The organism is Pseudomonas sp. 18.1.10, from assembly GCF_024655625.1.
Lineage (GTDB): Bacteria > Pseudomonadota > Gammaproteobacteria > Pseudomonadales > Pseudomonadaceae > Aquipseudomonas.
This window is the reverse complement of record NZ_JANLGL010000034.1, coordinates 1-41,791: the sequence shown is the minus strand read 5'-3', so window position 1 is coordinate 41,791 and position 41,791 is coordinate 1. Positions and strand designations below refer to the sequence as shown.

Here is a 41,791-nt window from a genome sequence, read left to right as displayed (position 1 = left end):
GCGGTATGTCAGCCAAGTATTCATTGACTGGTTCACCGCATTCGCGAGCAAGCCCGCTCCCACAGGTTCGCTGTACGGCACGGCCCTTGCTGTACAGAAAATGAGGGAAATGGCCGGTGGTCAGGCAATGCGAACTAATGCCGACAACGGTCGTCAATGACTGCATGTTCTTATCAGGCGGTACGCACCATGGACAATCCTTTTCAGATCATCACTGACACCTTCACCCCTGAATACCGCGTCAACCTGAGCATCCAGCGGCTGGATGGCAGCATCATGCTCACCCTCTCCAACGAGGCGGGCGTGGTGGCCAAGCGCATGATCAGCGCCGAGCAACGCAACGACCCGCAGCGGCTCAAACGCCTGGTGCAAAGCATCCAATTTGGCATCGCCATCGAACAGGGCCACAGCGCCATGGAGATCCTCGCGGTGATGACCGATGGCGACCACAAACTGTTGCAGCGCCCGCCGGCGCGAGCGCTGCCCTTCAGCGTCGGGCTTTAAAGCTCGCCTTTCTCGGTTTCCAGGTTCGCTTCGCCTTTGCGACGCGGGCCATCAACCTTCACCGAGGGGAACGCCGACGAGGCGTAACGCACCACCAGGATCGAGAACGCCAACAGCAGAATCCCACCGCACAGGTAGATGATGCCTACGTCTGGCGGGTTGTGGTGGGACACGTTGGAGATCAACAGGCGCGTCAGCGCGGTGATCGCAACGTAGATCAGGAAACGCACGGGCATGTGGTTGGTCTTGAAGTAAATCCCGACCATCGCGCCCAGTTCCAGGTAGATGAACAGCAGCAAGATGTCATCGATCTTGATGTGCCCGTTCTCCAGCATCCCCAGAAATTCCATCACCGCCGCCCAGGCCGTCACCGCACCAATAGCGAACAGCGCCAGGTAGTGGAACGATTCGACAAACAGGTTACCCAGGGACTCGGCCAGTTCATGCACGTTCTGGCGCAGCCTTTCGGCCCAGTTGATTTTCACGATGATGCTTCCTTAGGTCGGCTCGACCGGATAATGCGGGTTGGACGTGACGGTTGTTCTGCATGCAGAAAAAAGGCCAGACACTGCAGAGTGAGATGATGGCTGAATGATACGAGGCACTTAATCGGATTGTTGTATTGGCAACTTGGCTGCGATCAACACATGCATTTCGTGCATTACTTGTTCATGAGAGAGGCCTGGACTGGTGTCATCCAGAGTCGCTTGCACCTTGGCTCGGAACCAAAGTTCGTAGGATGACGCGCAATCTTCAACCTCAGGTGGGTCGGGGAACTCCGTTTCCATAAGCTATGAACACCCCCCATGTGGCGAGCGAGCTTGCTCGCGCTGGGGTGCGTAGCGCCCCCAAAGTCTTCCCACTGGATTTACCTGGAAGAACACAATTGCCTGAAAAGGGCTGCTTCGCAGCCCAGCGCGAGCAAGCTCGCTCGCCACAGGTATTCGGCCAGCGTCAAGCTGGCGCGACTTGCTCCAGCGCTCGGTCTACCAGCAAGCCGCTCATTTCCACCAATTGGTGAATGGCAAACACCAGGCTTCGCTGCGGACCTTCAAGGTCGAATGCCAACGTACTAGCCAATTCACGGGCGCTGCTCAAGCTCTCACTGGCATTGGCCAGTAAAGCTTCTGTATCCGACGCGGGGGTCACGTTAAAAAGCGTAACAGGCGGCTCTGAATCGAATTGCTCGGCACAACTGGAAGTATTTTTTCCCATGATGCAACTCCGGTAGTTATCTGTTGAGTGCTCCTTCGGAATCGAGCCGCCAAACTCGGCCCTGCGCTCGCAGGGACGGCAAAAGGTAAGCCTGCGCCGGATTACTCGGCAACCTCATCGTATTGTGAGAAATTTCCGGCGTCGCAAACCTGTATTTACGGGCTACAGTAAAAAACTGCTACCCAAACCCCACGGTTTGGCTTACCCTTTTAGCTGTATATAAATACAGTAGTCGCAAAAGACAACTATCGTGAAGGCATGTGAGGTGGTGAATGGCCGTCGAAGTGGTATACCGCAGCAGCCGAGATCTGGAGCGTTTGTATATCGTTTTGCGGACTAGCGGACTGCCTAGATAGGCCATTGGTCGGGGTAGCTGCATCTAAAACTGCCGTAGTATCAGCAGCCTACGTATCCAGATGGAGAAATATTGTCCTTCGAAACCAATTATCCTGCCTAGTTTTCGCTTTTGCCACCCTGCCTAGTTAGCTCGTAGGGCTTTAGCGCAACAGTTCGCAAGATTCATCGGCCAGCATTTGATTTGAACAAATGCTTCCTCATACACGCTGGACAGACAGACGACGAGGCCAAAATGGCAGTTGAGACTCTTTATCGCAGTACCCGAGACCTGGAGACTACTTTTGTGGACCGCAAACTCGCTGATGCGCATGATCAAATGCTTGAGCTGGCGGAGCTGCTGACGGACACACTGATGAAGCATGTACCGGGGCTATCTGAGAAACACGCAGAGGATGTGAGCATCTACATGGCTAAAAATCGCTCAGTGTTTGCAGCAGCTTTCAAAAACAATGTGGGCGCTTTGAGCGAGCTTTCTGAAGCCACTGGTACTGAAGGATGAAATAGGTCAGAGCCTTCGAACGTGATTGACCGTTTAGTAAGCGTTTGGAGCTTATGCAAACTAAGCTCCAGCATAATGGGAATGTTTGGAATATTTTTAAAATTACAACCCCCTCGGGAGTGTTTGGTCGCTCATCGCTTCAGCCAATAACGGTCGACTGTGGCGCGACTGACACCCAGTCTACGAACGATCTCCATTTTTGCTAATCCTTCGGTTTGCAAAGTCTGGATGGCCAAACGATTATCTTCTGCCCGCTTTCCACGTACCCCGCGGCTCGCACCATGATTGATAACACTACTCAGCAGGCCAGCTCCGACAAGTCGGTTTAAATCACGTTCTTGCTGATGCCGATAGGCTTCAAGGTCGATACCAACCATGCGCGCCTCCACAGCCATAAGCACAAGGCTGAGGGAGATGCCTAGGCATTCGCATAAAGAATAGAGTTTGAGAACAGAAATGGCCAGGCGTCCTTGTTCGACCTTGGCAAGATGATCTCGATTTAGGACTTGTGCACAGCCCTCTCGACTGAGCCCAGCAGCAACCCGGACTTCCCTTATGACCTGCCCCAAAGCCTCCAAATAATCCATCTCTCTTCCGTGTACTCACAAAAGAGAGAATAAAGCCACGCTTTGACGCATCACATCGTGGGGGTATAAAATGCATATATAGCGCGTAAGCTTGGAATCCTCATCCTTCCAGGAACGTTCTACAAATCCTCAAACACTCACAACGCAGTCGAGATGAGTCCTGCGATACCGAATATTTTTCCACTGTGAGTGTACGAGCGGCACGGACTGAATCGGGAATGGGTTGGCAATTGATATACATACTTGACCCTGCAGAACGTAAAGTTTTCACTAGGACACACTGTGAACTAGAGGGGGTGGGATTTCTTATCACCATTACCTCAGCCCAGACAGGGATGAGTGATCGCGCTGCGATGGTCAGCTGTGCGTATGAACTTCAGTACTATATGAATGCTGCTCCTGACGTTGTCATCAGTCACGTGCAGATGCTGTGCCCACCAGCCCTGACCCGTTCCGGCAGATGGAGTTTGGAGGACCTGGACCAAATTATTTGCTTCCAAGGCATAGCAACTCAAGAAAGTGCTGTTGTATATCGCACCTCTCGCGGTGTTTACAAAATGGGAGAGCTGGACCTTCGCAAAAAAAAGACATCACAGGTGTGGTTCTCGAAAAAGCGCTTGGAAAATCACCGCCCTAGGATATCAGTGCCGGCTCCCAAATCAGCCAATCACCAGATGTACGCTCCCCTCTACCTGAGGCGCAAGTCGACGATCAGTCCCAAGTTCGCTTAAGTCTCCTGGCTCCTTACCGAGGAGCTTTCTGATGTCAGATTTCAAACGTGCCGCCGAAGCTCTGTCGGATGCCCGCGAAATTGTCGTATGTTGGCGCCGATTGAAAACTGACCCAATGGGTCAGTTTTCGGTCAGCGGCAACAGATTAGGTTGGATTTTACTTTCCTGGACGCGCCTATTGTCTAGTCGCGGACTCGACAGTGGTTGTTATGGTGGCCTCCTCCCGTCAGTCAAAGTTTGTTGTTAGAAGAGGATTTTCTCCTACTTTGGTTAACGCTTTATGTGGTATCCACGATAGCAAAAGGGTCAAAATAAGGCCCAAGGATGGGCTGATGTTAGACACTTTTTTGTTTGAAAAAGGATTGGTTATCTGGTTCGCACCGCACGCCACTGGTCTTCCTCTAGATGATTCGCAGTTGCAGTGACATCGAGTATGCGGAAGAAGGCCCCGATAGGTAGAGCACCTAATTATAAAACTCAGCAGCTTAGCGTATGTTTAGGATGTCAATTTTTTATTATTAACAGAAGCCATTTATCATTCTGGAAATATCGATATTCAGAATATTCGAATTTCTTGACTTCGGATATGCCTAAGAGTGAATCTTCATTCGCTGTTATCCGTAAACAGGCTGAACAGGCGAAAAACTATAAGGATTTTGTCTTTGGGTAATTAGTCGGAATAGGCGGCAATTTAATATCAATGACTAATTTTCGAAAACGCTCTATTGACGAGCTTGATATTATAAGCGATGCTTTTGAGAGGCTGGTAAACAACGTGCCCCGTAATCATAAAAATTTAGAAATGCAGCGCAAAGCCAAGGTAGAATTCACGTTGTCCGCCGTAGACGACGAGACTGGTAGGTCTCGATCCCTCATAGCTTGATCAAATACTAAATATTATTAAGTGAGGGATATAGTTTTAAAAAATGGAAAAAGAAAATTGCCTCAACGTGGTGAGGCTGCCAAAAAAAATTGAAGAGATAAAACAAGAAAACATTGATCTTAAGAAGCGCTTTGAGTTAGCACTTGAGTCTCAGACCCAGATGCTGTTCGAGAGAACAAGAGCTGAGCGGGAGGCCGGGAAGTGGCTGAAGGCTTACAGATCTTTACAAGACCAACAACAAGGCGGCAGTAAGATTTTCTCTGCAGTATTCGACAAGTAATTGCCCTATGGCGGCGCCATTTCGATGATGTCAATCTCAAAGTAGTGAATCTGCGGAGCGCCACTTGGGAGCATGAATTTGGCGACATATTAAAATTTAAGGCTTTCCTGACTGCTCTGCTAAAAACACCCTCCTGAACGAACACTTTTAATAGTCTGAATTTGAGCGCTTTATATTGCTACCAAGGATTTTGAACGGGGCATTATTTGAAAGCATCAAATATTATTCGCACGTTCATTATTTTTAATAATGTAAATCTAGCGTTTTTCTAGAACATATCCCACGCCTCTAAGTGTGTGAATTAACTTACTCTCAAAAGGGTCGTCCATCTTGGCTCTAAGTCTTCTTATGGAAACCTCAACGACATTAGTGTCGCAGTCAAAATTCATATCCCACACTTGAGATATGATTTGTGTGCGGCTCAGAACAATGCCCGTATTCCGCATTAGATAGTGCAGCAGAGCAAACTCCTTTGTTGTCAAGTCTATACGCTGACCATCTCTGAACGCTCTGTGGCGGCTTTGATCCAACTCAAGGTCAGCTACGCGAATAATTTCTACAGATGCAGCACTATCCGACCTACGCATCAATGCGCGAACTCGAGCAAGCAATTCGGGGAATTCGAAGGGTTTAATTAGGTAGTCATCAGCTCCATTCTCCAAACCTCTGACTTTATCGATTAGTCGGCTGCGGGCAGTGAGCATCATAATACGCGAAGAGCAATCTTTCCGTCGTAATAGTTCTAGAACTTGCCAACCATCCATCTCTGGAAGATTGATATCTAGAATAATGAGTTCGTACATGTGCTGCTTGGCCAGAAATAGCCCGTCAGAGCCGGTATGTACGCAATCCACTACATATCCGCACTCAGTGAGGCCCTGGCGTACATATTCAGCAGTTTTTACTTCATCCTCAATTACCAGAATTCGCATTGGATTTTGTCTCGATATTACTCAGCAGTTTTAACCACGCAAGTGCGCAGTCATCATTGGGGGGAATGGTAAATCAAAACTAACTGTCCGTGGCTTAAATAACAGACTTGTAATTGTTAAGCAATACGCTTGATAACCTCGCAGGTTAATGTGTCGCCATCTGGGTTTGTCAATTGCGGACCCTCCCCCATTAGGTGAATTTACCTTATGAAATATTGGGTTGTTCTATTTGTCGTGGGCGCTCTGTTCCGTTCAGATGATGGGGTCGACTCTCACGTTGAGGACGTGGGCCACTGGTGCAGCCATGAACTCCATCGGGATGCCATGCACATCCTTGAACAGGTATTGGAATTTTAGTAAAAAAAAAACGCCCCGAAGGGCGTAAAATATTCACCTTTTACCAAAGGAGCATTTAAGCAACTCAAGGTGAATTCGTTGAACTAGCGATTTGCTTTTCAGAAGTTCCGGCTGGAGGAGTAGCAGAGCAACGCAATGGCTTATAGTACCGAAAGTGGGTATTCAACGATCAGGCGCACTTCATCCAAATCCGATTCGAAAGCAGTTGCTCGTGTATTTGCTTGGCGCAATCTCAAAGAAAGGTCTTTGGCAGCTCCTGTTTGCACTACGTATTTAACCTCAATGTCACGCTCCCAACGTTTCTGATTGGTGAGCGGATTGCCATTGTCATCGGTACGCATGTAAAACTGATTGGCATTAGAGTAGTCCGCGCCAGAGCCTTTGGCATAGCGAGTCATGAACGAAAGGCCTGGAATACCGTAGTCGGTCATGTTTAGGTCGTAGCGCAGCATCCAAGAGCGTTCTTTTGGCGAGTTGAAATCGCTGTACTGAATTGAGTTGTCGACGAATATCGAGTCTGATTGACGTAAATAGTCGAAATCGTCATCGCCATTGTTACGCTGATGCGACAGTGCGAGGGTGTGTGCACCATACCTGACGCCGAGCTTGGCGCTCCAGATATTATTATCGAACTCACCCAAACGTTTCTTGCCTTCGTCAACAGCTTTATAGTAATTAAAGCCGCTGATCAGGGTCAAATCATTGCTAAGCGGGTAGGAGACGCTTGTCCCGGCGTAGTATTGATTCCATACATCTTTTAGCTGGCTGGCATAGAGACTTACAGTAACACTGTCGTTGACCTTGTAATCGCCGCCACCGTAACCGATCCAAGGCGAGTTGACTGGGCCGCCATAGAAGGTCACGAAGTTATCGTTCAGGTCGCTGGATACTGGTTGGCTCATCGCGTGTAGTCTACCACCCTGCAGGGTGAGGCCTTGCATGCTGGTGTTTTCAACCGTTACACCGCGGAAGCTTTCTGGCAGTAGACGTGCGTCTCCTGATGCAACGACTGGTGTCGCTGGGAAGACATCACCCAATTTCACTACGGTATCGAACAGGCGGACTTTGGCAGCCCCCCCAACCTTCGTGTATTCATCACGGGCCTGGCCCTTTCCATCAACTGGCAACACATCGAAGGAGCTTCGGCCGCCGTTACGGCCATCGCCTGTATCGAGCTTGAGGCCGATCATAGCGAAGGCATCTAAACCAAAGCCGACGGTGCCTTGGGTGAAGCCCGAGTTGAATTTAGAAATTATCGCATGCGCCCAAGCTTCAGAATATCCGTTGGTGTTTCCCTTGCCGCTATTGAACGTTGGCGCAGAAGAGCTGCGATTATCACGATTGAAATAGAAGTTTCGGTTTAAAACAGTGAGGCTGCTACCGTCAATAAAACCTTCTGATGACTTATCTTCCGCGTTTGCTATAGCTGTATAGCTTATGGAAAAAGCAGAAGCTGCCAACACACACAACGGTACTTTAATTTTCATTTGATGCCCCTTTGATTACGGCAGCTTTTATTTTGATTTACCGACACGGCTATATTTTTTTTGTGGCCCGGCCGGGCACCTGCGTAGGACCTGACATGATAGTTGCAGATCAAAGATAACGGATTGGTGATAGAAAAATTACAATTTGGCAATCTAATTGTTATCTGTCGTATTTAAGGACGTTTTGTAGCTGCGGACTGATTTACTCAATAGCTTGTCCCGTGCGCAACTGGGCGGGAAATTTTAATGTCGAACGTACTTTCTAACGAAATTGTAATTTTACAGCCACCCCACTGATAGCGATCGCTGATTAGAGTGCCATCACCTGATCCAGTGGAGCTTGGCGGCTGTAAATACGTTCTCGCCAAGCTTTATCAAAGTTTGTGCACGAGGACCATAAAGTGCCCTGGTATAATCACAACGTTTTATCTAAAACCTCTGTCTTTGTCTTTCCCTTGAGAGCCATTGCATTCTGTACGCTCCTTTCAGGAGCGATCGTGCCAGCCGCATTTGCTCAGAGTATTAGCCTGGCCGAAGCGCTTTCCACTGCAATGGATGCTAACCCCGATCTTGCAGCTGCGCGTCAGGAAATCGGCATCTCGGAAGGAGTTCGCAAGCAAGCGGGACTCATCCCTAATCCTGAAATTTCGTATGACGTGGAAGACACCCGTCGTAATACAAGCACGACCACAGTCACCCTTAGTCAGCCTTTAGAGTTGGGTGGCAAACGAAGTGCTCGTATCGAAGTTGCCACCTACGGTCAAACCGTCGCGCAGCTAGAGCTGGACCGACGAGTCAATGGTCTTCGTGCGGATGTTGTCCAGTTTTTCTACGCCGCCTTAAGGGCTCAGACAGGCTTGAACCTGGCAAAACAATCTTTGGAGCTCACCGAACGCGGTCTGCGCATAGTCGATGGTCGGGTGCGCGCCGGTAAGTCCTCACCGGTGGAGGCTACGCGCGCCCAGGTGCAGTTGGCTGAAGCCAAGTTACAGGTAAGGCGCGCTGAAACAGCGAAGTCAACGGCTTACCAGCAATTGGCCCAGGTAATAGGCAGCTCGGCTACTGCATTTGATCGTCTGGACTCGCCAAACCTATCTCCCGGCATTCCGCCGCAGGCCGCAGAATTATTGGCGAAGCTTGATCAAACTGCAGAGATGCGACAGGCGCTTGCTCAAATAGACAAGAGCGATGCCTCACTCGGGTCGGAAAAGGCCCAACGTATCCCGAATCTCACTGTGAGTGTGGGTAGCCAATATGACCGGTCTGTTCGCGAGCGGGTCAACCTCGTGGGGCTGTCGATGCCTTTGCCGCTCTTTGATCGTAATCAGGGCAACATTCTTTCCGCTTCTCGCCGCGCAGATCAGGCCCGAGACCAACGAAACGCTGTAGAGCTAAGGCTACGCTCCGAAACCCAAACCGCAGTTAACCAGTGGGCTACCGCCATGCAAGAGGTCGAGTCTTACGACAAGACGATTCTGCCTTCAGCTCAACTGGCCGTGGATACCGCAACGCGTGGATTTGAGATGGGCAAATTCGGCTTCATCGAAGTGCTGGATGCGCAGCGCACCTTGATAGTCGCTCGTGGCCAGTACCTCGACTCGTTGGCGGCTGCAACCAATGCGCGTGCGCAGGTGGAAAGGGTTTATGGCGACGTCGGATCGAATGCCAGTTTTCGCTGAACGCCTAGACATTTTCCTCGGTACGCGTCTTTGAATAAGCCGCTACCTACGATCAGCAGGAGTAACAATGGACAACAAACGTAAGATCGCACTGGCGGTAGTCGCTGTGGCAGCCCTTGGATTTGGCAGCTTCGCCTGGAACTCTAGTTCTGAGCAGCCGCCAGCCAGTAATGCCGAACACGGCGCTGAGGACGGCCATGAGCATAAGAAGATTGCCGCAGCACCCGCTGAAGAGGGGGGGGATGATGGCCACGGTGAGGAGGGCCACAGCGACAGCGAAAAGGGAGAGGAGGAAGAAGGCAAGATGACGCTTAGCGCTGAGCAGATCAAGGCTGCCGGTGTCGTCCTCGAAGCTGCGGCTCCCCGTGAACTTAGCACCGTCGTGACTTTTCCTGGCGAGATACGGTTTGACGAGGACCATACAGCGCATGTCGTGCCTCGCGTACCTGGCGTTGTAGAAAGCGTTCAGGCCAACCTCGGAGAGTCGGTTAAGAAGGGGCAAGTCCTTGCGGTGATTGCGAGTCAACAGATCTCCGATCTACGCAGTGAGCAACAAGCCGCTCAACGACGTGTAGAACTGGCACGTTTGACCTTCGACCGCGAGAAACAGTTGTGGCAGGACAAAATCTCCGCCGAACAGGATTACCTCCAGGCTCGTCAAGGGTTGCAAGAGGCAGATATATCCTTGGCCAATGCTAAGCAAAAGGTCGGAGCTATCGGGGCATCGGTCAATTCTGCCGGCGGTAACCGCTACGAGCTTCGCGCGCCCTTCGACGCAGTTGTCGTGGAGAAGCACCTGACCGTCGGTGAGGTTGTCAGCGAGGCAACCAACGCTTTCATTCTTTCAGACCTCAATCAGGTGTGGGCAACCTTCGCAGTTCCTCCGAGCGATTTGGGGAAGGTTGTGACAGGCCGTGCGGTAAAGGTTTCTTCGCCTGACATGAAGGCTGAGGTGGACGGCAAGGTTGGTTATGTAGGCAGCCTCCTGGGTGAGCAGAACCGTGCAGCGACCGTTCGCGTCACGCTGACCAATCCAAATGGAGCCTGGCGACCAGGCCTTTTCGTAAGCATCGCGGTCACTTCACAGACTGATCGGGTGGCCGTAGCCGTTCCAGAATCCGCAGTGCAGACCGTTGAGGAAAAGCCTGCGGTATTCGTCAGGACCACTGAGGGATTTGACACTCGCACGGTAACGCTTGGTCGCCGTGCAGGTGGCTATGTGGAAATAACCGAAGGCCTCCAATCCGGCGCCCAAGTGGCAGCCAGTGGCAGCTTCACGCTCAAGTCCGAGCTCGGCAAGGCTAGTGCCGAGCACAGTCACTGATGCGAACTGACAGGATCATTCCACATGTTTGAACGTCTCATAAGATTCGCCATTGAGCAGCGCATCGTTGTAATGATAGCCGTGCTGATCATGGCCGGTATCGGTGTCTACAGCTATCAAAAGCTGCCTATTGATGCAGTACCAGATATTACCAACGTACAGGTTCAGGTCAACACTGCTGCTCCTGGTTACTCTCCGTTGGAAACCGAACAGCGAATTACCTTTCCAGTTGAAACGGCAATGGCTGGCTTGCCGGGCCTTCAGCAGACTCGTTCCCTTTCTCGCTCTGGACTATCTCAGGTCACCGTCATTTTTGAAGACGGCACCGACATCTTCTTCGCTAGGCAACAGGTCAACGAGCGACTGCAGGTAGCGAAGGAGCAGTTGCCGGATGGCGTAGACGCAGTGATGGGGCCTGTATCAACGGGTCTCGGCGAGATCTTCCTGTGGACTGTCGAGACTGAGAAAGGCGCTGTCAAAGAGGATGGTACGGCCTATACACCAACTGATTTGCGCGTGATCCAGGATTGGATAATCAAGCCACAATTGCGCAACGTCCGGGGTGTGGCCGAGATCAACACCATTGGTGGCTATGCCAAGCAGTACCTGATTGCTCCGGATCCGAAACGTCTGGCCACTTACAAGCTGACTCTTAATGATCTGGTCGCTGCCTTGGAAAGCAACAACGCCAACGTTGGCGCCGGTTACGTCGAGCGCAGCGGTGAGCAGTTGCTCATCCGCGCACCCGGCCAGGTAGGCAGTATCGAAGATATCGCCAATATTGTGATTACCAGTGTCGATGGCGTGCCGATTCGAGTCAGCAATGTCGCTGAAGTCAGCATCGGGAAAGAGCTCCGCTCTGGAGCTGCTACTGAGAACGGTCGAGAGGTTGTATTGGGTACGGTGTTCATGCTGATCGGCGAAAACAGCCGGACAGTATCTCAAGCTGTTGCAGCCAAACTGGCTGACATTAACCGTACCCTACCCAAGGGCGTTGTTGCCGTTACCGTCTACGACCGTACCAATTTGGTTGAAAAAGCCATATCGACAGTGAAGAAGAACCTGATTGAAGGGGCGATTCTTGTAATCGTTATCTTGTTCCTGTTCCTCGGTAACATCCGTGCGGCACTGATCACTGCCATGGTGATCCCGTTGTCCATGTTGTTCACGTTTACAGGCATGTTCAACAACAAGGTCAGTGCCAACTTGATGAGCCTTGGCGCACTCGACTTTGGCATCATTGTTGATGGGGCGGTAGTGATTGTCGAGAACGCAATCAGGCGCCTGGCTCATGCACAAAACAAGCATGGGCGGATGCTCACCAAAGCCGAGCGCTTTCACGAGGTTTTTGCAGCTGCACGGGAAGCTCGCCGCCCCTTGATCTTCGGTCAGCTGATTATCATGGTTGTGTATTTGCCGATCTTTGCACTCACCGGTGTCGAAGGAAAAATGTTCCACCCCATGGCATTTACCGTGGTGATGGCACTTGTCGGCGCGATGATTCTCTCCGTAACCTTTGTTCCTGCGGCAATTGCCATGTTCGTCACAGGCAAGGTCAAGGAAGAAGAGGGGATGGTGATGCGTATTGCACGGCAGCGTTACGCTCCCGTTCTGCAGTGGGTGCTTAAGCATAGAAGCATCGCATTTTCCGCCGCCATAGCCTTGGTCGTTCTAAGTGGTGTGCTCGCGAGCCGAATGGGCAGTGAGTTCATTCCGAGTCTGAGTGAAGGGGATTTTGCGCTGCAGGCTTTACGAGTACCGGGGACTAGCTTGACTCAGTCCGTAGACATGCAGCAGCGCTTGGAAAAAGCCGTCATTGAGCAGGTGCCTGAGGTCGAGCGAATGTTTGCCCGTACCGGCACAGCGGAAATTGCTTCCGATCCAATGCCGCCGAATATCTCAGACGCTTACGTGATGCTGAAGCCGAAAGACCAGTGGCCAGATCCCAATCGATCGCGTGAAGAGCTAATTGCTGAAGTTCAGAAAGCTGCAGCAAGTGTGCCTGGCAGCAACTATGAGTTGTCCCAACCTATTCAACTGCGCTTCAACGAACTCATTTCGGGTGTCCGCAGTGACGTGGCCGTCAAGGTGTTCGGCGATGACATGGACGTTCTAAATCGAACAGCAGCGAAGATAGCCACTGCATTAAAGGGTGTCCAGGGGTCTTCGGAGGTGAAGGTAGAGCAGACTACAGGCCTGCCTGTACTTACCATCAATATTGATCGGGAGAAGGCAGCACGTTACAGCCTGAACATCGGCGCAGTGCAAGATGCGATTGCAATCGCAGTAGGTGGTCGTCAGGCCGGCACGCTTTATGAGGGCGATCGCCGCTTCGATATGGTGGTACGTCTATCTGAAACACTGCGTACAGATGTAGCGGGGTTGTCCGGCTTGCTGATTCCCGTGCCGCCGAATGCGGCACAAGGGGCGAATCAAATCGGCTTCATTCCGCTGTCCCAAGTGGCTAGCCTGGATCTGCAGCTAGGTCCGAACCAGATAAGCCGAGAGAACGGTAAGCGTGTTGTTGTGGTCAGCGCAAACGTTCGGGGGCGTGACCTTGGTTCGTTTGTTGAAGAAGCGAGCAGTGCTCTGGCAACCGGCGTGGAGATTCCCGCTGGCTACTGGACCACGTGGGGTGGTCAGTTCGAGCAACTGCAGTCAGCAGCCAAACGTCTGCAGGTAGTTGTTCCGGTAGCTTTGCTGTTGGTCATGACGTTGTTGTTCTTGATGTTCAACAACCTCAAGGATGGCATGCTGGTCTTCACCGGGATCCCATTCGCACTCACGGGTGGCGTAGTCGCGCTTTGGCTGCGGGATATCCCGCTGTCGATCTCGGCAGGGGTCGGATTCATTGCGCTTTCCGGTGTAGCTGTGTTGAACGGTTTGGTAATGATTTCCTTTATCCGCGGACTACGTGAGGAAGGGCGTACCCTACGTCACGCAGTTGATGAAGGCGCATTGACTCGATTACGGCCAGTGCTGATGACTGCCCTTGTTGCATCCCTGGGATTCATACCTATGGCACTGGCAACCGGTACCGGTGCAGAGGTTCAGCGGCCGCTGGCTACAGTCGTGATCGGCGGTATCTTGTCCTCCACCGCACTTACCTTGCTGGTGTTGCCTGCTCTGTATCAATGGGCACATCGCAAGGATGATGACGGCGATGAAGCAGAAAGCTGATAGCCGATAAACAAAAGCCCACAACAACAGTTGTGGGCTTTTTCGTTTTTATAGGGTCGATATTTCACCTTTCAAAATTGTAAGTTTTCCGTCATGCCGGTGATGCCTATGAATTGATAAGGTTGCATCCAGTGACATTGATATCGAGAGAAACTTATGAAAAAGCTTATTGTTGCAGCTGCACTTGTTTTTTGCTCTATGACTTCGCAAGCCACTACTTTTTCGGAGAAGAAGCAGATGGAATACATCCAGGAGCACCAAAGTGCCGTGGCTGCCTACGCGAAAAAAAATAACAAGCCTATGCCAGAGATTGTCGACTATAAATACGGCATGAAGATTGATGTAGAGAAATTCGTACGTCAATCCCAGGACCCTCGTACTTGCCAGATTTATTCACGATTGATGAGCTACGAAGACCCCCAGGGTGAACTCAAGACGATTCGCTATTCTGTATTCTCGCAATGCCCGAATAACAAAAGCTGAATTTTTTGAATGGCTAGGCATTTAATAAGCGCCAGGCAATGCCTGGCGTTTTTTAAGGCGCCTGGAGTGGTACTAGGCAAAAATTGTTGCACCGACGGTGCTACTCGCCCTCAAGCCTTAATACGTTATAGCTAATATACTTGGTTGGAACACCTGCATTCAGAACGATCGAGTTCATAACATCTGGTTGACCCTCCTGATGGCTAAGCAATAGTAACTTTCCCTAGATTAACCTGATCGCAGCTTGCTCAGAGTGAGCTTTTGGTACTTAACCTTTTGAATATTTTGATATTAAGACGGCTAAAATTGGCGAGGCCGAATGATTGGGGCAGTGTATTTCTAAGACTTCGACCTGTGGAGTAAATTGGAAGCTTGTGGTATGTGGGAAATCCTAGAAGCGTACAATTGTGATTCCAGTCTCTCTGCACTAACTAATCTCTGCGATAGACAAACTTACTATGTGGTCACCCATTCAACTCGCAGCAGGGTAATGTGGGGTATCTATACTTGTGATATGGATTATCTGTTTTTTTCAAAATTGTAATTTTCGAGTCATGTTGAAGTTATTCAGCTCTGAAATCACATGTAATTTTCACTTTTTTTTCACTTTGAACTCCTTAAGCTTCGCAGATGGAAAATAAAAACTTGCCTATTGTAGCGTTATTTATTCGTTATCTAGGGGTCGGATCTATTGCAACGGGAATGCATTACTCTGTTTTCCTTGCACTGGTCGCGAGCGGGTTTGCTGATCCAGTGTTGGCCAGCGTTAGCGGAGGCGTCTTAGGCGCGTTTGTTAGCTATGTTGGTAATAAAAGGCTCTGCTTTATAGCGAAGGGAGATTGTAAGCTTCAACCCATTAGGTTTTTGCTGATTTCGTTGGCGACAAACCTCGGTAATGGAATGGGCATGTGGGTCTTAATTAAAATTGACCTGTCACCGTTTATATCCCAGATATTGGTGACGTTAATCCTAACTGCGCTCGGATTCATCGCACACCGTTTCTGGACATTCAATCATGCAGACATTACATCGGCTTTCCGAACGCCCTGATCCTTTGTTAACCATTGTGGTGCCCTGCTTTCAAGAAGAGCAAACCATTCCCGAATTTCACAAGCGCATCACCCGCGTCGTAAGGTGTTTGCCTGTCTCGTGCGAGATTCTTTATATCGACGACGGAAGCAATGACCGTACTGCAGACTTACTTCGCCACTATCAGGATGGATCTGATGTACGCTGCCTGTTCCTGAGCCGAAACTTCGGCAAAGAGGCTGCGTTAAGTGCAGGCATCGACCACGCGCGCGGTAGCGCATTGATCTTTATTGACGTGGACCTGCAGGACCCGCCTGAACTCATTACGAGCATGGTGCACCACTGGCAGATGGGTTACGACGTTGTGAACATGCAACGCGACTTGCGAACCGGCGATTCCTTGCTAAAGCGCATGAGTGCGCGCAGTTACTACTGGATCATGCAGCGACTGGTGGAGAAAGTTGATCTCCCGGCGGATGTCAGTGACTTCCGTCTGATTGGCCCTGCGCCATTGGCTGCATTGAGAGCGCTAGACGAACGCTCCAGAATTCTTAAGAGCCTGATCGGCTGGGTGGGTTTTCGTACCATAGAGCTACCCTACAATCGCACTTTTCGTCATGCGGGTAATACCAAATGGAACGCCGCTGGGCTGTTCAATCTAGCCATTGAAAGTGTTCTCAGTTTCTCTCGAAAGCCGCTGCGTATATTCAGCCTCATTAGCTTCGGCTTCTTCGTCTCCAGTATCTGTTTCCTGCTCGCAGCGCTCGTGGCAGGCTCCTTCGACATCCATCACTTGCTGCTCGGAATGGCTTCATTTATGTGCTTGGGGGTTGCCATGGTGGGCGAGTACTTGGGTGTGACGCTCGCGGAAGTCAAACGCCGACCGCTTTATTTTTTGAAGAGCAATAACAAAGCAACCCCCGTGACTATTCACCCTCCGGTTTCCTCGATCGAGAGTAAGAAATGCTGAACTTGAAAAACGAGCGGACACTGCTGTGGATCCTAATCTCGATTCTGCTTTTACGTCTTCTGGGGCTGGGAGCATATCCCCTGATGGATACGTCCGAAGCACGCTATGCCGAAATGGCACGCAAGATGGTCGAACTGAATGACTGGATTACCCCAATGTTCGATTATGGAGTACCGTTTTGGGGTAAGCCGCCACTGTCTTTCTGGACTCAGGCAGCGAGCATGAAGTTATTCGGTATCAACGAATTCGCTGCCCGATTTCCAGCTTGGCTACTTCACCTAGCAAGCTGCTTTATCATCATTAAGCTCGCGACCCAGGAGATGTCGCGCAGGGCTGGCATCTGGGGAGCCATCATCTTCTCAAGCACGACACTGGGCCTGGTATCCAGTGGTGTTGTACTGACTGACCCTGTTCTGTCGTTCTCGATACTGCTTGCTAGCTATGGTTTTTGGCGTTGGATGAAGTGTGCAGGCAAAGCGGATGCCTATCTGATGTTCTTAGGTCTTGGCTTGGGCTTACTCGCTAAGGGACCACTGACACTGGTGTTGATGGGCATGCCGGCGTTCGCCTGGATCGTCATCCACAAAGAATGGAATCGGATGATGATGCTTCCGTGGGTAACCGGGATTATTCTCATGCTCGGTATTTCTGTGCCTTGGTATGTCGCGGCCGAAATAAAGACGCCTGGGTTCATGGAATATTTTTTTGTTGGTGAACACTGGAGCCGATATGTAATTAGTGATTGGGCTGGGGACCTATATGGCAGTGCACATGCCAAGCCATATGGCACCATCTGGATCCAGCTCGGTCTGTCGCTGTTGCCTTGGGCATTTTTCCTGCCTCTAATGATTCGCAGAAGAGCATCGATGCGGCGTTTCGAGGCTTATATGTGGCTCTGGGCATTGGCCACGCCTCTCTTCTTCACGTTCTCTGGCAACATTCTCTGGACCTATCTGCTCCCGGCTCTACCCGCCTGGGCGCTGCTTCTTGCAGGGCGAATCAGTGAAGTCGGCCTTTATACCAGCCGGGCTGCTGCAGCGAGCGCTTTCCTGCTGCCAATTGTGGGCGCAGGTATCATTTACGCTGGAGTACTAGACGAACGCCCTCAAAACCAGCGAGATGTGGTTGACGCCTGGTTCAAAGCACAGTCGGCTCAATCGGGTGCCCTGATCTATCCTGGCCGTCGTTCGTATTCTTCTGAGTTTTATAGTAGGGGAATGTCCGAAAACATCAAAGATCCTGATGAGTGGCCTCGCAACAGCTTTTTCTATCTTTCCAGGCGTTTGCGCGACAGCAATGCTGATCTGCCTACAGGCCTAGGTTGCGTAAGAGTTACCGAAACGAACGCAAGCCTACTGCTTCTTTGTCGTTGGGAGAATACTGGGCCAAGATAGTGAAGATTTTGCAGCAGATGGCGTAGCGGGCTCTAATCGAAAATGATCATCCGATGAAGGACATACTCAAAGCGTGACGTTATTTCAGATTTAAAAGAACAATAAGTCTTAGAGATAATCTCTGTATCTGAGTAGTTCCGTCTATCACCGCTGGAATAGCTAACACTAAATGTAAGAAAAAGCCAGATATTAATCTGGCTTTTCGTCGATACGAATCGTCATTTTACATCTAACCGCCTATTAGTTGTCGGCTTGCTCCTGACGATCCTGACGCTCTTCCTGCTTTTCTTGAGCAACTTTCTGTTTACCTTGCTCCGAGGAGTCAGGGCCCCACAAGCGAGCCTGTTCGGCTCGGAAGTTTTCCTTGAACTGCTTAGTTCGCTCGAAACCATCTTCAGCAAACGCGAAACCTGTAAGCCCAATTAGCAGGCTGCCAATAGAGAAGTATTTTACGAATTTCATTGAAGCCTCGATATTCACTAGGTCTGCCTTGATAGCATCCTTTGTTGGTTACTAGTCTAGGATTACGAAGCTAACGGCAAGGTGAGTTAATAATTACAATTTCGTAATTTTACGCTTGGCGAGAAGGTTTAAGTCTTCCAGGCGATAACAAAAGACGATGAAGAGCTGGGGCTTTTATTAATTTTCAATTTTGATATCCGGTGCATTAACACTGTAGGCTTTTCTTGCTTGCCAAGGAGCTAATCATGTTCGTTTTAGAGCCCTGAGTGGCAGAAGTCTTTGATTTTCGCCCATGCATCAAGACTCAATTTACAGCTAAGTGAGCTTTCATTTCACATTAGGGCGCGCGACGCGGTCGGGGGGAGATCAATTGATTTTTTTCCATGAATTTACGATCTCCGCCGCATATTCCGGGGGAAGGTGCAAGAGAGAAGGTGCGGCCTCATGCCGTCGAGATCGACTTACAGTTCGAAGCATTTCAAATTCTGCAGAGTATAGCGGGGTCTCTGATCGTTGAGCGCTAGGCAAAAGCAACGGTTGCGAATTATTCGGTCTGAAGTTCAGAGACCGTCGGTTTTCTACGCGCCATGTGAGGATTCTGGCGATAGAGTTTTTTTCTCGCATAACGTCAGTGAGTCCTTGAGCACCCACGCGTCGGCTACGTCTCAGGCATTCGCACCTGCACCTAGAGCGAAGGGGGCCCATCTATAACCGGGCCTTCTTCGTTACACGGAGCTAAGCTGGCTTCATTTCTTGTTGTTTCATTTGAACTTCGGGGAAGTTAAGGTGAAACCAAGTGAAATTCTGATCCGTAACTTCCACGCTTGCCGAACCCTGATGCAAAATCATGATTGACTGAACGATAGCTAAGCCAAGACCGGTGCCACCCTCGCTTCGTGCTCGACTTTTGTCCACCCGGTAAAATCGCTCGAACAAATGCGCGTGGTGTTCCTTGGCGATCCCACGTCCCGGATTGCCAACACTCAATGTGGCGCCGTCAGCACCACGTTGAACCTTCACGTAAACCGTCCGACCACGAGGGCAGTAGCGGATCGCGTTCGAGACCAGGTTCGAGACGGCTCGCTGAATCATTATCTGATTACCATGCACCACGTCTCCACTTCCTGCGATCTGGAGCTGTATCTCACCTTCTTCGGCCGAAATGTTGAACAGATCGCAGACCCGCTGAGTTTCGTCGATTAGAGATACGCTTCCGAACTCTACCATTGACGCTGGGTGGCTGACTTGGGCTAGGAATAGCATGTCGGAAACCATCCGGCTCATGCGATGTAGCTCTTCTGTGCACGACTCTAGGACCTCTCTATACTCAGGGAGGGATCGTTCCCGGGTTAACGCGACCTGAGCTTTACCCATCAGGTTAGACAGTGGTGCCCGCAGTTCGTGAGCAAGGTCGTCAGAGAACTGCGAAAGCTGCTGAACTCCGTCGTCTAAACGCATCAGCATGATGTTAATTCCATCGGCGAGATTCTTAAGTTCTGCCGGCATCCCCTTTGTTGGAAGGCGATGCTCAAGGCTCTCGGTGGAAATCCTTGAGGCGACCTTCAGGAACTTGGTGAGGGGGAGCAGTCCTCTGCGTACAGTCCACCACCCAATTGCCAAGATCAGCATGAGAATAAGAGGCGACACCATTAATGCCCAGGTGAGCAACGCATCAAGAAGGGCATGGTTAGATGACTGGTCCATGGTCATGAATACACTAACTTCGGTTCCATCGCCTAAGCGCATGACTCGTGAGGCGCTCATTAGCGGGCGGCCCGTCGAGTCGCGCCACTCTCGCTGCTCCGCCTGTTCGGTAGGCTGGAATTTGTGCACTTCCATGTTGACTTGCTTCGAGCCTATCGAGAGCAATGGAGTTAGAGTTTGTGTCGATTCGAAGATGCTGACGTAAAGATTGTTATGCCCCATGACCAAGTCAACAAGCTGGTGGGCGTCTGCATTTACACCAGAAATAGCAGTGATTGCGGAAAGGTTGTGAGCCATGCCTGCCATTTTCACTTCGAGGTCGGTTCGGGCGTTTCTCTCAAGAGCTTGGCTCACCATCAGATAACCGAAGGTGGCGAAAAGAAGCAGCAACGCCGCACTCATCATTCCAACTTTGAATCCCACCTTCACAGCGAGGCTGAAAGGCCTCATGTACGCTCCTCCAACACGTATCCGACGCCTCGAAGTGTGTGTATGAGCTTGGTCTCAAATGGATCATCAATTTTTGAGCGCAATCTCCGGATGGCGACATCAATGACGTTAGTATCGCAGTCAAAATTTACGTCCCAGACCAACGAGATTATTTGCGAACGGGCAAGCGCTTCGCCTGTTCTGCTCATTAGTAGGTGCAGGAGAGCAAATTCCTTTGTGGTGAGATCAATGCGTGTCGCTCCTCGGCATACTCTGTGGCGCAAGGAATCCAATTCCAAATCCGCAACTATAAGTGTGCTCTTCTCGACAAGCTCATCGCCACGCCTTTGCAGTGACCGGATGCGAGCAAGCAATTCGGGGAACTCAAAGGGCTTGACGAGATAATCATCTGCACCACCATCCAAGCCCCTAAGCTTGTCATTAATGCGTCCGCGGGCAGTCAGCATGATGATGCGAACCCGGCTAGTTTTTCTGATAGTTTCCAAGAGGTCCCAACCATCGATGCCAGGGAGGTTCACATCTAGGAGTACGAGCGAATAAACAATCGTATTGAACAAGTGAAGAGCATCAACACCATTGTGTACAATGTCTACGACGTACCCGCTTTCGGATAGACCCTGCTGAATATATTCCGCGGTTTTAATCTCGTCTTCCACAACTAGTACGCGCATAACTTATCTCAAGGTGTGAGTAAGGAGTGGGCCGAGCTCTCCCTGATCGTGATTTAAGGCCAGTTTAAAGTTTCTCTGCGTGCTTGGCATGTGGTGATTTCTACCTATATCAATACGCCGTGATCAACTCAGGATGCTCAAATATTAACGCGAAATAGTGGGTTTTGGCGAAAAATTACAAATTTTTAATTTGATCGCAAGGCCACTGAAAGTTGTGGCGATTTAAATTATTGGTGCAGCATAGCTTTGATCAATCAGGTAGTTGAGCACTGCCACGACTGGCGGATGCACCAGACTATTCTGCTCGAGAGCCGCTGGATATTTTTTTGGTCAGTTCCATTGTGATTTGGCATCAATCGATCCGAGTAAAAATTATATTCCTGCTTAACGTGCCAATATTTTAGTTTTGTAACCTTCAGCTGGTGGCATTGTTGCTAACGCAACGTGACAATAAAATAATTTTTAATTGACCTGTCTCTCGACGCTAAGTAATGAGCCAAAATTAATCTAAATTTTTGGTGCTGACGCCTTCAATATTAATCCTACGATTTAATTTTTCTAGGTTGACTAGTGTGGAGGAATTGGAGTGTCCTTATGGAAGTCCGTATTCTCCATTTGAATTGTGCAATGGTGAATGTCGAACGCATGACTTACCGCATTGATTACATCTGCTAGCGCAGCATCTCGATCTACTGAGTCGCGAACTACAACGTGCGACGTCAGTACGTTGCGACCGCTACTTACAGCCCAAACATGTAGATCATGAACGTCTGTGACACCATCGACACGTAGAATCGTCGACTCGATCTCCTTAATGTTGAGGCCGCCAGGAACCCCTTCCATAAGGATTCCCAAACTCTCGCGCATTAGCTGCCAAGTGCGCGGCAGCACCCATACTCCGATCGCTACGGCGACGACCGTATCGATCCAACTCCAACCCGTAAACCGGATTATAAGTGCGGCAATTATCACGCCCAATGACCCAAGCATGTCGCTCCAAACTTCGAGATAGGCTCCCTTGACATTCAGACTTTCATTACTCGCTGAGGAGAGCAAGCGCATCGATATCAGATTTACAACAAGGCCCCCAATAGCGATCCACATCATCGCGCCGGTTGCGATCTCAGAAGGTATTAGGAAGCGTTGATAAGCTTCGTACAAAATGTAAATAGCCACCATGAAGAGCAATAGGGCGTTGAATGTGGATGCTAAAATTTCCAGGCGAGCATAGCCAAAAGTTCGTTTCTGATCTGCTGGCCGCTTGGCTATTTGAAGCGCAATCAACGAAATCATCAGGGCGGCAGTATCTGTAAGCATATGCGACGCGTCGGACAGCAATGCTAAGCTGCCAGTAATCCATGCTCCGATCACTTCAGCAATCATGAAGCTGCCTGTCAAGGCCAGTGCCATGACTAGCTTTTTCTGGTGACCTTCACTTAGCGCTGCAGCGCCATGAGAGTGATTAGATGCCACATACTTCTCCTTCCGTAACGTAGAGGACGCACACTTGCCCTGCTATGGAGCTACGTGTTTCCTAAATATAGCTTAATTAAGTATTCTGTTCGCCGACTTTTAGAAAAAATCATATTTTGGTCAGGTATAGGATAAAATAACGACTTTACGAATGCTGAGTTTTAAGCGCCATGCTAAACGGTGGCTACGTTTCAAGTGGTAGATTGCTACTGATTTTGATCATAAGGCGACTCAGGCGAAATCAAAAGGTCTAGGCGGGATTCTGTCGGGATTGTAATTACGCGGTCATCGTGTCGTTATGAGTGAGTGGCTACACTAAAATTGTCGGAAAACTTTAGGCTCTCACAGAATATTCCTGACTCCCATACGCTACCAGCCAGGATTAGGTATAAATCGCTACGTGCTTTAAATAAAGACTGGGCGTTACGCTGCTATTAAATTCTCAGAGTAAGCGATGGGCACAGTACCGCCCGCGCTATCTAGTTTTTGAAACTGTAATCCAGGGCCTTGGCGATGGCCGAACCCTCAGGCACAAGCTATCTTTGGGAGGTCATCCAGGTATGAAGTGCGTCGGTGATTGGCGTTGCTTTTCCTGCCGTATTCGCTGTCGATCACCCGGTTTCAGCTCACAGACTTCTCGTTCAACTTCGTATAAGGCCGCGATGTAGGGCAGTGCTTTTTCGGCGATCTAGCTCTTGTTGGTCGCATGCAAGTCGAAGAACTTTGCGGGCATAGGCCATGCAGCCGATCTGCGTAACGCCCAGCTCAAAGCCTGCCTTGTAGCCGGCAAAGTCATCGCAGACCAGCTTGCCGTTCCATCCGCCCAAGCAGGCTCGTGCGTGGTAAGCGGTTGGTAACCCACCCAAAGCGAAAACTCTGACGGCAACAATCTAGGCAGGCAGGAGTTCTGACTACTGAGATGCCTGACGGAATGGTAACCGTCCGGCCAAGTCACCTACCGAACTCCAGCATTAAGGGCGATGGTGCCCGCGTATTTTTAAGCGAACGCGATCACCCTTATAGCTAGGATGCCCATGTGCCAACGTAGCTCTTATGCCAACCGTTCAAAGTCCAGGTCGTCCAGAAAGCACAGTGCGGCAAGGTGTGATTGCGGGACGCTTACCGCCGATAAGCGGAAAACCCGAAAATAGTGGTTACGCGGCCATTTTCGGTTAATATTTTCTGAGTGTTTGGCGCACATTTTAAGAAATTCTTGGCGCGGTTAAGAAAATCTAGCCAACGACAGGGAAAAAAATGGGAAATCCAGTGGGTGACACCCATTAGATCAATCCGATGGAGCTACCCACTGGTGCGCCAACAACTGTCCAATTTCACTGGCCCTCTGCGTCGACAACCGCGATAGCCATACGGGTCATGTGCCGTTCATGCGCGCAGACTGAATCAGGCTCATGATTGCCGCAGCCCTTTTTCCGCTACGCAACGACCCTGCGAAGAGCCAGTTTTGCGTCCAAGCGCCATGGCCTAATTTGGTTTTCCGCCCAATTGTTATCTATGGGAACGCTCCCGTCATTGAGTTAGTGCGATAGCGCTGCCCAGCGTTTCAGGCTGTAATCGAGTGCTCTGCTGATGGCCGTAAGCGTTCGGCCAAGTCATCTTCCGAACCTCCACGGCGCTCTCGCATTCAAGCTAATCAAGTGATAAACACCATAAATATCCAATGCCACGGCAAGCAATAGGCGATCAGATGGCGCGATTTTCGATTTATAGCGGATTGATTTTGGTTGGCAACTCGTCGCTGGAGAGTGGAGATCCTCCCATGGGCGTTGCTTTCGGCCAATTCGAGCCAACCACTGGGTATCCTGCTATTCAAAACGAGTGCCGCACAAATCACTTCAACCAGTCCGGTTTGGCCCTTTCAGTAAAAACCGAAGCAGGCTTGGTTATTCCATCTATGGGAGTCGCCATTCTGGATTACGCTGAAGAGCTTCTGCCCGATTGCATCGAGATAAGTATCCTCGGCATTCCCACTGCTTTTTATGAAGAATTTTTTCCTGCCCATGTGATCAAGTACGCGCACCAATTGGCTAGGTGAGCCGCTCCATGGCGAGCAAGATGCGCCGTCTTTAGCAGGAAGGTGTGTTGGCGCTGATTGAAAACTGACCCACCCTGCCGATTGAAAATTGACCCAGGACGGATTGCTGATTTCTGTCCCAGCAATTGTGGATAAGCTTAGCAGCAGTGGGCCGATTCAAGACGCATCAACCCCCACCGCATGTAGGCATGCAGCAGGGTATTTATGGTGCGGATCAAAATGGCTCATCGTCCTCGACATCATCTCCGTCCTTGCGCTTTCGTTCCCGTGACTTGATCTTTGTCTGGGCGGCCAAGGTGCTGTGTTGTAGGCGGTAGGACTCGTTGCCCGTTTCGACGATGTGGCAGTGATGTGTCAGCCGATCCAACAACGCGGTGGTCATCTTGGCGTCGCCAAACACACTCGACCATTCCGAGAAGCTGAGGTTGGTGGTGATGACCACGCTGGTGTGTTCGTACAGTTTGGACAGCAGGTGAAATAACAGGGCACCGCCGCTTTGGCTAAAGGGCAAATATCCCAGCTCATCCAGTATCACCAGGTCTGTGCGAAGCAGTCCCTGGGCGATTCGCCCTGCCTTGCCATCGTACTTCTCACGCTCCAGCAGATTCACCAGATCCACCGTGGAAAAGAAGCGCACGCGTTTGTTGTGGGCCGTGATTCCGGATACAGCCAAGGCACTGGCCAGGTGTGTTTTCCCGGTTCCAGGGCCGCCGATGAACACGACATTCTGCGCCGTTTCAGTGAACGCTAAGCTGGATAGATCGCTGACCAGCCGGGCATCAGCGCTGGAAGCGCTGAAGTCAAAGCCAGCTAAGTCACGGTGCATGGGGAGTTTTGCCATGTTCATCTGATGATTCACCGAGCGCACCGCGCGATCCGCATGTTCCTGCTGAAGCAGATGTTCCAGCAGCCATTTCGATGAAGCCGTCGACGCTGTTCCTTGAGAGACCAGTTCTTCCCAAGCACTGGCCATGCCGTGCAGGCGAAGTTCTTTGAGTTCAGTCATTAGGTCACGCATTGCGATTCTCCTCATCGGTCGCACGGAGCCGGTCGTAGCGTGCTGTATTGGCAACAGGCGCGACCTTGAGTTGCAGGCTGGTTTCTACACTGGGAGGTAGTGCGGTGGAGGTCAGGCGGGCAAGGACATTGAGGATGTGATCGGCGCTCAGACTTCCCGATTCAAGTACCAGCTCCACCGCCACCAGCACAGGTTCGAGCCCCGCAATTGGCACAGCAGCCAGTACCTGCATCATGATTCGATCACCGTTGGTGTGACGCCTCAGTCCTCGTTTGAGAAGCCGTAACGGTTTTGGCAGATCAGCAAATGGCGCACCGTTGCGCAATGCACCAGGCTTGCGTTCGATGAGTGGGATGTAGTGCTGCCAGTCAAAACTGACCTGATCTCGATCAAAGAGGCGCTCGTGACTGGCGATCACCGTTTCGTCGGCAATGACCACGATCCGCGAAGGGTACAAACGGCTACTGACCCACTGGCCGACGCGCTCACATGGCACTGAATAGCGATTTCGCGCCACGCTGATCAGGCAGGTGCTGGAGACCCGCACGGTACGCTCGACGTAGCCATCAAATGCCGTCGGCATTGGCATCATTTCGACCTGCTCCAGCTCTAAGACCTCGGCCACCGTCAGCCCGTTGTACTGCGGATGCACCAGTTCGCTCCAGAGCGACCGGCAACGTTGGCCGAGCCAGACATTCAGTTCCTCGAAGGTGTGAAACATGCAGTTTTGAGCATCGAGCCAGATTCGCCTCCGGCTGTCCTGAACGTTCTTTTCGACGATGCCTTTTTCCCAGCCAGAGGCCACGTTGCAGAAGTCCGGATCGAACAGATAGTGCGCGCACATCACGGAAAACCGGGCGTTGACCGTGCGCCCTTTGCCTTTGTTGACCTTGTCGACAGCCGTTTTCATGTTGTCGTAGATGCCGCGACGCGGCACACCACCCAACGCTCCAAACGAACGGGTGTGGGCATCAAACAGCATCTCGTGGCCTTGGCTGGGGTACGCAACCAACCAGAATGCGCGGCTGGCACACAGCTTCATGTGGGAGACCTGGATACGTCGAAAAAGACCACCGATCAGCAGGCCTTCTTCGCTCCAGTCAAATTGAAAGGCCTCACCGAGCGCAAACGTCAGCGGTACAAAAGCGCGTAAAGACTTGCCTTGCTCGCCTCGCCAAGAGCGCACAAACGCCGTGAGCTGGCTGTAACCGCCGTCATAACCCTCGGCTTTGATCTGCTCAAAAAGTGCTTTGGCGCTCCTGCGGTTGTGTTTTGGCCGGAACGAATCGGCCTTGAGCGCCTGCTCCAGGGTCTCGTGAAAAGGGCTGAGCTTATTGAAGGTTGCGCACCGTTGGTACGCTGGCTGAATGGCTTCGGGCGCTCTGACCCATTTTCGGATGGTGTTTCTCGACAGCCCGGTACGCTTGGCTATCTGATGCAGCGAGAGCTTGTCGCGGAAGTACATCCGCCGGATTTTTCCCAACATTTCCATGCTGATCACCCTGTGTTCTCCTGCTCGAAAAGTGAGCAGAAGCAGTTGAACACCTGGGTCAGTTTTCAGTCGGCAGAAGAGCCTCTACTGGGTCAGTTTTCGGTCAGCGGCAACAGATATGGGCCTCAGCGAGCAACGGATTGTCAGAAGCCGAGAGGATTTTTTCCAGTTGGGAGTAGCGGTCGTTGATTTTTTCGTACTGCGCTTCCGACAGCGAGATTTCCCGCGCGGCGCGAAGCAGAAAATATTCCCAACTGCTGCGCTTGGTCTGTTCGTTGCTCAAAAGCATTTACATAGCCTCCTGGGCCACCGAGCCCAATTGCAGTGTTTGCGTAAACCGATCTTGGTTTTCTTTGTCCCGATCGAAGATCAGGTACGTATGTTGATGCTGCGTTGTGAGCAACGCGCCAAACTCGATGGCCAGTGCCGCAGGAATGGCAGCGAAGACGTGGATAGGATCGGGAGTCAGAGCCTCAAGCTGACTCAGTCGTATTTGGAGTGCGTCGCGAAAGGCATGAATCACCCGACGGTTCTGTACCATCGCGTAGCTTGGTTCAGGGATCGACAGCTCTGCAATACGTGCACCGGGTAGAGCGTCGGTCACGTCGCGAACTGGAACTTGTGCAGAAATGGAGAGCACCAACGCCAGTGGACCATCGCCGTTGGGTGGAGGCGTGAACAGAAAACTGGGCGGCTCAGCACACTGATCGGGCCAGCGCAAAAGATGCTCGCGGTGAAAAGAGAAGATTAAGCGTTTGGAACGATCGCCGATGCTCTGGCCCAACATCATCAAAGCTGGGATATCGGCCAAGCCTACTACTGCTAGCGCGGGCGAGTCGCCATAGGTGCCGCCCCGACGCTTGAGTTGCTGCTCCAGCTCATACTGGATGCTGTCTTTGACGTTCTGCCAATAGGCAGCGTCCCTGCCGCGCGGTCCGGGCGCAGGGAAGGCAATTTTGATGCCTTGATCGAAGGCGGTTAATCCCTCCGCAGACATCGCAGTCAATAGATCGCGAACGGGAATATCGTTGATCGTCTGGAAATGCTGACTCTGAACAATGAGAGGAATCGCTCTGCCACCATCAGGGGTCGTTGCGGCGATTCGGATGCGCTCTAGGTATGCTTGGTGTAAACCACTCAAATCATTTTCAGGATAACCGTCTGCGTCACGATCAATTTTGTCATGACAGCCTGGGCACAGGAGCATCAGGTTAGCAGTATCGTTCGTGTGCGCCTCAGCATCATGATCCGCGCGTCCCCGAGGCCCCTTGGGACTGGCGGGTAGGATATGCGCCACCTCGCCCCATTTCATTGGCTTGCCGGCACGATAGTCGAACGTTAGATCTGTGCCGCACAGTTCGCAATGACCAGCGGTCTGTGTCCATACGATCCGCTTCGTCTCATCATTCGTGTTAAAGCGCCCAATCGCGGGCTTAGCGTCTTCTGGTTCTGCCATTTCGACCTACCCCCGAGAAACATCCATGATTGAAAACGATGATGGCAAGATAAGATCATATTAAGGTCATTTGCCTCAAATTCAAGAGAGATCTGAGTGGTGACCAATGCTGAGCCAACTTCGAGCAGGACGCTTGTTTTGACTCATCGAAACGGAGTGATGGCAGCTTTCGCTTTCTGGAAAATGCTGATGGGTAATGGCGCTGACCAAAGCGTATGTTGCAGCACTTCGGGAGAGGCAGAAAATCGGCCAAAAGCAGACGGCAGTGATTATCACGCTTCAACCGGCTTAGGCATCGCGAGCATAATGAATCGTTCCTACCAAGACCAACTCGTGGAGAATATTATGATCGAAGCTCAGCGCTGGAACGTGAAATGCCAAAATCCTACAGATGGAAGTGGAGACGTCATCGTTGACTTACCTGCCGACCTACTCGTGAGCATGGGACTCAGTATCGGCGATGAATTGACCATTGAAGTGGTCGACGGAGCAATTGTTTTAACTCCTAAGTCGAAGGATCAAACTATCCCCTGAACCATTTCAGGGCTCGAGTTAAATCTCAGGTTAGCACACAGAAATTGGGGCAATCGACGGCGAAGAAAACTCTATTGGGTTAGACAAGAAACTGCGGTGCTACGCTGCAACTGGTCGATTTTTACCTGTCGCCACCCTTAGATACCTGGCTTGGGTTGGCGACCACTTAAACATTGAGAGTTGGATCGATTGATGGTGTTAAATCGTAAGCGCTCCATGAACCCCACATTCAAAGTCACCACCTGATCCCAGACGCGGTGCCCCATATTTCTCTACCTGTGGAACATAAATAGCTCACCTACCATTTTGCTGGCATAAGAATGCCAATGTTTGGCTATTTCAGTGGCACAAAAATGCCAAAATTTGGTTATTTCAATGGCACAAAAATGCCACGGAAATGCAGAAGTAAGCCCTATCTATGCTCATGTGAGCCAGTTTTGACCTGTACCGGGGGTAGGACTATTTTTGTACCGGGGGTAGAATTTTCTGTTTTTACAGGACTTTGGAGGCCCAAAAAACGTACCGAATCTATTACGTGCATGGTGGATTTGGCGGTACAGCAAAGCATATCGAAAGGTCTCGATAGCGTGCGATCCAACCAACCACGATAGGGTCAGGCTTAACGTCGTATCTCTGGCGAACAGTTCCACGGCAGCAGTGCTTCATAGTCCGTCACCGACTGCGCATGTGGTAACTGCTCCAGTACGTGGCGTAGCCACGTATAAGGCTCTTGGCCGTTGACCTTGGCGGTCTCCACCAGACTGTATATCTGAGCACTGGCGGTAGCGCCTTTGGGCGTGTCGCTGAACAGCCACGCCTTACGACCGATAACGAACGGTTTTATCGCCCTTTCGGCCGCATTGTTGTCGATAGGTAAAAAACCGGCTTGTACATAACGCTCCAGCCGGCTCCAGTTGCTGGCCAGATAATTAATGGCCTTACCCAGCACACTTTGTGGCGTGACTTGCGGCTGCGTTTTTTCCAACCAGCCTTTCAACTGAGCCAGGATCGGAACGCTCTTTTGCTGACGGCCGATTAAACGCTGTTCATCATCGCTGTCCTTGAGCTCGCGCTCGATGCCATACAGCTTGTTGATCATTGTTAGGGCGATATCGGCACGTCCCGTCTTGCCCTTCGGCTGCACTTTCTGAGCCTCGACAAACTTGCGGCGCGCATGGGCCATGCAGGCCAGCCGTTCAACCCCCGGTTGCAACGCCAAGGCGTTATAGCCCGCGTAATCATCGGTCATCACATAGCCGCGATAACTTTCCAGCAGACGCAACGGAACCTCCCGCGCACGGCTGGACGTGTACTCGAACAACACGACTTTGCGATCTGGCGGGCCGCTGGCTTGTACCCACATCCAGGATTGGCTGGTCGGGTCTCGACCTGGCTCTTTCAATACTTGAACACGAGTTTCATCGCAGTGGATCACCGGGCTTTCCAGTAATCGGTCGCGCATTAAGTTCAGCAGTGGCTGAAAGTGTTCGCCGCACTGCATCACCCAGCGCGCCAGTGTTTGCCTTGGTATATCGATACCGTGTCGACTTAACACCGTCTCGAAACGATGCAGCGGCAAGCCATCGACGTACTTGGTGGTCAGCAACATGGCCAGAACGCTTGGGCTGGCCATGCTCTTTTCGATTAGTTGAGCCGGTTTGTCGGCGGTGACCGGTGCCGTTTCGCACCCACGGCAACCGTAAACCTTACGGATATGTTTGATGACACGGATCTGCATCGGCACGATATCCAGCTGTTCGCTGATTTCTTCGCTGATCACGTGCTTGCGGCAACCGCAGGCACAGGTCAGTTCATGCTCGGGCAGTTCGTGGATGACCTCGACACGCGGCAGCTCAGCCGACAATACCTTACGTTTTCCTCGGCGCGGCACCGGGGAAACGACTTCCTCTTCAGCATCGCCGATCAATGGCATCGGCTCACTTTCAGGCTCATTGAACAGTGCAAGTTGCGGCGTATTGGGCTGCGCTGTCTGCTCGGACTTACGCCCGAACAAGTGGTCGCGCAACAGCTTGATCTGTCCTTTCAGGTCGACGATGTGAGCCTGATAAGCCTGGGCAACTTCTTCCTGGCGATTGAGTGCCTCAAGCAGCATGTGCTTGAGCAAAACGGGGTCATCAGGAAGATCGTCGGGCAGAGAAATCATGGCCCGGATTATACCGGGTCAGGCTACGTAGCGCGGAGTTAAAACCTGGTGAGGACGGTTGCGCCACAGGTCAAAACCGTCGAGCAGCCAGTTCAGTTCCTGGACGCTCAGAACGATCACTTCATCGCTGAGATCAGGCGATGTTTTGAATCGCTCGAACTCCAAGCGCTTAAGCCAAAGGCAGAAGCCGTTGCGCTCCCAGTACAAAATCTTCACGCGGTTACGGGGCTTGTTGAGAAAAACGAAGAGCACGGGATCGAACACCGCCACTTTTATGTCCAGCTCGACCAGCGCAGCGAGCCCATTAATGGACTTTCTGAAGTCCACGGGCTTGGGGTAGAGATAAACTTTTTCAACTTTGGCGTCGGGTCGCATCATGACGAGCTGGCCTCCTGAGAGAATCGGGAGCACAGCATCCGGCATCAGCTAAGCGCTATGAATGTGGGGTTCATGGAGCGCTTACGTTAAATCCAGTCCGGGATATGACTGACGCCCCTAATATTTTAAGCTTCAATCGACACGAACCTGTTAGATGACCCCGCGGTAAGTGAAGGCGGCTTAATACCCCGCGGGCGAAAAGTGAGAGTACCCACTTACATCGATGTGACCGACACTACTTTCACAAACCTAAATTTTTTTGGCCGTCTTTGTAGCTTCTCGTTCTGCAACTAGTAAGCTCAGCGTATCGGCCTCATGCACCATCTGGTGCGTCTCACCCTCGAATTCGCTCCCCACACGGAGCGTAACTTTCAACCTAGATGTGAAGCCTTTTGAAACCGCCTTTTTCCTCGCTGCCTTCCCCGGTTGCACGATCACGACATCCGTGACTGTGTCCTGAACGTCTGAGTTAATTGCGGGCGTAGAGGGCTCAGAATCACCGAATAGCGCCCCACGCATCTCATCTTCCATCAATTCCGTATTCATACTATTTCTCAGAAGAGTGACTGACAACTGTCGATCAGTAGCGGTCAATCTATCTCCTTAAAAGCCCCCGGCAATCAACTATCGGTGGGGTTTCTACAACGTTAGGAGGCGAGTTTTGAGAATATAATCACTCACAGCAATTTACCCGTTAGCAAACCTACCGGTTCATGCTCGACTCCAAATATAGCTGCAGCATCAAGGAAATGGTTCGAAGCATCACGGGATCGTCTCCGCAGTATTAGCCTCGCCTCCCTCTCGAATTGACCTTTCATGAGCCACTTGGATGTTTCGGCCTTACGTTTGCCTTTCATGGTCAATCTCATTAGGTCTAATCGTTTTTTTAGGGGGGTCTTGGGGTAAAGGTATCACCAAACGCTGGAGCATGGTGATTCACAACGCAAACCGTTCTGCCACTTGAATAAACATCACCTCAACCATTCTAGTTTCGGCAATGACCGCAAGAGTAGCGCTGCCGTACTGATGCATAGCTGCCGGCGGAAAATATCCGAATATATCCTGCTGACTATAATCTATAGTCACCAGGATATATTCAGATAGGTGTGGGAGCACTTAGCATTCAGCGGTAACAGTCAGTCATAAGAAAATTATCAATTAAGACAACTTCGGTCCAGCCACATCAACAGAGTGAAGACCTGAAAAGTTCTGCGGCTGAAACGGTATACCAAAAGGTGTTCCCAAAGCGCAGAAAACATTTAAACCAGTAAAACAAACACAATATTTATTGAAAGTAAGAAGCATATCCACATTATCAAAATTTTGTGAACACGAATAACGCTTTTCTGCATAAAGTCTGGCACAGCACCAATTATCTCTCTAAATATTCCGAGGGTGCGCTTTACGCACGTAAGGATTTCTGATCATATTTACAAGTTTTAGTGCATACAGTCTGAGCAATTCGTGGTCAAGACTCTGGCTTTGAGGAATCAAGCTTCTGAAGAAGAGTTTTCGTTAACCCGGAATTTTCATTGTCATACTTTCTGAATGTATCTTCAAGATGATAATGCCGTCCGTTTCCCAGTACTTTAACGTATTTAAATCCAACCTGGTCAGGTTATCTTAAATTTTTACACCTATTGTAGGCCCGCCTTCAACTTAGAGGATTCACGACACAAAATATTAAAATTAAAAATCCGCTGATTCTTCTTATTTACCAACTTCAACAAAGCTCGTCTAGTTGAAATGCCAATCACCAAAATTAGCAAACTGAATTTAATAATGACTGAAGCCGCCTACATATTAAAAGCCATATAAAATTATGCACGGCCATTTTTATTCAATGAGCGCGCCTTAGCTTCGAGGGTAAGTAAATCATTTGATCATATCCCTTATCTATGGGTATCGCTGAGGTTGGAATAGATTTAATAATTCGCGCCTACACTTCGAATCAAGTATAAAAAATTGATTTCTACCGAATTGCAGCTAAGGGTCCATAGCATGTAGACGCACCTCCGGCATTCGATTGCAAATAGGGCATTCGACCACACCTGCCATATCACGCCTAATAAACTTAGAAATATCTAACGACTCTTTTACGATAACGCTGATCACGTGCAAATATTGCACGCGCAACGCCTCATAACTCATGATTGTACGAGTCAAGTCATTCTCTAGCTTTGAAATTTTCACTTTTAAATTGGCAGCGTGCGAGTCCTTGTCCAGACTATATTTTTTAAGAGAAAGTGTAGATATGGCTTCATCAAGCTCCCCCTGATGCTTCCTGATAGTTTCTCTAGAAACGCTCGCAAAAACGGCTAATTCCTTTTGGCTATATACATATTGTTCCCCACGACTTAGATATTCAGTATTCAATGCATTCAACGACTTATTAAGATACTCACTCAACCGCTTTCCTCTACGCTGCATTTTGAGTCTCCGGCGCTACTTAAGTTGGCGAACCTCCAACAGGCGAGCGGTACTTCTTGCCACGCGGCTGAAATGGACATCTTGATGACCACCTTCCCCACCGTTCGCTTGAATATATTCCCTAATAGTATTAGCATCATCATTGATTTTTTTCAGCTCAATAAATTGACCTTCATTCTCTACATCCACCACCAAACTTTCACAGCAGTCTCCTCGCTCATTGACTGACAAGCAAGAGAGACTATGCCTGCACGTTTTCAGAGCTAAATCTAATGTACATCCCCCATGTGGCATTGGATTGACAATCCGTACTGCGGCTTTGAGGTATTGTTCGGCAGTTTGGCGATCGGTCATGCCCAAAATGTTATAAGTCTCTTGTATTTGCCCAATGGCTTTATCTTGCCGGATGCTTGTCAGCAAATCCTGAACAACTTTGCTTCTATCGATCGCTAACGTCTGATCATATACTCGCGCCTGCGCTAAGCTTTTTCTAGACAAGAGCGCATTAACTTGCAAATCAGTCAGCCCCCCTTGCTTGTAAACAGTATTCAACCAGTGTCGTATATCATGCCATGTGAAAGTGGCAACATTACCAGTTCTAGGATCAATAACATTGTATTTAGAAAAAACTGAATCTAGGCCTTTCGCGGCATCGGCCAGCCAATAACAAAATTGTGCTCGAGATACCATCGTATAATTAGCCAAATCCGTATTGAACGAAGTATGAAAAAAGAAACGGGGTAGAACCATCAGCGCATCCTCAACCTCAAGCACTGCACCAGTACCATCTCGAATAACTGGCTCAATTTGTTTATGAAATTCTCCCTCAAAATTGGAGTCATATGTAAATGGGAACGATTTTTTCAACAACTGATCCGAAAGACACACATCAAAAATCTTCCTCACAATACTAGTCGCTGTTTTGTGATGCCTAAAGCGCATCTGATAAAACTGCTCGAAGCGATTGAATGAAACCGAATGAGGATGCACCAACAATACTTCCCTCCAATTAGGAGTATCAAGCGTCACAGGAAACGAGCGCCAATTCGAATCAAAAGAATAATAGACACCTTCTTTAAGTGCCATTTGCCTGTTAACCTGTCTTTTAAAATGCCTTGCACTAACACCTACATACTTAGCTCCTCCAGTGATACCCAGGCGCCGCTGGACTCCAACAAAATCTATAAATTGATTACGTTTACTAACCCAAACTGCATCAGGCGTAAAGATACTAAAGCTGGTGGTCCACTCGTGACAAAATCTCCTCGCATAGTACTCTGTAGCTTCCGGCGATTTCCAAACCTTATACCAATCGACAGCCGATGATTCTTTTCTTTTGCGCGCTATACGTCTGCCCTCCACTGTTAGGTTCTTCAAGAACTCGACTGCACTTTTAACTGCCGGCAGCAAATCCTGTGGAAACAATCTCAACGTCTGACCTTCGACCTTTTCGGGAAACAGTCTGAGCACCCACGCGCCCTCATGAAATACTAAACAATCAACTGGCAAACTTGCCAGCTCGCCAACACGCCCCCCCATTGCTGAATTCAGTACAATTGCATTTATAAAAAAGCGATCTTTCGGAGCAAGACTTTCGTTCGACGCTAGCCCGAAAAAATCTCTCATCACCTCAATAGGTATGAGTTTATTACGTCTCCCTTCCTCAGTTCCATCCCGACCATGCTCTATAGTGCTGGTTGCGAGCGCCTTATAACTTATTCTAAGACCTAGATTTATTCTCAGCCAAGAACCAAAATTAAATAACTTTTTTTGAAGATTGACGTTGTTCCCCACGGCAATTTCAAAATCACCATTATTCACCTGCATAATACTTTTTGACCCTAAGATTTCGTCCAGTTTTTTGATAGCCCTCATATCTCCAACGGCGGTAGCATCACAGATATTAGATTTCCAGCGCTTATTTAATATGTATGCTTTAGCTACAGCTCTGAGACCAAGATTACTAATGGACGAAAAAAGAACATTTGAATATCGCGCATTACCGGGACGTCTTTTCCAACGCAAAACATTCCATTTGTCAGAAAAAAAATCGATATCATCTTCCAAAATCTGCATCCACCGCGTGCACTTATCGATTAGTTGACTTGGCATACCGATTGCTTTTAATTTCTTTAATAATTCCAATTTAGTCACCTGCTTCGATTTTAACAATCACATCTGTGATGGATTGATAAACACGCTCCAACTCTTTAAGCACTTTACTACGTTCGGATCCGTTGATTGCCGCATTCCACTTATTCAACATAGCTTCTATGTAATTCAAAGACCGGTAGTGATCGGCATCTTTCCAAGCGATAAAAAATGGACATCCGTTATAACAGCTAAAAAATGGGTGTTTAGTACAAGCAACTTGACTTCCACAGGACCCCACTACTGCGGGGGCAGCTATAACTGGGATCAGTATTGGATTACCTGGCGAAATCGGCGCTATCTTCCCTGCAAAAAATGCAGCTGTGAGCTCGGAAAAGATACCGCCTAACTTTCTTCCGACACGATCCAAGAGTGGACAAAAATCAGATACTAGGCAGTCAATATATGCGTTTACTGCGAAAAGGCTCTTATGCTCCAACACATACCTTATCTCTTCGCTAGTACATCCCTGCATGGCCATTTGTGTTGCGCCGCTATGACGAATACGATAAGGCGTCAAAATCAAGATTTCGTTGGTTCTAGGGCTAATGATTTTCTTTTTTCTGGACCAGTTTTTTATCATAGCGTCGAAATTCGATTTTGTGCCAGGTTTAGATGTTACAATTAGCCGCCCCTTAGCCTTTTGACACTCACTTACGCCTTCACGCTTTCCATACTCTAAAATTTCATTAGCTAGTTCAGCTGTAATAGGCCACAAATCACTGGGCTGTCCCGCGTTATACTTAATTTTCGGAATTCTCAAGAAGAATTCTTTTTCACCTAAAATACCTGGCGGCGACCAGAGAGCCTCAATATCCATACTTGAAATCTGCATTGGTCGCTTGAGCGTTTCAAAGGAAATCCAAACAAAAAGTCTTGCAACATTTTCATCCCATGACTCGTTCCCACTCTCAAGCATCGCTCGGCGCACCAACTCCAGCTCTGCGTTAGTCAAAGCCCCACGTTTTTTATCCCAATCCGATATAACTCTTGTCGATGGCGAGCCCACTGCAATTTGATTAAGTTCAGCAGCGTAAATTTCGTCCGCCTGGGCCAAACCATTATCAGCACAATATGTATAAAATTTTCTAAAACAAAGCCTTATAGACTTCGACGCGGTAGCGAACATCTCAAAAAGTTCATGCCATGACAACGACGAAAAATTTTTCCACTCATCCTTCCATACAACAGCCATCATCTTTAATGCTGACTTCACTTCATTTACAATTGCCGGCGTATGGTCTTGAAGTTTATCACACACATATTCGTATGCTGCATCAACTACCTGAGAGCAAAACAGGTACATGGAAAAGTCAATCCAATACCTTCTGCCCCTCCAGATACTTTCTATCCTCGGCCCAGTCACATCAATCAACAAACAGGAAGAAGGATCAGCGTAACACTTTATGAAGATATTCCCGTCGCTGTTTACATACTTCCCCTGTTCATTGACTTCCATTCTGAACCCTCCTCTTATTATTTTCAGTAACTTTTCTACGTGTAGAATCTCTCACTGCCCGGTTTGCATAAAGAAGCAAAGACGTTTCACTTCGCCATCCCCCCATATATACGATGCTATCGATTGCAGCGCTTCGGTCAGGAGATTCCTGAGCTGCAATATATAATCGGTTAAACTTTGAATGGCGAAGCAAATGCCATCTAAACGTTATTCCAGATTTCCGCTGAATGACATTTGCGATGCGGCTCGCGGCAGAACAAGACAAAGGTTTTCCTGCGCCAAAACTTCCATGCGCAACAAACAGATAATCATGATCTAAAAAATTAGTCACTCTCATCTTGCCCCTGATAAATTTCTTCATGACCCTATATTTCTTTACATACAGCTCAAGCAATCCAACTAGATCATCATCCTCAGGCTGCATATACAAATATCGACCTAGCGTTTTAACTTTTGGATTATAAGGAACTCTGGAGTCTAGATTGCTATTTCTTCTATCCAGATGAACTATTTCAACATACGGATCACTACCCGACAAATTCAAATCTTCCAACCTAAGCGATAGTGCCTCACCAATTCTTAATCCAAACGCTTTTACGAGTCGCCATAATAAATAATTTCTATGACAAATACCCTTGTCAAATTTTGCCTCTTCAAATTCATGTAGCAAGAGATTCTCGATTGAATTAATTTCACTATCGCTCAAGTCCAAAGCGAGTTTTCCTCCCTCCCCTCCAATGGTCGCCTTACTCCAAAAAAAACGCTGCGTATTAACGAGGGCAATTAACTCCACATCCGCCTTAATCAGCTCACTCGAGCTTACATAGTTGAAAACAAACCACACGACAAAAGTTTTACAGCTTTGCATTACCTGCCTATTGTAGGAGCTGATAGTGTTTGAGTCTTTGTCAACCACCTCACTGAGCCAATCCGAGAAACTTTTTATTTGTTTATAGCGAAGCCCAAATCCACTCAATAGATAGAATTCTAAATCGACTTTTCCTTCGCTAGCCCAAGTAAATAAAAATGCTACGTGATGAAACAGGGTAAATATGCTACCTTTGTTTTTTCTTTCCCCTCGGGCGTACGCTGCCTCGAAAAGCGATGCAGCCAAAGACGGAACCAGTGTTCTAGAATTGACAAATAAGCATCTACCGATCCCTTCGGCTTGAAACTTGACTAGTTTATACCGTAGATTTTTTCGACCCTTCGATATGCGAAGATTAACTTTCACAGTTCACGCCCCCATTTAGATTCGCAGGCGTCCGTCCATATGCAGCCAAACAATGCACATCGATATAGATTTTTCTTACCTATAGCGAACAATAACGAGCGGAAGATCACAGACACATAGAATTTCTTGCCCATGGGCTTAGCATCCCACCAAGCAACGCCCGGTAGACCAATTAGAGATTCGGCTCGAAATTGATATTGAAGGTGTGATCTTTTAATACACATGCGCACAACCCCGACGTCTTAGTAAACGTTCGTGGGTACAGATGCGCGTCAGCGGACTCCGACAGGCGGTCGCTATCTATGGTCCCGAGGCGTTGCGATGACGCCCCTAATTGACGATAGCGCGCTATCAGCAGGTTCGCCACTCCGCAATTTAATATATTCCTAAAATTAAGTAGGCACCTTTCGATCCACTAAATCATGGATAAAGCCGAAGCTGACCGTCATGACAAGATGCTTGAACTCGCTGAGTTGCTCGCAGAAGTGTTGCAAAAAGCCGTGCCGTCGTTGAGCGAGCAGCAGGTGGAGGAAGCCGGGATCTACATGGCGAAGAACCGCGATGTGTTTGCCAAGGCGTTCAAGAGCCAACCGGACGCATTGTCCGAGTTGCTGAACCCGCCGGCGGAATAAAGCCCGAATTGAACAGGCCCTGAATCATGGATTCAGGGCCTTTTTAATGCGTGGGTCATTTGTAGAGCAGGCGCTCGGCCAGTTCGTCCGCCACTCGCGCGGGGCTGCGTTTTTCGGCCTGGGCGTGGGCGAAGATTTCCGTCAGGCGTGTGCCGATATTCGACAGGTGCGCGGTGATATCAGGCAGTTCTGCGCCGTTGTGCTTGAGGGCGACGTAGATCAGGCCGCCGGAATTGATCACGTAGTCGGGGGCGTAGAGGATGCCGCGCCCTTCCAGTTGGTCGGCGATGTCTAGGTTGGTCAGTTGCGCGCTGGCCGAGCCGGCAACGGCGGCGCAGCGCAGTTGGCCGACGCTCTGGCGGTTGAACACGGCGCCGAGGCCGCAGGGCGCGAGGATGTCGCAGGGGGTGCTGAGCAAGGCGTCGTTGGCGATGGGGTGCGCGCCCAGTTGCTCCATGGCCAGCTGCACTTTGCCGTGGTCGATGTCGCTCACCAGCAGCTCGGCACCGGCCGCGTGCAGTTGCTCGGCGAGGGAGTAGCCGACGTTGCCCAGGCCCTGCACCGCCACGCGCAACCCCTCAAGGTTGTCGCTGCCCAGGCGCGCCATCGCGCTGGCGCGGATGCCGGTGAACACGCCCATGGCGGTATGGGAGGAAGGGTCGCCGGCGGCGGTGGTGCTGGTGACGAAGCGCGTGTGTTGAGCGATGCAATCCATGTCGGCCACCGAGGTGCCGCTGTCGATGGCGGTGATAAAGCGACCGTCGAGTTTTTCAACGCAGCGGCCGAAGGCTTCAAACAAAGCGGCACGGCTTTCCACGTGCACAGGGCGAAGGATCACTGCCGTGCCACCGCCCACCGGCAACCCGGCCAGGGCGGCTTTGTAGCTCATGCCTTGGGCCAGGCGCGCGGCATCGGCCACGGCACTTTCGTCGTCGGGGTAAGCGAGGTAGCGACAGCCGCCCAGGGCGGGCCCGAGGCGGCTGTTATGGATGGCGATGACCGCCTTCAGCCCGGTAACCGGATCGACGCTCAGGTGCAGCGATTCAAGGCGGGTGCTGTGCATGAGCGCAAACATCGTCAAGCTCCCGAATCACTTCTGGTAGTGGCCCAAGTATAGGCTTGCGGTAGAAATCCGACGGACTACGCTGGAATAAGCCCTGCGTTTTTGTAGGCCCCGCGACATAAGCAAGCAGGATATTTTCCAAGCTACTGGACGAAAATTCCCAGCAAGGCTAAAACGGGAGCATCTGCCGGAGAATGCAATGAATCCCCGCACAGCCTTTTTCGCCTGCCTGGACCGTTCGCCCCCTGCGCTGTTTGAAGCAGCCCTGTGGATTGCCGCCGAGCACGACCCCACGGTACAACCGTTGCTGATCCTGCAGGAACTGACGGTGCTGCAACAGCAAGTCAGCGTGGCAATGCCCATGCTGCCGGCGGATGAACTGGGCCAGCCGTTGCTGCGGCGCCTCAATGACCTGGGGTTTGCCCAGGACGACTTCACCCCGCTGCGCCCCGCCGCGGCCCTGTTGGATAAAGTGCTGCAACGCAAGCGCGGGCAACCCCTGGTGATGGGGTTGATCGCGCTGGAACTGGCGCGACGCCTGCATATCCCGATGGTCGGCGTGAATTTCCCCGGGCACTTCCTGCTGCGGGTGCCCGGCGCCGATCACCTGCTGGACCCCTGCGGCGGCCGGCGCCTGTACCCCAACGATTGCCGCGAACTGCTGCAACGCCAATACGGCCCCAACCTCAAGCTGCAAGCCGAGCACCTGCACAGCGCCGACCCGCGTTCGATCCTGCAACGGCTGTCACGCAACCTGCGCCAACTGCACCTGGCCAATGATGCGCCGCTGGAAGCCTTGGTGGATGCCGAACGCGTGTTGGAGCTGGGCAATGCCAGCGCTGCCGATTACCTGGCGCGGGCCAGCCTGTATCAGCGGCTGGATTGTCCCAGTGCCGAGCGATTTGATCTGGAACACGCGCTGATGCTCAGTGAAGACCCCATCCAGCGCCTGCGGCTGACCGAGCGATTGGGCCATTTGCCGCCCAACTCCGTGGTGCACTGAGCCTCAATGGGTGGGAGCTGGCTTGCCTGCGATAGCGGTGGGTCAGCCACTACATTGCTGACTGTTGCACCGC

General features: G+C 50.3%; 37 protein-coding genes and 2 pseudogenes. 15 read left to right on the top strand and 24 right to left on the bottom strand.

The window, feature by feature from the left end:
• Nucleotides 1-189: 189 nt before the first annotated feature.
• The gene (locus tag NUV89_RS08760; RefSeq protein WP_207039954.1) at nucleotides 190-504 is read left to right on the top strand and encodes a DUF3509 domain-containing protein; all 315 of its coding nucleotides are present in this window, start codon (nucleotides 190-192) and stop codon (nucleotides 502-504) included.
• Here the strand turns inward: NUV89_RS08760 and NUV89_RS08755 are convergent.
• The 3 genes from NUV89_RS08755 to NUV89_RS08745 all read right to left on the bottom strand — a co-directional run bounded on the left by NUV89_RS08755 (nucleotide 501) and on the right by NUV89_RS08745 (nucleotide 1,719).
• Entirely contained in the window at nucleotides 501-989 is a 489-nt protein-coding gene (locus tag NUV89_RS08755) for a phosphate-starvation-inducible protein PsiE (protein WP_124527359.1), read from the bottom strand. The genes NUV89_RS08760 and NUV89_RS08755 overlap by 4 nt on opposite strands.
• A 120-nt stretch (nucleotides 990-1,109) precedes the next feature.
• Nucleotides 1,110-1,292, bottom strand: a complete 183-nt coding sequence (locus NUV89_RS08750) for an antitoxin (protein WP_257780980.1) — start codon at nucleotides 1,290-1,292, stop codon at nucleotides 1,110-1,112.
• Nucleotides 1,293-1,458: 166 nt separating this feature from the next.
• On the bottom strand, nucleotides 1,459-1,719 hold the full coding sequence (locus NUV89_RS08745; protein ID WP_308220189.1) for a DUF6124 family protein: 261 nt from the start codon (nucleotides 1,717-1,719) through the stop codon (nucleotides 1,459-1,461).
• A gap of 589 nt (nucleotides 1,720-2,308) precedes the next feature.
• Here NUV89_RS08745 and NUV89_RS08740 point away from each other — a divergent pair.
• Entirely contained in the window at nucleotides 2,309-2,575 is a 267-nt protein-coding gene (locus tag NUV89_RS08740; RefSeq protein WP_026136726.1) for a YebG family protein, read from the top strand.
• Between the two features lie 131 nt (nucleotides 2,576-2,706).
• Here the strand turns inward: NUV89_RS08740 and NUV89_RS08735 are convergent, their stop codons facing one another.
• The gene (locus NUV89_RS08735) at nucleotides 2,707-3,162 is read right to left on the bottom strand and encodes a helix-turn-helix domain-containing protein (RefSeq protein WP_017736196.1); all 456 of its coding nucleotides are present in this window, start codon (nucleotides 3,160-3,162) and stop codon (nucleotides 2,707-2,709) included.
• A gap of 296 nt (nucleotides 3,163-3,458) precedes the next feature.
• Between NUV89_RS08735 and NUV89_RS08730 the strand changes: the two genes are divergently transcribed.
• Together NUV89_RS08730 and NUV89_RS08725 are read left to right on the top strand one after the other, a co-directional pair.
• Complete coding sequence (locus NUV89_RS08730; protein WP_257780981.1) at nucleotides 3,459-3,893, top strand: hypothetical protein; 435 nt, start codon at nucleotides 3,459-3,461, stop codon at nucleotides 3,891-3,893.
• A gap of 926 nt (nucleotides 3,894-4,819) precedes the next feature.
• The gene (locus tag NUV89_RS08725; protein ID WP_017736198.1) at nucleotides 4,820-5,056 is read left to right on the top strand and encodes a hypothetical protein; all 237 of its coding nucleotides are present in this window, start codon (nucleotides 4,820-4,822) and stop codon (nucleotides 5,054-5,056) included.
• 257 nt (nucleotides 5,057-5,313) lie between these two features.
• Here NUV89_RS08725 and NUV89_RS08720 read toward each other — a convergent pair whose 3' ends face one another.
• Nucleotides 5,314-5,988: a heavy metal response regulator transcription factor gene (locus NUV89_RS08720; RefSeq protein ID WP_017736199.1), complete on the bottom strand. Its 675-nt coding sequence runs from the start codon at nucleotides 5,986-5,988 to the stop codon at nucleotides 5,314-5,316.
• A 497-nt stretch (nucleotides 5,989-6,485) separates the two neighbouring features.
• Nucleotides 6,486-7,832 (bottom strand): OprD family porin, encoded by a 1,347-nt coding sequence (locus NUV89_RS08715; protein WP_026136728.1) that lies wholly within the window; start codon nucleotides 7,830-7,832, stop codon nucleotides 6,486-6,488.
• A gap of 401 nt (nucleotides 7,833-8,233) precedes the next feature.
• On the opposite strand from NUV89_RS08715, the gene NUV89_RS08710 reads away from it, so the two are divergent.
• The 7 genes from NUV89_RS08710 (at nucleotide 8,234) to NUV89_RS08680 (ending at nucleotide 17,891) form a co-directional block, all read left to right on the top strand.
• Complete coding sequence (locus tag NUV89_RS08710) at nucleotides 8,234-9,511, top strand: TolC family protein (RefSeq protein WP_081609223.1); 1,278 nt, start codon at nucleotides 8,234-8,236, stop codon at nucleotides 9,509-9,511.
• A gap of 67 nt (nucleotides 9,512-9,578) precedes the next feature.
• Nucleotides 9,579-10,835 (top strand): efflux RND transporter periplasmic adaptor subunit, encoded by a 1,257-nt coding sequence (locus NUV89_RS08705; RefSeq protein ID WP_017736202.1) that lies wholly within the window; start codon nucleotides 9,579-9,581, stop codon nucleotides 10,833-10,835.
• 24 nt (nucleotides 10,836-10,859) lie between these two features.
• On the top strand, nucleotides 10,860-14,015 hold the full coding sequence (locus tag NUV89_RS08700; protein WP_017736203.1) for a CusA/CzcA family heavy metal efflux RND transporter: 3,156 nt from the start codon (nucleotides 10,860-10,862) through the stop codon (nucleotides 14,013-14,015).
• A 156-nt stretch (nucleotides 14,016-14,171) separates the two neighbouring features.
• A complete protein-coding gene (locus NUV89_RS08695; RefSeq protein WP_017736204.1) occupies nucleotides 14,172-14,498 on the top strand; it encodes a DUF2790 domain-containing protein in 327 nt (108 codons plus the stop codon).
• 630 nt (nucleotides 14,499-15,128) lie between these two features.
• Nucleotides 15,129-15,548: a GtrA family protein gene (locus NUV89_RS08690; RefSeq protein WP_081609224.1), complete on the top strand. Its 420-nt coding sequence runs from the start codon at nucleotides 15,129-15,131 to the stop codon at nucleotides 15,546-15,548.
• Nucleotides 15,514-16,497 (top strand): glycosyltransferase family 2 protein, encoded by a 984-nt coding sequence (locus tag NUV89_RS08685; protein WP_026136730.1) that lies wholly within the window; start codon nucleotides 15,514-15,516, stop codon nucleotides 16,495-16,497. The genes NUV89_RS08690 and NUV89_RS08685 overlap by 35 nt, the downstream gene beginning before the upstream one ends.
• Nucleotides 16,491-17,891 (top strand): glycosyltransferase family 39 protein, encoded by a 1,401-nt coding sequence (locus tag NUV89_RS08680; protein ID WP_017736207.1) that lies wholly within the window; start codon nucleotides 16,491-16,493, stop codon nucleotides 17,889-17,891. The genes NUV89_RS08685 and NUV89_RS08680 overlap by 7 nt, the downstream gene beginning before the upstream one ends.
• Nucleotides 17,892-18,131: 240 nt before the next feature.
• Here NUV89_RS08680 and NUV89_RS08675 read toward each other — a convergent pair whose 3' ends face one another.
• The 6 genes and pseudogenes from NUV89_RS08675 to NUV89_RS08650 all read right to left on the bottom strand — a co-directional run.
• A complete protein-coding gene (locus tag NUV89_RS08675; RefSeq protein WP_026136731.1) occupies nucleotides 18,132-18,353 on the bottom strand; it encodes a hypothetical protein in 222 nt (73 codons plus the stop codon).
• A gap of 735 nt (nucleotides 18,354-19,088) precedes the next feature.
• The gene (locus NUV89_RS08670) at nucleotides 19,089-20,507 is read right to left on the bottom strand and encodes a heavy metal sensor histidine kinase (protein ID WP_257780979.1); all 1,419 of its coding nucleotides are present in this window, start codon (nucleotides 20,505-20,507) and stop codon (nucleotides 19,089-19,091) included.
• Nucleotides 20,504-21,178, bottom strand: coding sequence for a heavy metal response regulator transcription factor (locus NUV89_RS08665; protein WP_017736210.1), 675 nt, complete (start codon nucleotides 21,176-21,178; stop codon nucleotides 20,504-20,506). The genes NUV89_RS08670 and NUV89_RS08665 overlap by 4 nt, the downstream gene beginning before the upstream one ends.
• Nucleotides 21,179-21,745: 567 nt before the next feature.
• Nucleotides 21,746-22,651: a cation diffusion facilitator family transporter gene (locus NUV89_RS08660; RefSeq protein ID WP_026136732.1), complete on the bottom strand. Its 906-nt coding sequence runs from the start codon at nucleotides 22,649-22,651 to the stop codon at nucleotides 21,746-21,748.
• A gap of 641 nt (nucleotides 22,652-23,292) precedes the next feature.
• Nucleotides 23,293-23,517, bottom strand: a complete 225-nt coding sequence (locus NUV89_RS08655; protein WP_153326449.1) for a transposase — start codon at nucleotides 23,515-23,517, stop codon at nucleotides 23,293-23,295.
• A 419-nt stretch (nucleotides 23,518-23,936) separates the two neighbouring features.
• A pseudogene (locus tag NUV89_RS08650) lies at nucleotides 23,937-24,246 on the bottom strand (transposase); the annotation flags it as partial.
• Nucleotides 24,247-24,428: 182 nt separating this feature from the next.
• On the opposite strand from NUV89_RS08650, the gene NUV89_RS08645 reads away from it, so the two are divergent.
• On the top strand, nucleotides 24,429-24,704 hold the full coding sequence (locus NUV89_RS08645) for a hypothetical protein (protein ID WP_017736212.1): 276 nt from the start codon (nucleotides 24,429-24,431) through the stop codon (nucleotides 24,702-24,704).
• Nucleotides 24,705-24,918: 214 nt separating this feature from the next.
• On the opposite strand, the gene istB is transcribed toward NUV89_RS08645, so the two are convergent.
• The 4 genes from istB to NUV89_RS08625 all read right to left on the bottom strand — a co-directional run bounded on the left by istB (nucleotide 24,919) and on the right by NUV89_RS08625 (nucleotide 28,670).
• On the bottom strand, nucleotides 24,919-25,722 hold the full coding sequence (istB, locus tag NUV89_RS08640) for an IS21-like element ISPsy20 family helper ATPase IstB (RefSeq protein ID WP_029241171.1): 804 nt from the start codon (nucleotides 25,720-25,722) through the stop codon (nucleotides 24,919-24,921).
• Nucleotides 25,715-27,214: an IS21 family transposase gene (gene istA, locus NUV89_RS08635; RefSeq protein ID WP_102619021.1), complete on the bottom strand. Its 1,500-nt coding sequence runs from the start codon at nucleotides 27,212-27,214 to the stop codon at nucleotides 25,715-25,717. Before istA ends, istB begins: the two co-directional genes overlap by 8 nt.
• 103 nt (nucleotides 27,215-27,317) lie before the next feature.
• The gene (locus NUV89_RS08630; protein ID WP_017734288.1) at nucleotides 27,318-27,503 is read right to left on the bottom strand and encodes a hypothetical protein; all 186 of its coding nucleotides are present in this window, start codon (nucleotides 27,501-27,503) and stop codon (nucleotides 27,318-27,320) included.
• Nucleotides 27,504-28,670, bottom strand: a complete 1,167-nt coding sequence (locus NUV89_RS08625) for an SAVED domain-containing protein (RefSeq protein WP_017734289.1) — start codon at nucleotides 28,668-28,670, stop codon at nucleotides 27,504-27,506.
• Between the two features lie 138 nt (nucleotides 28,671-28,808).
• On the opposite strand from NUV89_RS08625, the gene NUV89_RS29815 reads away from it, so the two are divergent.
• On the top strand, nucleotides 28,809-29,204 hold the full coding sequence (locus NUV89_RS29815; protein WP_308220188.1) for an AbrB/MazE/SpoVT family DNA-binding domain-containing protein: 396 nt from the start codon (nucleotides 28,809-28,811) through the stop codon (nucleotides 29,202-29,204).
• A gap of 619 nt (nucleotides 29,205-29,823) precedes the next feature.
• Here NUV89_RS29815 and NUV89_RS08615 read toward each other — a convergent pair.
• From NUV89_RS08615 to NUV89_RS08585, 7 genes and pseudogenes are all read right to left on the bottom strand, one after another.
• Complete coding sequence (locus tag NUV89_RS08615) at nucleotides 29,824-31,368, bottom strand: IS66 family transposase (protein ID WP_257780978.1); 1,545 nt, start codon at nucleotides 31,366-31,368, stop codon at nucleotides 29,824-29,826.
• An 18-nt stretch (nucleotides 31,369-31,386) separates the two neighbouring features.
• Nucleotides 31,387-31,746: an IS66 family insertion sequence element accessory protein TnpB gene (tnpB, locus tag NUV89_RS08610; protein WP_224794378.1), complete on the bottom strand. Its 360-nt coding sequence runs from the start codon at nucleotides 31,744-31,746 to the stop codon at nucleotides 31,387-31,389.
• A 215-nt stretch (nucleotides 31,747-31,961) separates the two neighbouring features.
• Nucleotides 31,962-32,292, bottom strand: a pseudogene (locus NUV89_RS08605) (hypothetical protein).
• A gap of 1,440 nt (nucleotides 32,293-33,732) precedes the next feature.
• The gene (locus NUV89_RS08600; protein WP_017734294.1) at nucleotides 33,733-34,176 is read right to left on the bottom strand and encodes a hypothetical protein; all 444 of its coding nucleotides are present in this window, start codon (nucleotides 34,174-34,176) and stop codon (nucleotides 33,733-33,735) included.
• A gap of 15 nt (nucleotides 34,177-34,191) precedes the next feature.
• Nucleotides 34,192-36,321 carry a hypothetical protein gene (locus NUV89_RS08595; protein WP_146013197.1) on the bottom strand — a complete coding sequence of 710 codons (2,130 nt, stop codon included), beginning with the start codon at nucleotides 36,319-36,321 and terminating at the stop codon, nucleotides 34,192-34,194.
• A 1-nt stretch (nucleotide 36,322) separates the two neighbouring features.
• The gene (locus NUV89_RS08590; protein WP_017734296.1) at nucleotides 36,323-37,786 is read right to left on the bottom strand and encodes a tyrosine-type recombinase/integrase; all 1,464 of its coding nucleotides are present in this window, start codon (nucleotides 37,784-37,786) and stop codon (nucleotides 36,323-36,325) included.
• Entirely contained in the window at nucleotides 37,773-38,900 is a 1,128-nt protein-coding gene (locus NUV89_RS08585; RefSeq protein WP_257780977.1) for a tyrosine-type recombinase/integrase, read from the bottom strand. Before NUV89_RS08585 ends, NUV89_RS08590 begins: the two co-directional genes overlap by 14 nt.
• Before the next feature lie 542 nt (nucleotides 38,901-39,442).
• On the opposite strand from NUV89_RS08585, the gene NUV89_RS08580 reads away from it, so the two are divergent.
• Nucleotides 39,443-39,652 (top strand): YebG family protein, encoded by a 210-nt coding sequence (locus tag NUV89_RS08580; RefSeq protein WP_017734297.1) that lies wholly within the window; start codon nucleotides 39,443-39,445, stop codon nucleotides 39,650-39,652.
• Nucleotides 39,653-39,707: 55 nt separating this feature from the next.
• On the opposite strand, the gene NUV89_RS08575 is transcribed toward NUV89_RS08580, so the two are convergent.
• Nucleotides 39,708-40,727: a Glu/Leu/Phe/Val dehydrogenase dimerization domain-containing protein gene (locus NUV89_RS08575; protein ID WP_257780976.1), complete on the bottom strand. Its 1,020-nt coding sequence runs from the start codon at nucleotides 40,725-40,727 to the stop codon at nucleotides 39,708-39,710.
• A 187-nt stretch (nucleotides 40,728-40,914) separates the two neighbouring features.
• On the opposite strand from NUV89_RS08575, the gene NUV89_RS08570 reads away from it, so the two are divergent.
• Complete coding sequence (locus tag NUV89_RS08570) at nucleotides 40,915-41,718, top strand: SirB1 family protein (RefSeq protein ID WP_257780975.1); 804 nt, start codon at nucleotides 40,915-40,917, stop codon at nucleotides 41,716-41,718.
• Nucleotides 41,719-41,791 lie beyond the last annotated feature (73 nt).

Coding starts and splice junctions, on each gene's coding strand:
- NUV89_RS08760 (WP_207039954.1), top strand. CDS start 190: ATGGACAATCCTTTTCAGATCATCACTGACACCTTCACCCCTGAATAC.
- NUV89_RS08750 (WP_257780980.1), bottom strand. CDS start 1,292: ATGGAAACGGAGTTCCCCGACCCACCTGAGGTTGAAGATTGCGCGTCA.
- NUV89_RS08745 (WP_308220189.1), bottom strand. CDS start 1,719: ATGGGAAAAAATACTTCCAGTTGTGCCGAGCAATTCGATTCAGAGCCG.
- NUV89_RS08740 (WP_026136726.1), top strand. CDS start 2,309: ATGGCAGTTGAGACTCTTTATCGCAGTACCCGAGACCTGGAGACTACT.
- NUV89_RS08735 (WP_017736196.1), bottom strand. CDS start 3,162: ATGGATTATTTGGAGGCTTTGGGGCAGGTCATAAGGGAAGTCCGGGTT.
- NUV89_RS08725 (WP_017736198.1), top strand. CDS start 4,820: ATGGAAAAAGAAAATTGCCTCAACGTGGTGAGGCTGCCAAAAAAAATT.
- NUV89_RS08720 (WP_017736199.1), bottom strand. CDS start 5,988: ATGCGAATTCTGGTAATTGAGGATGAAGTAAAAACTGCTGAATATGTA.
- NUV89_RS08715 (WP_026136728.1), bottom strand. CDS start 7,832: ATGAAAATTAAAGTACCGTTGTGTGTGTTGGCAGCTTCTGCTTTTTCC.
- NUV89_RS08705 (WP_017736202.1), top strand. CDS start 9,579: ATGGACAACAAACGTAAGATCGCACTGGCGGTAGTCGCTGTGGCAGCC.
- NUV89_RS08700 (WP_017736203.1), top strand. CDS start 10,860: ATGTTTGAACGTCTCATAAGATTCGCCATTGAGCAGCGCATCGTTGTA.
- NUV89_RS08695 (WP_017736204.1), top strand. CDS start 14,172: ATGAAAAAGCTTATTGTTGCAGCTGCACTTGTTTTTTGCTCTATGACT.
- NUV89_RS08690 (WP_081609224.1), top strand. CDS start 15,129: ATGGAAAATAAAAACTTGCCTATTGTAGCGTTATTTATTCGTTATCTA.
- NUV89_RS08685 (WP_026136730.1), top strand. CDS start 15,514: ATGCAGACATTACATCGGCTTTCCGAACGCCCTGATCCTTTGTTAACC.
- NUV89_RS08680 (WP_017736207.1), top strand. CDS start 16,491: ATGCTGAACTTGAAAAACGAGCGGACACTGCTGTGGATCCTAATCTCG.
- NUV89_RS08675 (WP_026136731.1), bottom strand. CDS start 18,353: ATGAAATTCGTAAAATACTTCTCTATTGGCAGCCTGCTAATTGGGCTT.
- NUV89_RS08670 (WP_257780979.1), bottom strand. CDS start 20,507: ATGAGGCCTTTCAGCCTCGCTGTGAAGGTGGGATTCAAAGTTGGAATG.
- NUV89_RS08665 (WP_017736210.1), bottom strand. CDS start 21,178: ATGCGCGTACTAGTTGTGGAAGACGAGATTAAAACCGCGGAATATATT.
- NUV89_RS08645 (WP_017736212.1), top strand. CDS start 24,429: ATGGGCGTTGCTTTCGGCCAATTCGAGCCAACCACTGGGTATCCTGCT.
- istB (WP_029241171.1), bottom strand. CDS start 25,722: ATGCGTGACCTAATGACTGAACTCAAAGAACTTCGCCTGCACGGCATG.
- istA (WP_102619021.1), bottom strand. CDS start 27,214: ATGGAAATGTTGGGAAAAATCCGGCGGATGTACTTCCGCGACAAGCTC.
- NUV89_RS08630 (WP_017734288.1), bottom strand. CDS start 27,503: ATGCTTTTGAGCAACGAACAGACCAAGCGCAGCAGTTGGGAATATTTT.
- NUV89_RS08625 (WP_017734289.1), bottom strand. CDS start 28,670: ATGGCAGAACCAGAAGACGCTAAGCCCGCGATTGGGCGCTTTAACACG.
- NUV89_RS08615 (WP_257780978.1), bottom strand. CDS start 31,368: ATGATTTCTCTGCCCGACGATCTTCCTGATGACCCCGTTTTGCTCAAG.
- tnpB (WP_224794378.1), bottom strand. CDS start 31,746: ATGATGCGACCCGACGCCAAAGTTGAAAAAGTTTATCTCTACCCCAAG.
- NUV89_RS08600 (WP_017734294.1), bottom strand. CDS start 34,176: ATGCAGCGTAGAGGAAAGCGGTTGAGTGAGTATCTTAATAAGTCGTTG.
- NUV89_RS08590 (WP_017734296.1), bottom strand. CDS start 37,786: ATGGAAGTCAATGAACAGGGGAAGTATGTAAACAGCGACGGGAATATC.
- NUV89_RS08580 (WP_017734297.1), top strand. CDS start 39,443: ATGGATAAAGCCGAAGCTGACCGTCATGACAAGATGCTTGAACTCGCT.
- NUV89_RS08575 (WP_257780976.1), bottom strand. CDS start 40,727: ATGTTTGCGCTCATGCACAGCACCCGCCTTGAATCGCTGCACCTGAGC.
- NUV89_RS08570 (WP_257780975.1), top strand. CDS start 40,915: ATGAATCCCCGCACAGCCTTTTTCGCCTGCCTGGACCGTTCGCCCCCT.